Source organism: Streptomyces roseicoloratus (assembly GCF_004117935.1).
In the GTDB taxonomy this organism is placed as follows: Bacteria; Actinomycetota; Actinomycetes; order Streptomycetales; family Streptomycetaceae; genus Streptomyces; species Streptomyces roseicoloratus.
Map to the genome: position 1 here is coordinate 1 of NZ_SDOY01000121.1, position 45,793 is coordinate 45,793.

Here is a 45,793-nt window from a genome sequence, read left to right on the forward strand (position 1 = left end):
TCGCCGCGCCCGCCGTCGCCGCCGGGCCGCCGGCCAGGCCGTCCCACGCCGCCACCCAGCAGGCACTGGACGCGGCCGTGGCCGCGGGCGTGCCCGGCGCCGTCGCCGGCGCCCGTGACGGCAAGGACCGCTGGACCGGCACCGCGGGCGAGCGCAGGGGCAACGACCGCTACCGGGTCGGCTCCATCACCAAGACCTTCGTCTCCACCGTGCTCCTCCAGCTCCAGGCCGAGGGCCGGATCGACCTCGACGACCGGGTCGAGAAGTGGCTGCCCGGCCTGGTCCGCGGCAACGGCCACGACGGCCGGAAGATCACCGTCCGCCAGCTCCTCAACCACACCAGCGGCGTCTACGACGTCACCTCCGACCCCGCCTTCCAGGAGAGGGTCTTCGGCCCGGACTTCCTGGAGCACCGCTACGACACCTGGACGCCGCGGCAGCTCGTCGCCGTCGCCATGAAGCACGAGCCGACCTTCGCGCCCGGCACCGACTGGAGCTACTCCAACACCAACTACGTCCTCGCCGGCCTGGTCGTCGAGAAGGTGACCGGCCGCCCCTACGGCAAGGCGGTCGAGAACCGGATCGTCAAGCCGCTGAAGCTGCGCGCCACCAGCGTTCCCGGCACCGACCCGCGGATGCCGAACCCGCACTCCGGCGCCTACTCCAGGCTGTCGGCCGACGGCCAGGGCCCCACGCACGACGTGACCCGGCTGAACCCGAGCATCGCCTACGCGGCGGGCGAGATGATCTCCGACTCGAACGACCTGCAGACCTTCTACCGCGCCCTGATCAAGGGCCGGCTCCTGCCGCGCGCCGAGATGAAGGAGCTGACCGACACGGTCGCGACCGGCCGCGACGGCGTCCGCTACGGACTCGGGCTGATGCGGGCGAGGCTGAGCTGCGGCAAGGAGGTCTGGGGCCACAGCGGCGGCATCCACGGCTCCAGCTCGCAGTCCGTGGTCAGCAGGGACGGCGAGCACTCCCTCGCCGCCAACTTCAACGCCGACTGGACGGGCGACTCCCAGTCCCTCCTGGAGGCGGAGTTCTGCGGCACGGCGCCGAAGAAGCCGTAGCGGCGCCGGAGGCCGTAGCGGCACCGAGGAAGCCGTGGCGGCACCGGAAGCCGTAGCGGAGCCGGAAGCCGTAGCGGAGCCGGAAGCCGTAGCGGAGTCGGCGGAACCCGGGGAAACCCGGCCGGACGCCGGGAAGACCCGCCCGGACACCCGGAAGGCACGCGCCGGCGCGCTCAGCGGGGCAGGACGACGACATAGGCGGGCGGCTGCCGGTCCGGCGCGGCCATCAGGGCCGTACGGACCACGGTCGCCTGCTGGTCCATCGCCTCGCGCAGCTTGCGCGGGGTGAGGTGGACGACGGTGATGCCGAGCCGCTCCAGGTGCTCGCGCTTGCGCGTGTACTCCGACCAGAGCGCGTCGTCCTCCTGCCGCGGCGCCCGGGTGTCCAGCTCCACGGCGACCGCCTGGTCCGGCCAGTAGGCGTCCACGCCGCCGAGGTGGGGGCCGCCGGGCAGCCGCAGGTCCACGTTCCACAGCGGGTCCGGCAGCGCGAACTCGCGCACCATCGTGTACAGCCGTTCCTCCGCGATCGACCGCCCCTCGGCGAGCAGCGAGTCCACCGCGTCCACCACGTGCGGCCGGGTCAGCAGCCGGGCCCGGTTCAACTCCCGTACCACCGCTCCCGGTTCGCAGTGGCCCGCGCTCACCGCCTCGGTGAGGAGCCGACGGACCACGCCCGGGTCGGACAGGGCCGCGACCGCGTCCGCGAGGGCCCGCGGCACCGGGGCCACCGGCAGCCCGTCGACCTCCAGCGGCTGCGGGGGTTCGGCGGCCCGCACGACCCGGACCCGGCCGGTCGAACGCGGCCGCCGGGTGCGCGCCGCCACGAGCACGTCGACCCGGTCGATCATGCCGGGCGGGGGAGCGGAGGCGAAGCGGTGCAGGGAGAGGGCGGCGAGCCCGGTGAGCATCGAGCCGGCGCCCGCGTGCCGCACGGCCTCGCGGAAGCGGTCGGCCCCGGCACGGGGGAGGGGGGAGAGGGGGGCCTCGGGGGTGGTGTCGTGGTTCATGTCGACGGTCTTCCGTCGTCCGGAGCCCGATTAACCGCTGTTACGAGCCCGTCGACATTCCGGGACAACCCCGCACTAAAGTACGCGCGTTCGAGTGCCGAGTAGGCGCGGGCCCCACCGGGCGCGGAGCGGGCGCCGCCGCCCGCCGGAACGCGGCGCCGCCGCCCGCCGGAACGCACCGCGGCCCCCGGCGGAGGATCCCCGCCGGGAGCCGCGGACGTCCTGCGAGAACCGGACGCGAGGCACCCTCGCGACCGGCCCGGCGCGGATCCGCCGTCAGACGGCGCGGCCGTCGCACTCCTGGGCCCGCAGGGCCCGCGCCAGGTCGTCGCGCGCCTCCAGGACGAGGCGGCGCAGCGCCGGGGCGGCGTCGGCGTGCCCGGCCAGCCAGGCGTCGGTCGCGGCCAGCGTCTCCGGCCGGTCCTGCAGGGCCGGGAACAGACCGCGCACCACGTCCATGCCGATCTGGATGGACCGCTCCGCCCAGATCCGCTCGATCACCGCGAAGTACTTCTCCGCGTACGGGGCGATCAGCTCGCGCTGCGAGGGCTGGGCGAAGCCCGCGATCGTCGCCTCCACCAGGGCGTTCGACAGCGCGTCCGACTCGACGACCTGCGCCCAGGCCTGCGCCTTGACGGCGGCCGACGGCCGGGCCGCCAGGCAGCGCACCTGGTGCCGCTTGCCGGTCGCGGTGTCGTCGCGGGACAGCTCCGCGCCGATCCGGGCCTCGTCGGCGCGGCCGTGCGCGGCCAGCGGCTCCAGGAACGCCCAGCGCAGCTCCTGGTCCACGTCGAGCCCGTCGACCGCGGCCGAGCCGTCGAGCAGGCCCTCCAGGAGCTGGAGGTCGGCGTCGGAGGACGCGACGGCGGCGACGAAACGCGCCCAGGTCAGCTGGTGTTCGCTGCCCGGCACGGCGAGCCGCAGCTCGCGCAGGCCGCCCTCGGCGAGCAGCCGCCCGCCCTCGGCCCGCCAGTCCGGCGCCGCGTAGTGGGTGACGGCGGCCTGCGCCCAGGCGTGCACCATCTGCAGGACGCCGATGTCGGTCTCGCGGCCCGCGAAGTCCAGCGCGATCCGCACGAAGTCGCGGGCCGGCATCAGCCCGTCGCGGGTCAGGTTCCACAGCGCCGACCAGCACAGGGCGCGGGCCAGCGGGTCGGTCATGTCGCCGAGGTGGGCGCGCAGGGTGGCGAGGGAGCCCTCGTCGAAGCGGATCTTGCAGTAGGTGAGGTCGTCGTCGTTGACCAGCACCAGGTCCGGCTTCTCGGCGCCCGCCAGCTCGGTCACCACGGTGCTCGTGCCGGTGATGTCCGCCTCCACGCGCGCGTAGCGCACGAGTTCGCCGCCCGAGACGCGGTAGAGGCCGACGGCGGCGCGGTGCGGGCGCAGCTCCTCGCCGTCCTGGAGGACGGCGAGCTCGGTGATCCGGCCCTCCGCGTCGGAGGTGACGACCGGGGTCAGGGTGTTGACGCCGGAGGTCTGCAGCCAGGACTTCGCCCAGGTCTTCATGTCCCGCCCGGAGGTCTCCTCCAGGACGGTGAGGAGGTCCGCGAGGCGCGTGTTGCCGTACGCGTGGCGCTTGAAGTAGCGGCGCGCGCCCTCCAGGAACGCGTCCCGGCCCGCGTACGCGACGAGCTGCTTCAGGACGGAGGCGCCCTTGGCGTAGGTGATGCCGTCGAAGTTGAGCTTGGCGTCCTCCAGGTCACGGATGTCGGCCGTGATCGGGTGGGTGGACGGCAGCTGGTCGGCGCGGTACGCCCAGGCCTTGCGGTTGTTGGCGAAGGTCACCCAGCTGTTGGTGAAACGGGTCGCCTCGGCGAGCGAGAAGGAGCCCATGAAGTCGGCGAAGGACTCCTTCAGCCACAGGTCGTCCCACCACACCATGGTGACCAGGTCGCCGAACCACATGTGGGCCATCTCGTGCAGGATCACGTTGGCCCGGCGCTCGTACGCCGCCTGCGTCACCTTGCCGCGGTAGATGTACTCCTCGCGGAAGGTGACCATGCCCGGGTTCTCCATGGCGCCGAGGTTGTACTCGGGCACGAAGGCCTGGTCGTACTTCCCGAAGGGGTACGGGTAGTCGAAGTTGTCGTGGAAGAAGTCGAAGCCCTGCTTCGTGATCAGGAAGACGTCGTCCGCGTCGAAGTGCTTCGCGAGGCTCTTGCGGCACATCGCGCCCAGCGGGATCTCGAGCTCGGTGCCGTCGGGAAGGACGCGCGTGTACGTGTCCGTCACGTGGTGGTACGGCCCGGCGACGACACAGGTGATGTACGTGGAGATCGGCGCCGTCCCGGCGAACCGCCAGCGGCCCTCGGCGTCCTGCTCGCCGGTGCCGTTCGACCAGACCGTCCAGCCCTCGGGGGCGTCCACCTCGAAGCGGTAGGGCGCCTTGAGGTCGGGCTGCTCGAAATTGGCGAAGACGCGGCGGGCGTCCGCGGGCTCGTACTGGGTGTAGAGGTAGACCTCGCCGTCCTCCGGGTCGACGAAGCGGTGCATGCCCTCGCCGGTGCGGCTGTAGGCGCACTGGGCGTCGACGACGAGCTCGTTCTCGTCGGCGAGGCCGTCGACCGTGACCCGCGAGCCGTCGAAGACGGCCTTCGGGTCGAGCGCGCGGCCGTTGAGCGTGACCGCGTTCACCGACGGGGCGATCAGGTCGAGGAAGGTGGCGTCGCCGGTGCCGGTACGGCGGAAGCGCAGCGTGGTCACCGAGCGGAAGGTGCGCACGTCCTCCCCGGACTCGCCGACCGCGGACCGCAGGTCGAGGTAGACGTCGTACCCGTCGACGGACAGCAGCTCGGCCCGCTCGCGGGCCTCGTCGCGGGACAGATTCTGACCGGGCACGGGGCACTCCTTCGTGACGCCATCGAAACAGCACCGATCCTCCCATGTGCCACTGTCGCGGGGTACACGGGAATGCCCCGGGGCCGTCCGTCGTTGCCGCTTTTCGGCGCAACGCTTGATCCGCCCGTTTCCGCGTCCGTACCGAGGCCCTTTCCGAGGAGTCACATGTCCGAGAGCAGGACCACCGCCGAGTTCTTCTTCGACCCCCTGTGCCCGTGGGCCTGGATGACCTCCCGCTGGATGCTGGAGGTCGAGAAGGTGCGCCCGGTGGACGTGCGCTGGAAGGTGATGAGCCTGGCGGTGCTGAACGAGAACCGCATCGACGAGCTCCCCGCGGAGTACCGGGAGATGCTCGAGACGAAGGCCTGGGGCCCGGTGCGCGTCGTCATAGCGGCCCAGCAGCTGCACGGCGACGAGGTCGTCGGCAAGCTCTACACCGCGCTCGGCACCCGTTTCCACAACAACGGCGAGGGCCCGACCCGCGAGGCGATCGCCGGCGCGCTCGCCGACGTCGGCCTGCCGGCCGAGCTCGTCGACTACGCGGACAAGGACACGTACGACGCCGAGCTGCGCGCTTCCCACAAGGAGGGCATCGACAAGGTCGGCCAGGACGTCGGCACCCCGGTGATCTCCGTCCCCGGTCCGGACGGCGAGGAGGTCGCCTTCTTCGGCCCGGTCGTCACCCCGGCCCCGCGAGGCGAGGCCGCCGCCCGGCTGTGGGACGGCACCCTGCTGGTCGCGTCGACGCCCGGCTTCTACGAGATCAAGCGCACGCGCACGGCGGAGCCGAGCTTCGAGTAGTCCCGCGTCCGCACCCGTGCGGAAGGCCCCCGCGGTTCACGTCACCGCGGGGGCCTTCCTCTTTTCCGCCTGCCCCGTGAAGGCTGAGAAGACGATCACGAGCAGGACGTTTCTTCGGATCTCCGGGGGTCTCCCCGGGCTCTCCGGTTCTCTTCAGGGTCTCTCCGGCCCTCTCCGGCTCTCTTCGGTCCCCCGGATCCCCGCGGATCTCTCCGGATCTCTCCGGATCTCTCCGGATCCGGAGGGTCCTCAGATGCCGATGAGCGGGGTGCGGCCCTTGGCGTCCGTGTAGCGCTTCTGCACGTCCTGCCAGTTGACGACCTGCCACATGGCCTCGATGAAGTCGACCTTCTGGTTCTTGTACTGCAGGTAGAAGGCGTGCTCCCAGGCGTCGAAGACGAGGATCGGCACCGAGCCCTGGCCCACGTTGCCCTGGTGGTCGTAGACCTGCTCGACGATCAGCCGGCCGCTGATCGGCTCGTACGCGAGGACGCCCCAGCCGGAGCCCTGGGTGGTCGCGGCGGCCTTGGTGAGCTGCGTCTTGAACGCGGCGAAGGAGCCGAAGGACTCGGTGAGCGCGTCGGCGAGCTCGCCGACCCCGTCGGCGGCCAGCGGCTCGCCACCGCCGCCGTCCTTCGGGCTGTTCATGTTGTTCCAGTAGATGCTGTGCAGGATGTGGCCGGAGAGGTGGAAGGCCAGGCTCTTCTCCAGCCCGTTGATGCTTCCCCACTGCTCCTTGTCGCGGGCCTCCGCCAGCTGCTCGAGGGTGTCGTTCGCCCCCTTCACGTACGCCGCGTGGTGCTTGTCGTGGTGCAGCTCGATGATCTGCGGATTGATCACCGGCTCCAGCGCCGCGTAGTCGTACGGAAGCTCCGGAAGTGTGTAGATCGCCATGTGCCGAGCCCTAGCCCTTCGACCGACTGCTTATTGCAACCTATATGCAAGTGCAGGCTAACAGTAGATGCGGGAGATGTTGATCAGTCGTTGGACCTAGTGATCAGTCGTAGGACCCAGGCGTCAGGCACCAGGCCCCCGGCCCCAGGCGTCAGGCCCCCGGCCCCAGGACGCCGGCCCGGACACGGAGAACGGCGAAGGCCCCGCCGAGCAGAACGCTCGGCGGGGCCTTCGCCGTCGGTGCGGGACCGGCTCCGGCCGGCTCCCGGTCAGGCCTCCTCGGCCGCCGCGGGCTCGCCCGCCTCGGCCGGAGCCTTCGCCCGGGCCTTCTGCAGGGCGAAGCCGACCGCCGCGAGCACCAGCGTCAGGGCGCCGGTCGCGTACAGCTGGTTCCGGGTGTCCGCCTCACGGGCCATCAGGAAGAAGATGGCGACCATGCCGGCCAGCGCCACCCAGGTCAGGCCCGGGAAGAGCCACATCTTCACGACCAGCTTCTCGGGCGCCTCGCGCTCGGTGCGCCGGCGCAGCACCAGCTGCGAGGCCGCGATGAAGAACCAGACGACCAGGATGATCGCGCCGATGGTGTTGAGCAGCCAGATGAAGGCCTTGTCCGGCGACCAGTAGCTCAGCAGCACGCAGCCGAAGCCGATGACGGAGGACACGAGGACCGCGGCACGCGGCACGCCGCCGAAGGTGCGTCCGAGCTCCTTCGGGCCCTGGCCGCGGGCGACCAGCGAGCCGGCCATGCGGGAGGCGCCGTAGATGTTGGCGTTCATCGCCGAGAGCAGGGCCACCAGGACGACCACGTTCATGATCTGGCCGGCGGCCGGGATGCCCAGGTGGTCGAGGGCGGCGACGTACGGGCCCTTCTCGACGACCGCCTTGTCGTCCCACGGCACCAGCGTGACGATGACCGCCATCGAGCCGATGTAGAAGAGCGCGATGCGCCACATCGCCGTGCGGACGGCCTTGGCGACGCCCTGTACCGGGTGCTCGGACTCGGCCGCGGCGATGGTGACGGTCTCCAGACCGCCGTACGCGAAGACGGAGGCCAGCAGGCCGACGATCAGGCCCTCGGAGCCGTGCGGGAAGAAGCCGCCGTCGCCGGTGAGGTTCGCGGTGCCGGGTGCGTCGGTGCCGGGCAGCACGCCGGCGATGGCGAGCACGCCGATGCCGAGGAAGAGCACGATCGCGCCGACCTTGAGCGCGGCGAACCAGAACTCGAACTCGCCGAAGTTCTTCACCGCCGCCAGGTTCGTGCCGCAGAACACCACCATGAACAGGGCGACCCAGACCCATTCCGCGGTGCCGGGGAACCAGCCGGTCATGATCTTGGCGGCGCCGATGCCCTCCAGGCCGACCGCCACGCAGAGCAGGAACCAGAAGGCCCAGCCGGCGGTGAAGCCGGCCCACGGGCCGAAGGCGCGCTCGGCGTGCACGGAGAAGGAGCCCGAGGCCGGGTTCGCCGCCGACATCTCGCCGAGCATCCGCATCACCAGCATGACGAGCACGCCGGAGATCGCGTAGGCGAGGACGATCGACGGGCCGGCCGCCGCGATGCCGGCGCCGGAGCCGACGAAGAGTCCGGCGCCGATGACGCCGCCGAGGGCGATCATCGAGAGATGGCGCTGCTTGAGGCCGTGGGACAGGCCCCCGGCGGGAGCGCTCGCGTCGTCCTTGCGGTCGGCCGGTGCGGGCGCGGTGGTCCGGGACATGGGCGAACCTGTTCATGAGGTGAGACGGGGAGGTGGGCCACAGTCTGTGGGCCCGCACCGCTCACAGGGAACGGGTGTCCGCTATACGGGCACGAGCTTCACGCAAGGTGAAGATCCGTCAGCGCGTTGTGGTGGAACGGTGAAGAGCGCTCCAGGCCGGAGCGTCGGCCGCCCGGCCCCGTCGGCCTCCCGTTCGTCGAGCCGCCCGCCCCCGTCGCCACCCGGTCGACCCGTCCGACCGGCCCCCGGTCGACCCGTTCGGACCGCCACCTGGTCGACCCGTTCGGACCGGCCTCGGACCGGGCCGGACCGGCCCGCTCCAGTGGAACGCGGGCCGCTCCGTCAGCGGGCGGCGGGGGTGCCGCGCCCGGCCGCGCCTCGCAGTTCGCGCACCCACGCCACCACCAGCACCGCCGCCGTCGCCCCGGCCGACCACAGCACCTGCGGCCGTGCGTCGTCGTCCGCCAGCATCAGCACGAGCACCGCCGCCATCGCCGCGAGCGCCACCCAGGTCAGCCACGGGAAGCCCCACATCCGCAGCGACAGCGTCTCCGGCGCCTCCCGCTCGATCCGGCGCCGCAGCCGCAGCTGGGACACCGCGATCAGCGCCCACACGAACAGCAGCACCGCGCCGACCGCGTTCAGCATGTAGAGGAAGACCGAATCCGGCCACTTCAGATTGAGCAGGACGGACACGAAGCCGAAGGCCACCGACGCCAGCACCGCCCGCCGCGGCACCCCGCCCGCCGAGACCTTCAGCAGCCCCCTCGGCGCCTCACCGCGCTCGGCCAGTGAGAACACCATCCGCGAGGAGCCGTAGAGGTTGGCGTTCAGCGCCGACAACAGCGCCACGAACACCACCACGTTCATGATCTGGCCGGCCCCCGGCACCCCGATCGCGTCCAGGACCGCCACGTACGGCGACTCGCCCGGCCGCATGACCGTCCACGGCAGCAGGGTCACGATCACCAGCATCGAACCCACGTAGAAGAAGAGGATGCGCCACACGGCGCTGCGCACCGCCCGAGCCACGTTGCGCGCCGGATCGTCCGACTCGGCCGCGGCGATCGTCACGACCTCGAGCCCGCCGAAGGCGAACACGACCGCCAGGACTCCGGACACCACGCCCGACCAGCCGTGCGGCAGGAAACCGCCCTGGCCGGTCAGGTTGACCAGGCCCACCGGATCCGTGTCGGGCAGCAGACCGGCGATCGCGAGCCCGCCGAGCACCAGGAACAGCACGATCGCGCCGACCTTCAGGGCGGCGAACCAGAACTCGAACTCGCCGAAGTTCTTCACCGCCGCCAGGTTGGCCGCCGTGAACACCAGCATGAAGACGAGCACCCAGCCCCACTGCGGAACGCCCGGCACCCAGCCGTGCGCGATCCGCGCCGCGCCCGTCGCCTCCACCGCCAGCACCACCACCAGCAGGAACCAGTACAGCCAGCCCACCGAGAAGCCCGCCCAGCGCCCCAGCGCCCGCTCGGCGTGCACCGAGAAGGCGCCGGAAGCGGGCATCGCCGCCGACATCTCGCCGAGCATCCGCATCACCAGCATCGCGAGCGCGCCGGCCAACAGGTACGAGACGACGATCCCGGGCCCCGCCACGGCGATGCCCGCGCCCGAGCCGACGAAGAGCCCCGCGCCGATCACACCGCCGAGCCCCAGCATCGTCAGGTGACGCTGCTTCAGCCCGTGGGAGAGCGGCTCGGGTCCGGCGGCCGACGCGGGCCGAGGAGGCTGAGGGGAGGGCGGTGCGTCGTGCATGGGGGAGGGGCTCGCACTCTCGGACGGTTTATGGGGACCCCACAGTCTCTCCACTGACGGTGTCCTGGCGCAAAAGGGACCACTGGGCAGGAGTGCCAAGTGACAAGCGTCACGTGGCGGTAGCCAGGACGGGCGCGCTTTGTTTGATCTCCACGAAGGGCTCAACCCCCGCTTTGTCGGCGGCTGATGGTGATCGGCCGCTCGCTCCTGGCATACGGTCGAGCCGTCCCCCTGTCCCCTCGTTCCGCGGAGTACCGATGAGCACCGCCACCGCACCCGTCCGTTCCCTCCGCTCCGGAACGGTCCTCGCCGACCTGATCCCGGCCGGCCGCGCCCGTGACCTCACGCTGGTCGTCGGCGGAGCCGCGCTCACCGGCCTCGCCGCCCAGCTGTCCGTGCCCGTCCCGGGCTCCCCGGTCCCGGTCTCCGGCCAGACCTTCGCCGCGCTGCTCGTCGGCACCGCGCTCGGCGCCCGCCGCGCCTTCCTCGCCCTCGCCCTGTACGCCGTCGCCGGCATGGCGGGCGTGCCGTGGTTCGCCCAGGCCACCTCCGGCTGGACCATGCCGTCCTTCGGCTACATCCTCGGCATGCTGCTCGCCGCGACCGTCGTCGGTGCGCTCGCCCGCCGCGGCGCCGACCGCTCGGTGCTCCGCACCGCCGGCACGATGGTGCTGGGCTCGGCGGTCATCTACGCGGTCGGCGTGCCGTACCTGGCCTTCGCCACCGGCATGTCCTTCGGCCAGGCCGTCGCCGCGGGCCTGACCCCGTTCCTCATCGGCGACGCCCTCAAGGCCGCGCTCGCGATGGGCGTCCTGCCGACCGCCTGGAAGCTGCTCGGCCGCAACGGCTGATCCCGGCGGAGGGCCGGTCCCGCCGCTTCCCGGCGGCAGGACCGGCCTCACCGCTTCCCGAAGGCCCCGAAGAGGCTCGCCGGGTCGAGTTCCGACTTGACCGCGGCGAGCCTCTTCGCCGTCGCGGGGTCGTACAGGCCGTCCGTCCGCTCCCGGTCGCCGAAGACGAAGCCGGCCGCGCGCCCCAGCGTGCGCGGGGCGAGCGCCCGCTCCACGCGCGCGTGCAGCTCCCGCACCGGCGCCGTACCGGACTCGTCGAGCGGGTACAGCGCCCGTACGAGCCAGCCCGCCTCGCGGTACGGCACGGAGTTCGGCACCGCCGGCTCCGCCGCGAGCGCCCCGCCCAGGTGGTTGAGCTGCACGACGGCCATCCGGTCGGCCCGGGGTCCGGTCAGGCGGAGGACCTCGGCCAGCGCCTCCTCGTCCATGGCGTCGAGCAGGATGCCGTCGCCCCAGTAGGCGTGCGGGAAGTCCGGGTCCGCGTGGATGGTGTGGCTCTCGGTGTACGGGAGTTCCCGCAGCGAGTCGGAGAGCGCGGGCCCGAGCGCGCGCAGCGGCGCCGCCAGGCGCTCGCCCTCCGCCGCGTCGCCGGTGAAGGCGACCCGCACCGACAGCACGTACCGGCCGCGCAGGTGCGGCGGCAGGGCCGGGACGTCCGGGTGGACCAGCGCGGCGAGCGAGGAGGTCAGCGTCCCGGGCAGGCCCGCGGCCCACTCCGTGTAGCCCCGCAGCACCCGGGCCGGATCGACCACGGCCCCGTCGAAGGCGAGCGAGCCGCCGTAGAGGCGGGCGACCGGCACCAGCGCGGTCTCGACGGCGGTCACCACGCCGAGCCCGTGTCCGCCGCCGAGGAGGGCCTCGAACGCCGCGTCGCCCGGCGTCAGGTGTCGCGGCTCGCCGTCCGCCGTCACCAGGTCGAGGGACCGGACGTGGTCGGCCGCCCAGCCGTACGTACGGCCGAGGATGCCCAGGCCGCCGCCGAGCAGATAGCCGACCACGCCGACACCCGGTGACGAGCCGTTCAGCGGCGCGAGCCCGTGCGGCGCGGCGGCCGCCACGACCTGGCCCCAGCGGGCCCCGGCGCCGATCCGCGCGGTGCGGGCCACCGGGTCGACGACGACCTCGTCCATCCGCCGGGTGTCGAGGAGCAGCCCGCCCTCGACGGGCCCGCCGCGTCCGTGGCCGGTGGACTGCACGGCGACGGTGAGGCCGTGCTCGGCCGCGTGGCGGACGGCGGCGCGGACGTCGTCGGGCCCGGTGGCCGCGACGACGCGGTCGGGGCGCACGGGGAAGGCCGTCTGGAAGCCGGTGACGTCGAAGGCGTCGGCGGACTGGCCGGGCATGGATCCGGACATGGAAGGGCTCTCCGTTCCCGAGGTGGTCGGTGTACGGAGAGCCTTTCGCGGATACCTGACAGTTCCCGTCAGGTATCGACTCGGATCGTGTCGGAGGGTTCCCCGGTCTCCGAGGGCTTGCGGAGCCTGTCCTTCACGATGCCGATGGCGAGCACCAGCGCCGCCACGAGCAGCGAGAGCACGACCTGCTCACGGTTGCTGCCGCCGTCGTAGACCATGTAGCCGAGCACGAAGGTGATCATGGCGGCGGTGGCCCAGGTCAGGTACGGGAAGAGCCACATCCTCACGACGAGCTTCTCCGGCGACTCGCGCAGGATGATCTTGCGCATCCGCAGCTGGGTCAGGCAGATGACCAGCCAGACGAAGAGCGCGACCGCACCCGAGGAGTTCAGCAGGAAGGCGAAGACGTCGTCCGGCCGCCAGTAGTTGAAGAAGACCGCCACGAAGCCGAAGACGACCGAGGAGAGGATCGCCGTCACCGGGACGCCCCGGCCGTTGGTGCGGGCGAAGGACGCGGGCGCGTCACCGCGCTGGCCGAGCGAGAAGGCCATCCGGGAGGCGGTGTAGAGGCCCGAGTTCAGGCAGGACAGGACGGCGGTCAGCACGATCACGTTCATGATCTGGCCGGCGGCCGGGATGCCGATGGAGTCGAGGGCCGCGACGTACGAACCCTTCTCGGTGATCGACTCGTCGTTCCACGGCAGCAGGGTGAGGACGACGAAGATCGAGCCCAGGTAGAAGACGCCGATCCGCCAGATCACGCTGTTGGTGGCCTTGGTGACGGCCCGCTGCGGGTCCTCGGACTCGCCGGCGGCCAGGGTGACGATCTCGCTGCCCATGAAGGAGAAGACGACCATCAGCACGCCGGTGAGGATCGCGCCCGCGCCCATCGGGAAGAACCCGCCCGCGTCGGTCAGGTGCGCGAAGCCCGCTCCCGGGTTGTCCGAGCCCGGCAGCACGCCGAAGACGGCGAGCAGGCCGATGACGACGAAGCCGGCGATCGCGACGACCTTGATGCCGGCGAACCAGAACTCGAACTCGCCGTACGAGGCGACGGAGCCGAGGTTGGTCGCGGTGAGCACCACCATCACGATGAGCGCCCACGCCCACTGCGGCACGGCCGGGATCCAGCTCTCCAGGATGACCGCGCCCGCGGTCGCCTCGACGGCCAGCACGACGACCCAGAAGAACCAGTACAGCCAGCCGATGGTGAAACCGGCCCAGCGGCCGAGCGCCTGGTCGGCGTAGGCGGAGAAGGAGCCGGAGGAGGGACGGGCGGCGGCCATCTCGCCGAGCATCCGCATCACGAAGACGACCATGGCGCCGACGAGCGCGTAGGACAGGAGGATGGCGGGACCGGCCGCGGCGATGCCGGAGCCGGAGCCGACGAAGAGGCCGGCACCGATGACACCGCCGATGGCGATCATCGAGAGGTGGCGGTTCTTCAGCCCGGCCTTCAGGCCGTTGGCGTCGTCGGGCTGGACTTCACCGGGGTTTCCGGTGGTGCCGCCTTCCTTTGCCAGGGTCGGCTGCGTGTTCATGAACGCTTCCTTCGGTGTGGGGGCATGCTCGGGTCGCGAGCTGGAGCAATGAAACCGGGTGACCCGGCAGTACGGAAGAGCTGATTCCGGAACGTGATTCAGGACATATGGGCCGGCCCTGGACCGACGGCCCGGGCCGGACCGGGCGGTGCTGCGCGCCGGGACCGACCGGTGGTGTGCCCCGGCTTGTCCGGTGGTCCGCGTCCGGGCTTGGCCAGTGGTCCGCGTCCGGGCCGGCCGGTGGTGCGCGATGGGGCCCTTGGGCGGTGTGCGGCGGGGCGGCCGGCGGTGCGCGTCGGCGTCCCGGCGACCCGGCCGCGGTCCCGACCCCGATGACCGCTGCCCGGCCCCGCCCGTGCCACACTCGGATCATGCGCGTCTACCTCGGTTCCGACCATGCCGGCTACGAACTCAAGAACCACCTCGTCGAGTGGCTGAAGGCCCACGGCCACGAGCCCGTCGACTGCGGTCCCCACATCTACGACGCCCTCGACGACTACCCGCCGTTCTGCCTGCGGGCCGCCGAGAGGACGGCCGCCGACGAGGGCAGCCTCGGCATCGTGATCGGCGGCTCCGGCAACGGCGAGCAGATCGCCGCCAACAAGGTCGAGGGCGTCCGTGCCGCCCTCGCCTGGAGCGAGCAGACCGCCGCCCTCGGCCGCGAGCACAACAACGCCAACGTGGTCGCCGTCGGCGCCCGCATGCACTCCGAGGAAGAGGCGACCAAGTTCGTCGAGATCTTCCTGAGCACCCCGTACTCCGGTGACGAGCGTCACACCCGCCGCATCGACATGCTCAGCGCGTACGAGACCACCCGCGAGCTCCCGCCGATCCCGGCCCACCACCCGCAGGAGCCCACCGCCTGATGCCCGAAGGGCACACCATCCACCGGCTGGCCGCCGACTACCGGGAACGGTTCGGCGGCCGGCCTGTGCGCGTCTCCAGCCCCCAGGGCAAGTTCGCCGACTCCGCCGCCCTCCTCGACGGCACGGTGCTCTCCCGCACCGACGCCCACGGCAAGCACCTCTTCCTGGGCTTCCCCGGCGAGGAATGGGTCCACATCCACCTCGGCCTCTTCGGCAAGGTCACCTTCGGCGACACCGCGGCCGCCCCCGCGCCGCCGCCCACGGACACCGTCCGGCTGCGCCTGGCCACCCCGGAGTCGTACGTCGACCTGCGCGGCCCGACGACCTGCGCGCTGATCACCGACGCCGAGAAGCACTCCATACACGACCGGCTCGGCCCCGACCCGCTCAGGGACGGCGACGACCCGGCACGCGCCTGGCGACGGATCGCGAAGTCCCGCACCACGATCGCCGTGCTCCTCATGGACCAGAAGATCGTCGCGGGCGTCGGCAACGTCTACCGCGCCGAGGTCCTCTTCCGCCACGGCATCGACCCGTACCGCGCGGGCAAGGACCTGACCGAGCGGGAGTGGCGGGCGATCTGGGACGACCTGGCCGCCCTGATGCGCGAAGGCGTCCGCCTGAACCGCATCGACACCGTCCGCCCCGAGCACACGCCCGAGGCGATGGGCCGCCCGCCGCGCGTCGACGACCACGGCGGCGAGGTCTACGTCTACCGCCGGGCCCGGCAGCCCTGCCACGTCTGCGGCACGGCGATCCGCACGGCGGACCTCGCCCACCGCAACCTCTTCTGGTGCCCGGGCTGCCAGCGGGCCTGAAGGAACCCGGCCGCACGGTCCTGCCGGCCCCGGGCGAAAGGTCCGGCCGGCCCCGGCCGCCCCCTGGCTAGAACCCGTGCGGCAGCCACGGTGCGACCGGGGAGCCGAACCCCACCGACGCCTCCGTCAGCGCCCCCTCCCGCAGCTCCCGCACCAGGCCCGCCGCCGCCAGCGACACCAGCGACACGCCGCCCAGGTACGCCGCGCCCAACTCCCGTACGGACAGGGCGAGGTCGGCGGCGTCCTCGGTGCGCACGCACTCGGCGCCCTTCGCGTCGCCGGTCAGCCGCCAACGCCCCTCGTTCCAGGGGCAGAACGCGTCCTCGACCTCGAACACCACGTCCACCGGCGCCTGGTAGGTCCGCGCCGCGAGGGCCGCGCCGACGTCCACCAGCCGCACGAACAGGACCGGACGCAGCGTCGGCTCGCACCGCCTCAGGTCCGTCACCAGGTGCTGCCAGCCGTCGTCCACCGGCCGGCTGTGGATCTCCACCCGCGCGGTCAGGTCCACCGAGCACAGGTACCGCCAGAGCGCCGCCTCCGCCAGCGGGTCGAGCCCGGCCAGCTGGTGCACGACGACGGCGCCGTCCGGGCCCGGCCAGGACCACTTCGGCCTGATCGCGTAGTGCGCGTAGCCGACCACCTCGCCGTCCCGCTCCGCGAGCACGCACTGCCGCGGCGAGGCGCCGTCCCGGTCGGCCGGCGGGTCGAGCAGCGCGACGCGCTCCCAGCCGGGCCGCCGCTCCACCATCCCGGGCCGGGCGGTGACCAGCCGCGCGTACACCGCCTCGGCGTCCGCCAGGGCCTCCGCCGGTGTCGTCACCCGCAGCGAGATCCCGTCCGTGCCCTCCGGCACCGTCAGCCGCACCCGGGTCGTGTCGATCACCGCCCGCACCGTGTGCGTCGCCACCCCGTAGCCGAACCGCCCGTAGATCTCCGGCTCCGAGGCCGTCAGGACCGCGAGCGGCTCGCCCAGGCTCCGCACGTCCTCCAGCTGGCGCCGCATCATCGACGTGAGGATCCCGCGCCGCCGGTGCGTCCCGGCCACGCTCACCATGGTCACGCCCGCCGCCGGCACCACGTTCCCGCCGGGGACCGAGAGGCGGAACGTGAACGCGCCCGCCGTGCCGACGCAGCGGTCACCGTCCCACGCGCCGAGGGAGCGCTCGGGCTCGGTCAGCTCCCGCCACAGGGCCCGCTCCTCGTCCGCCTCGGGGACACCGCCGAACGCCAGCTCGAGCACCGCGTACCAGTCGTCCCACTCGGCCGGGTCGAGCACCCGCAGTTCAGTCGTCATATGCCATCGATATCAGCGCCCCACCGCCCGGGGCGACCCGATTTCGCACACGTTGCCACCTGGGTCCCCCTGCGCGAGCTCCGGCGGGGTGGATAGGGTCCAGGCCAATGGGACGTCGCGGAGCACTCGACTCGTACGCGGCCCGGATGCGCAGGAGCGCCCGCCGGGCCCGCGTCGCGCTGCGCCGGAGCGGAGTCGACTACTTCCGCGGCGACGGCTCCGACTGGATCGCGATGGCCGGACTCCTCCTCATGGTCCCCGCCATCGCGGTCGGCACCGTCACCAACCCCGTGTGGTGCTCGCCGGTCGCCCTCGTCCTGCCGATCGTCGCCGGCGGGCTGCTGCTGCGCCCCGCCAGCCTCCTCGGCCTGTACGCGGCCTCCGCCGGCGCGCTCATCGTCGAGTCCCTCCTGCTCGGCCCGTACACCGAGGGCCCCGCCCGGGTCACCCCCGGCACGGTCCTGGTCGTCGCGGCCTGCGGGCTGTTCGGACTGCTCATCGCCCAGTTCCGGGCCCGGGTCGGCGTGCCCTGGCGGCGCGGCGGCACCATGCTCTTCGACCTGCGCGAACGCATCCGCGTCCAGAGCGCGCTGCCCCGCCTCCCGGCCGGCTGGCACCGGGAATGGGCGCTGCGCCCGGCCGGCGGCCAGTCCTTCTCCGGCGACTTCGTCGTCGCCGCCCGCACCCACGGCGGACGCACCCTCGAGGTCGTGCTCACCGACGTCTCCGGCAAGGGCATGGACGCGGGCTCCCGCGCGCTGCTCCTCTCCGGCGCCTTCGGCGGCCTGCTCGGCTCGCTGCCGCCGCACGGCTTCCTGCCCGCCGCCAACGGCTATCTGCTGCGCCAGGACTGGGACGAGGGCTTCGCCACCTCCGTCCACCTCGTCCTGGACCTGGAGTCCGGCGACTACGAGCTGCTCTCCGCCGGCCACCTGCCCGCGCTCCAGCTCCACGCGGGCACCGGCCGCTGGGAGGAGAAGGCCGCCGAAGGACCGCTCCTCGGCGTGTACGACGGTGCCGAGTTCCACCCGGTCAAGGGCGCCCTGCGTCCCGGCGACGTCCTGATGCTCTTCACCGACGGCCTCGTGGAGAGCGCGGACCGCGACATCGCCGAGGGCATCGACCGCCTCACCGGCGAGGCCGACCGCCACATCGCCGCCGGCTTCGAGGGCGCCGCCTGGCACCTCATCGAGGCCTGCGCCAAGGACGTCAACGACGACCGTGCCCTCCTCCTGATCAGCCGCAAGGGGTAGCCGCCGTGACCGAGACCCCGCACCCCGGCCCTCGCCCGGACACCGCCCCCGGCGCGCGCCCCGGCCGTCACCCCGGTTCTCCCTCCCACACGGGCTCGCGCCCGTACCTCACCCTGGCCGAGGTCGAGGCCGTCGCCGTCGCCGCCCACGCCGGGCAGACCGACAAGGCCGGCCGGCCCTACGCCGAGCACCTGCGGGCCGTCGCCGAGGGCGTACGGGCCCGGGGCGGCAGCGAGGCGCAGATCGCGGCCGGGTGGCTGCACGACGCCGTCGAGGACGACGCCCTGTCCGAGCGATGGCTGACGGACGCCGCGCTGCCGGACGAGACCAAGGAGATCGTCCGCGCGCTCACCAAGCGGGCGGGGGAGCCGCCCGAGGAGTACGCCCGTCGCGTTCTGGCCACCCCGGGCGCCCTGCTGGTCAAGGAGTCCGACCTGGCGCACAACGCCGACCCGGCCCGCCTCGCCGTGCTCGATCCGGCGACCGAGGAACGGCTGACGGCCAAATACGCCCGGATGCGGGCCCTGTTGGGACTCACCGCGACGCCGTGACCGATCGGGAACTCGTCACCTTGGCCTGATCCTTGCGTCCACGATTCGTCACCCGGCCGCGCTGGGCAGGAAGTTGGTGGCACGATAGATGCGGCGGGGGTGTTCTGTGACGTGCGCTCCCCGGCGGCAAGGGCGGGACCGACCGAGGGTGTGATCAGTTGTGGCCATTTCACTGTCCGTGGTGCTGCTGTTGGGGATCATCCTGGTGGTGCTGATCCGTGGCGGAAACCTGAAGGCCGGCCCGGCCGTCGTGGCGGTCCTCTTCGGCTTCTTCCTCGCCTCCACGGGCATGGCCGACGACATCCAGCGCTTCCTGGACTCGATAACGCAGACGATCGGCTCCATCAAGTTCTGAGCGCGGTCGCACCGGGCCGCTCGCACCGGCCGAACGCGGTCAGGCCGGCTTGGCGGCGGCGCGCCTCCGCCCCCGCGAGGCCTTCGCGGCCGTCTTTCCCGAGGCCCCGGCGTCCGGCTTCCCGGCGCCCTTCGCGTCCGTGTCCGCCCCGGCGGAGCCGTTCTCGCCCGTCGGCCACGTGAACTCGATCTCCAGCTCGAACTCCCCGTCGCCGACCTCGAATTCCAGCTCGGCGCGCAGCTCGTCCGGGATGCGCAGGCTCAGCGTCCCCGCGCCCAGCTCGAGCTCCGCCTCCCCGCCCTCCCGGAGCGCGTCGGCGAGCGCCACGAGCTGATCGGCCGCCTCGATACGGGACAGCGAGCGCTTCTGCTCGAACTTCAGATCCGTCATGACTGCCTCCGCTGCCATTCTCAGGCCGCCCGGAGACCACCGCAAAAGGGTCCCTGACCGGGGTCGGTGACCGGGCCCGGAAACGCCTCGGGGCCGGTGCGGAGAACATGTCTCCGGACCGGCCCCGGGCCGACAGAGCGGGCGACGGGAATCGAACCCGCGTAGCTAGTTTGGAAGACTAGGGCTCTACCATTGAGCTACGCCCGCACAGCAGTGCGCCGCAGGCCAGGGCCGCGGCACGGAGGCCATGGTAGCCGGTCCTGGCGGGTGCTCGCACGCCCCGCGAAAACAGGGGGCGTCGCACCGTCCCCGTCCATGTACCCTACGTGTCGCACCGACGGGGTGTGGCGCAGCTTGGTAGCGCGTCCGCTTTGGGAGCGGAAGGCCGTGGGTTCAAATCCCGCCACCCCGACCAGCCAAGATCACGTTGTGGGGCGCAAGCCGCTTGCGGTTACTATGCAAGCTGCGTGCCCGTGTGTCTCTCTGACCGGGCCGGTCGGCCGGAACCGCCACAGGCGGCGCCGCCGTAAACCAGGAATCAGCCACAAGGAGACCGAACCGTGAAGAGCGCCGTGGAGACCCTGAACCCGACCCGGGTTCGGCTCACTGTCGAGGTGCCCTTCGAGGAGCTCAAGGACAGCCTCGACGCGGCGTACAAGAAGATCAACCAGCAGGTCACGGTCAAGGGCTTCCGCAAGGGCAAGATCCCCGCGCGCGTCATCGACCAGCGCTTCGGCCGCGGTGCCGTCCTCGAGGAGGCCGTCAACGACGCGCTTCCCAAGCTGTACACCGAGGCGGTCAACGAGGCCGAGGTCAACCCGCTGGGTCAGCCCGAGGTCGACATCAAGGAGCTGAAGGACGGCGAGCTGCTGTCCTTCACCGCCGAGGTCGACATCCGCCCGGCCATCGAGATCCCGGACTACTCCGGCATCGAGGTCGAGGTCGACGCCGTCGAGGTCACCGACGAGGACGTCGAGAAGTCCGTGGAGCAGCTGCGCGAGCGCTTCGCCTCCACCAACCCGGTCGAGCGCGCCGCCGCCGAGGGTGACGTCGTCACCATCGACCTCGAGGCCAAGGTCGACGGCGAGGTCCTGCCCGACGGCATCGCCTCCGGCGTCTCGTACACCATCGGTTCCGGCGAGCTGCTCGACGGCATCGACGCCGCCGTCACCGGCCTGGAGGCCGGCGGCGAGGCCACCTTCACCTCCGAGCTGAAGGGCGGCTCGGCCGCGGGCAAGGAGGCCGAGGTCACCGTCAAGGTCACCGCCGTCGCCGCCCGCGAGCTCCCCGAGCTCGACGACGAGTTCGCGCAGCTGGCCTCCGAGTTCGACACCCTCGACGAGCTCAAGGCCGACAGCCGCAAGCGCCTCGAGAACATGAAGCAGTTCGACCAGGCCACCCAGGCCCAGGAGCGCGTCCTGGAGAAGTTCCTGGAGCTCGCGGAGATCCCCGTTCCCGAGAAGCTGCTCGAGGACGAGATCCAGACCCGCAAGCACAACCTGGAGCACCACCAGCTCGGTCAGATGGGCCTGACCCTCGAGAAGTACCTGGAGTTCCAGGGCAAGACGGTCGAGGAGTTCGACGCCGAGACCAAGGAGCAGGCGGTCAAGGGCATCAAGACCCAGTTCCTGCTCGACGAGCTGGTCTCCAAGGAGGAGCTGAACGTGGACCAGGAGGAGCTCACCGAGCACCTCATGCGCCGCGCCGCCTCCTCCGGCATGTCCCCCGACCAGTTCGCCCAGGCCGTCGTCCAGGGCGGCCAGGTGCCGATGCTCGTCGGCGAGGTCGCCCGCGGCAAGGCCCTCGCGGTCGTCGTCGAGGCCGCCAAGGTCGTCGACACCAACGGCAAGGCGGTCGACCTGTCCGACGAGGACGAGGAGCTGGCCACCGAGACGGTCGAGGCCGTCACCGGCGACGCCGAGGTCTCCGAGGACAAGTAAGTCCCACCAGGCTCACCGGGAGGCGCAGGCCTCCCGCTGAACCCCGCGCCACGGGCCCGGACGCACAGCGGTGCGCCGGGCCCGTGGACGTACCGGGATCCCCACCGGGACCCCTCCCCGATCCCCTCCGTGACCCGTTTATGCGCGCCCAACTACCTTGCGCTCCCAGCGAACAGTTCGGGAACCGGGATGGCGTTGTCCTACCTGCGCGTTAGGGTCCATGAATACGAGGGCACTGCCCTCAGAACGAGACGCGAGACGGCCCGGGGCCGTCGGAGACGAGCAGGTGGATACGTGACGAATCTGAAGCCTTACGCCGCGGGTGAGCCGTCCATCGGTGGCGGCCTCGGCGACCATGTCTACAACCGGCTGCTCGGCGAGCGGATCATCTTCCTCGGCCAGCAGGTCGACGACGAGATCGCCAACAAGATCACCGCGCAGATGCTCCTCCTGGCCGCCGAGCCGGACAAGGACATCTTCCTGTACATCAACAGCCCCGGTGGCTCCGTGACGGCCGGCATGGCCGTCTACGACACCATGCAGTACATCCCGAACGACGTCGTCACCATCGGTATGGGCATGGCGGCCTCGATGGGCCAGTTCCTGCTCACCGGCGGCACCCCCGGCAAGCGCTTCGCGCTGCCGAACACCGACATCCTGATGCACCAGGGCTCCGCCGGCATCGGCGGCACCGCCTCGGACATCAAGATCCAGGCCGAGTACCTTCTCCGCACGAAGAAGCGCATGGCCGAGATCACCGCGCACCACTCCGGCCAGACCGTCGAGGCGATCATCCGCGACGGCGACCGTGACCGCTGGTTCACCGCGGACGAGGCGAAGGAGTACGGCCTCATCGACGACATCATCACCCACGCCGCGGGTGTCCCGGGCGGCGGCGGCACGGGCGCCTGAGCCCCGGCAGCCCGCTCCAGAGCCCCAGCCCACGATCGCCCTCAGGATGGTGAACAGCCCCATGACCCCGAACTTCTCCGCGAGCGGCCTCTACACCGGCCCGCAGGTGGACAACCGCTACGTCGTGCCCCGCTTCGTCGAGCGCACCTCGCAGGGCGTCCGCGAGTACGACCCGTACGCGAAGCTCTTCGAGGAGCGCGTGATCTTCCTCGGCGTGCAGATCGACGACGCCTCGGCCAACGACGTCATGGCGCAGCTGCTGTGCCTGGAGTCGATGGACCCGGACCGCGACATCTCGATCTACATCAACAGCCCGGGCGGCTCCTTCACCGCCCTCACGGCCATCTACGACACGATGCAGTTCGTCAAGCCGGACATCCAGACGGTCTGCATGGGCCAGGCGGCGTCCGCGGCGGCCGTGCTGCTCGCCGCCGGCACCCCCGGCAAGCGGATGGCCCTGCCGAACGCCCGCGTGCTGATCCACCAGCCCTCCGGCGGCACCGGCCGTGAGCAGCTCTCCGACCTGGAGATCGCGGCCAACGAGATCCTGCGCATGCGCAGCCAGCTCGAGGAGATGCTGGCCAAGCACTCCTCGACCCCGATCGAGAAGATCCGCGACGACATCGAGCGCGACAAGATCCTGACCGCCGAGGACGCCCTCGCGTACGGCCTGATCGACCAGATCATCTCGACCCGCAAGAGCACGGCCGCCGCGGCAGCCTGACGCTCGACCTTCCCTCTCCCCGGTGGGCATGGCCGAATCCCGCCCATGCCAACCGGGGCAAGGGGGGCCCGAACGGGGGGCCCGGCAAGGTACCGTCGAATATGAGGCACCAGGAGTCGCTGAACCAAGCGCTCCCAGGCGAAGGGGAAGCACCTCGTGGCACGCATCGGTGATGGCGGCGATCTGCTCAAGTGCTCGTTCTGCGGAAAGAGCCAGAAGCAGGTGAAGAAGCTCATCGCAGGCCCCGGTGTGTACATCTGCGACGAGTGCATCGACCTCTGCAACGAGATCATCGAGGAGGAGCTCGCGGAGACGAGCGAGGTGCGCTGGGAAGAGCTTCCCAAGCCCCGCGAGATCTACGAGTTCCTCGAGGGCTACGTGGTCGGCCAGGAGCCGGCCAAGAAGGCCCTCTCGGTCGCGGTGTACAACCACTACAAGCGCGTCCAGGCCGGCGAGAACGGCGGCGCGCAGGGCCGGGACGACGCCATCGAACTGGCGAAGTCCAACATCCTGCTGCTCGGCCCCACGGGGTCCGGCAAGACCCTCCTGGCCCAGACGCTGGCCCGCATGCTGAACGTGCCGTTCGCCATCGCCGACGCGACGGCGCTCACGGAGGCGGGCTACGTCGGCGAGGACGTCGAGAACATCCTGCTCAAGCTGATCCAGGCCGCGGACTACGACGTCAAGAAGGCCGAGACCGGGATCATCTACATCGACGAGATCGACAAGGTCGCCCGTAAGAGCGAAAACCCGTCGATCACGCGTGACGTCTCCGGCGAGGGCGTGCAGCAGGCCCTCCTGAAGATCCTGGAGGGCACGACGGCCTCCGTCCCGCCGCAGGGCGGCCGGAAGCACCCGCACCAGGAGTTCATCCAGATCGACACGACGAACGTGCTGTTCATCGTGGGCGGCGCCTTCGCCGGCCTGGAGAAGATCATCGAGTCGCGGGCCGGCGCCAAGGGCATCGGCTTCGGCGCGACCATCCGCTCCAAGCGGGAGATCGAGGCCAGCGACCAGTTCCAGGAGGTCATGCCGGAGGACCTGGTGAAGTTCGGGATGATCCCCGAGTTCATCGGCCGTCTCCCCGTCATCACCTCGGTCCACAACCTGGACCGCGAGGCCCTCCTCAAGATCCTCGTCGAGCCGCGCAACGCGCTGGTGAAGCAGTACCAGCGCCTCTTCGAACTCGACGGCGTGGAGCTGGACTTCGACCGTCCGGCCCTGGAGGCCATCGCCGACCAGGCCATCCTCCGCGGCACCGGCGCGCGCGGCCTGCGCGCCATCATGGAGGAGGTCCTCCAGTCGGTGATGTACGAGGTCCCGTCCCGCAAGGACGTGGCCCGCGTCGTCATCACGGCGGACGTGGTCCGCGACAACGTGAACCCGACGCTGGTGCCCCGGATCGTGAAGAACGACGGCAGGCACGAGAAGAGCGCCTAGCCGCCGCACGCACCACGCGAAGGGGCGCACCGCCGGATTCCGGCGGTGCGCCCCTTCGTCGTGTCACTCACGCACCGTCGTGCGATCAGGCCTTGCTGCGCGAGGCCTTGTAGTGCTGCGCGGCCACCTCGGCGACCTGGTCGAGCGACGGCGACTGCCCGAGCATGGCACCGGCGGTGTCCATGAGGTTGACCACGCCGTACGTGCTGTAGTCGGCCCAGATGCAGGTGGGGATCTTGAACTCCTTCGGCCCCTTCTCGAGGGAGCCGTCACCGCTGGGGTTCGAGAACTTGATGTACTGGCACTTCATCAGCGCGCCCTCGAAGCCGGCGGGCGTCTTCTCCTCCGGGGTGCCGACGGCCTCGATCTTCAGCCCCTCGCCGAGGTCCGTGTTCTCCTTCTTCGTGAGGTTGCCGAAGCCGCCGTCGATGGCCTTCTCCGGGTCGGCGATCTCGCCCCACGTGCCGTTCAGGCTCATGCTCTTGGACTTCATCGGGTCGGAGGAGTCGCCGGCCCGGTAATCGGCCTTGACCATCTGCGGGTTGGTGACGCCGAGCGCGGCCGCGTTCTCCTTCTGCTTGGCGCTCATGGTGACCGGCTTGGCACTGCCCTTGATCTTGTACTCGCCGACCGTCTCGGCCGGGGTCACCTTGTAGCCCTTGGTGTCGTCCGCCACGGCACTGTTGCCGGCGCCGCCGCCGAACACGAAGTACGCGCCCACGCCGATCGCCGCCACCACCGCGATGCCGCCGATGACCCAGCCGGCCTTGCCCTTCTTCACGGGCGGCGGCGGGGGCATGTAGCCGCCGGGGCCCTGCGGGGCGCCGTACGGGGGCTGCTGGGGCGGCTGGCCGTACGGGCCGGGCTGCTGGGGCTGCTGCGGGTAGCCGTACGGCTGCTGCGGCGGGACGCCCTGCGGTGCCTGCTGCGGGTAGCCGTAGCCCGGCTGCGGCGCCTGCGGCTGGCCGTAGGGGCCCGGCTGGCCGCCGTAGGGGCCGGGCTGCTGGCCGTAAGGGTTCGGCTGGCCGCCGCCGTACGGGCCGGGCTGGTTGTAGCTCATGGACAGGTTCCCCTCACAGGATGTTTATGCGTAGCGAACATCCTGTCGGAAGGCGCGCCCCGCCGGGGCAGTGGGGGGCACACCGTTACCGAACAATCGAGTTTCAGGACAGGTCCGGGACACCTCTAAACTGGGCCCGTGACCGAGAACACTCAGCAGCAGACAGCAGCCACCACCGAACTGCCGACCCAGTACACGCCGGCCGAGGTAGAGGGGCCGCTGTACGAGCGCTGGGTAGAGCGCGGGTACTTCGAGGCGGACGCGAAGAGCGAGAAGCCGCCGTACACCATCGTCATTCCGCCGCCGAACGTCACCGGCTCGCTCCACCTGGGCCACGCCTTCCAGCACACGCTGATGGACGCCCTCGTCCGCCGCAAGCGCATGCAGGGCTTCGAAGCCCTGTGGCTGCCCGGCATGGACCACGCCGGCATCGCCACCCAGAACAAGGTCGAGCAGCAGCTCGCCGAGGAGGGCAAGTCCCGCCACGACCTGGGCCGCGAGGAGTTCGTCGAGCGCGTCTGGCAGTGGAAGGACGAGTACGGCGGCCGGATCCTCGGCCAGATGCGCCGCCTCGGCGACGGCGTCGACTGGTCCCGCGAGCGGTTCACCATGGACGAGGGCCTGTCCCGTGCCGTCCAGACCATCTTCAAGAAGCTCTACGACGACGAGCTGATCTACCGCGCCGAGCGCATCATCAACTGGTGTCCGCGCTGCCTCACTGCGATCTCCGACATCGAGGTCGAGTACCAGGAGGACGCGGGCGAGCTCGTCTCCATCCGCTACGGCGAGGGCGACGACAGCCTGGTCGTCGCCACCACCCGCGCCGAGACGATGCTCGGTGACACCGCCGTCGCCGTCCACCCGGACGACGAGCGCTACCGGCACCTGGTCGGCAAGCGGATCAAGCTGCCGCTGACCGACCGCACGATCCCCGTCGTCGCCGACACCCACGTCGACCCCGAGTTCGGCACCGGCGCCGTCAAGGTGACGCCGGCGCACGACCCGAACGACTTCGCGATCGGCCGGCGCCACGACCTGCCCTCGCTGTCCGTCATGGACGAGCACGGCGTCATCACCGTCCACGGCCCCTTCCTCGGCCTGGACCGCTTCGAGGCCCGCTCGGCGATCGTCGGCGCGCTGAAGGAGCAGGGCCGGATCGTCGCCGAGAAGCGCCCGTACATGCACTCCGTCGGTCACTGCTCGCGCTGCAAGACCACCGTCGAGCCGCGCCTGTCGATGCAGTGGTGGGTCAAGGTCGGCCCGCTGGCCCAGCAGGCCGGCGACGCCGTCCGTGACGGCCGCGTCAAGATCCACCCCGAGGAGATGTCGCGGCGCTACTTCGACTGGGTCGACAACATGCACGACTGGTGCATCTCGCGCCAGCTGTGGTGGGGCCACCGCATCCCGATCTGGTACGGCCCGAACGGCGAGGTCGTCTGCCTCGGCCCCGACGACGAGGCGCCCGCCGGCGAGGGTTGGACCCAGGACCCCGACGTCCTGGACACCTGGTTCTCCTCCGGCCTGTGGCCGTTCTCCACGCTCGGCTGGCCGGAGAAGACCCCGGACCTGGAGAAGTTCTACTCGACCGACGTCCTGCTCACCGGCCACGACATCATCTTCTTCTGGGTCGCCCGGATGATGATGTTCGGTCTGTACGCGATGGACGGCCAGGTCCCGTTCACGACGATCGCGCTCACCGGCCTCGTCCGCGACGAGTTCGGCAAGAAGATGTCGAAGTCGAACCCGAACGCGGTCGACCCCCTGGACTGGATGGACGCGTACGGCTCCGACGCCGTCCGCTTCACCCTCGCCAAGGGAGCCAACCCGGGTGCCGACGTCCCGATCGGCGAAGACTGGGTCCAGGCGTCCCGGAACTTCGCCAACAAGATCTGGAACGCCACCCGCTTCGCGATGATGAACGGCGCGACGGTCGAGGGTCCGCTGCCGGACGCCTCCGCGATGTCGGCGACCGACCGCTGGATCCTGTCCCGCCTCAACGAGACGGTCGCGCAGGTCGACGCGTACTACGAGGACTTCCAGTTCGCCAAGCTGAGCGAGTCGCTCTACCACTTCGCGTGGGACGAGGTCTTCGCCTGGTACGTCGAGCTCTCGAAGACCACGTTCTTCGCGGGCGGCGAGCAGGCCAAGGTCTCCGGCCGGGTCCTCGGCGAGGTCCTGGACGTCATGCTGCGGCTGCTGCACCCCATCGTCCCGTTCGTCACCGACACCCTGTGGACCACCCTCACGGGCGGCGAGTCCCTGGTGATCGCCGACTGGCCGAAGGCCGTGTTCGTTCCTGGGGCTGACGCCCCGGGGGGCTTCCGCGACAAGGCGGCCGAGGAGGAGATCGAGCTCGTCCAGCGGCTCGTCACCGAGGTCCGCCGGTTCCGCAAGGAGCAGGGCCTCCAGGACGCGCAGAAGGTCCCCGCCCGCCTCGAGCTCGACGGCACCGCGCTCGTCGCGCACGAGGCCGCCATCCGCCAGCTGCTGCGCCTCCAGCCGGAGGGCGAGGGCTTCTCCGCCACCGCCTCCCTGCCGGTCGCCGGCGCGACGGTCTCGCTCGACCTGTCGGGCACGATCGACGTCGCCGCCGAGCGCAAGCGGCTCGCGAAGGACCTGGCCGCCGCCGAGAAGGAGAAGGCGCAGGCCGAAGGCAAGCTCGGCAACGAGGCGTTCCTGGCGAAGGCCCCGGACAACGTGGTCGACAAGATCCGTGGCCGCCTCGCCAAGGCGGAGGAGGACATCGCCCGCATCCAGGCCCAGCTGGAGCGCCTGCCGCAGGCGTGACGTGCGAGGCATGACGCCCGAGGCGTGACGGAGGGACCCGGAACCATCGGTGGATCGATGGTTCCGGGCCCCTCCGCGTCGACCGGTCCTCAGGACCTCCTGCGCTCCGCCGCGACCGGCCCCGCGCTCGCCGTCGCCGCGTGTTCCGCCGGGTCTTCGTCCAGAATCCACACCATGAGCGAAGTGCCCGATGTCACGCAGGGCGGGACTTCGGGTCCTCGGCGCCGGGACGAAGGACCCGGGATGATGGAACGCATGCTTCCTCTTCCCGCCCACCGCTCCGCGCTGCGCCGCCGCGTGGACCGGTGGGCGGAGTCGCCCAGGGCGGCGGACGTCGTCGCCGCGCTCAGCGCCTTCGGCCTGATGCTCCTGGACGTGCCGGGGCTCGCCCGCGAGGACAACTCGCTCACCGGCGCCACCGCAGCCCTGGCCCTCGCGGCCGGCGCGGCCACCCTGGTGCTGCGGCGGAAGGCGCCCTGGGTGCCCTTCCTGGTGGCATTCGGCCTGCTGGGCTGGCTGCACGAGCTCACGATGATCCAGTTCGCGCTGTACTCGCTCGGCCGCTTCCGGGGCCGCCGCATCGCCGTCCTCGCCACCGCCCTGTACGTCGGCACGGCCTGCGCGTACTACGAGATGCCCGGCTGGCCAGGCCCGCACGGCGAGAACCTCAGCGACTTCCTCGGCCTCGTCGTCCCGATCGGCGTCCTCGCCGCGGGCGTCGGCATCGCCGCGCACCGCCACGACCTCGTGCGCGCCCTGGAGACCCAGCGGCGGGAGGCCGCCGCGCGGCAGGCCGTCCAGGAGGAACGGATCTCGGTCGGAAGGGACGTCCACGACCTGGTGGGCCGCGAGCTCACCGTGCTGGCGGTGCGGGCCGAGGTGCTGGCCGTACGGGCCAGGGGAGAGGCGCACCGGAAGGACTTCGAGGAGCTCGCCGACACCGCGCGGCGCGCCCACCACATGCTCAACGAGACGGTCGTGCGGCGGGGCGACGGGGCCGCCGCCACGCCCGGCCTCGAAGGGCTGACCGCGCTCGCCGAGGAGAGCGAGCGGATGGGCAGCCCGGTGCACCTGGTCGTCGCCGAGGAGGCGAAGGCGCTGTCGCCGCTGCGGCAGACGGCCGTCCACCGGGTGGTCCAGGAGTGCCTGACGAACGCCGCCAAGCACGCGCCGGGCCTCCCGGTCGGCGTCACCATCGAGCTCGACGGCCCGTCCCTGCGGGTCGAGGTCCGCAACCCGCTCGCCCCGGCCCCGCCGCACCGCGCCCCGGTCTCGACCGGAACCGGCCTCTTCTCCATGGACGAACGCGTCACCAGCATGGGCGGCACCCTGCACGCCCGCCCCGAGCACGGCGCCTACGTGGTCACGGCGACCCTCCCGTCGGGCCTGCCCCGCTGACGGCACGGCCCGACCGGTCCCGGGCGCCCCGCACCCGGCCGGCAGACCCGGAAGGGGTGCTCCGTGGCCGGGTCCGTGCCGCTCCGTAGACTGGTCGCGTGAGTGAGCCGAGCGACCAGAGCGACCGCGACCAGTTCGACGACGAACGGTTCGACGACGGCGACCAGGGCGACCTGTTCGACGACATCGTCGACACCGAGACGACACGCGACCCCGACCTGGCGGTGATCGAGGCCGGCAGCCGCACCCTGCGCGCCATGTCCGGCCCGCCGCAGGGCGACCCGGTGCCCTCCCGGCCCGCCGACCCCGAGGTCGACAAGGCGCTCCGCGAGGTCGAGACCGAGCTGTCCACCCGCTGGGGCGAGACCAAGCTGGAGCCCTCGGTCACCCGGATCGCCGCCCTGATGGACGTCCTCGGCGATCCGCAGCGCGCGTACCCGTCGATCCACGTGACCGGCACCAACGGCAAGACCTCCACCGCCCGCATGATCGAGGCGCTGCTCGGCGCCTTCGACCTGCGCACCGGCCGCTACACCTCGCCGCACGTGCAGACCATCACCGAGCGGATCAGCCTCGACGGCGCCCCGATCGACCCGGAGCGCTTCATCGAGACGTACCGGGACATCGCGCCGTACGTCGAGCTGGTCGACGCCCGCGAGGAGTACCGGCTGTCCTTCTTCGAGGTGCTGACCGGCATGGCGTACGCGGCCTTCGCCGACGCCCCGGTCGACGCGGCCGTCGTCGAGGTCGGCATGGGCGGCACGTGGGACGCCACCAACGTCATCGACGCCTCCGTCGCCGTGGTCACCCCGATCGACCTGGACCACACCGACCGGCTCGGCGGGACGACCGCCGAGATCGCCGGCGAGAAGTCCGGGATCATCAAGCAGGGCGCGACCGTGATCCTCGCCCAGCAGCCGGTCGACGCCGCCCAGGTGCTCCTGAAGAAGGCCGTCGACGTGGACGCGACCGTGGCCCGCGAGGGCATGGAGTTCGGCGTCGTCGCCCGCGAGGTGGCGGTCGGCGGCCAGCTCCTCACCCTGCGCGGCCTGGGCGGCGAGTACGAGGACGTGTTCCTGCCGCTGCACGGCGCCTACCAGGCGCACAACGCGGCCGTGGCGCTCGCCGCCGTCGAGGCCTTCTTCGGCATCGGCGCGCAGCACGCCCGCACCCTGGACATCGACACGGTCCGCCGGGCCTTCGCGCAGGTGGCCTCGCCCGGCCGCCTGGAGGTCGTGCGCAAGTCGCCGACGGTCATCCTGGACGCCGCGCACAACCCGCACGGAGCCCGCGCCACCGCCGAGGGCGTCAGCGAGGCCTTCGGCTTCTCGCGGCTCGTCGGCGTGGTGTCGACCAGCGGCGACAAGGACGCCAAGGGTCTCCTGGAGGCCTTCGAGCCGATCTTCGCGGAGGTCGTGATCACCGCGAACTCCAATCCGCGGGCCACCGACGTCGACGCGCTGGCCGCGCTCGCCGTCGAGGTCTTCGGCGAGGACCGGGTGGTCGTCGAACCGCGCCTGGACGACGCTCTGGAGACGGCGATCACCCTCGCCGAGGAGGAGGGCGAGTACGCGGGCGCGGGCGTCCTCGTGACGGGTTCCATCTTCACGGTCGGCGACGCCCGGCTGCTGCTCAAGAAGGGCTGACCCCATGCGGGTGCTGTGTTCCTCGACGCTGATCGGCGAGTTCTTCGTGATCGGGTTCGCCGGTCTGGTCGCCATGAAGGACGACTCGCTGGCGATGTCCACGGTGTGGTGGGTCTGCGGGATCGCCATGGTCCTGTCGGTGCTGCTGTGCGGGACGATCACCCGCCCGGGCGGCGTCCAGCTGGGCTGGGCCCTGCAGATCGCGCTGGTCGCGAGCGGCTTCGTGGTGCCGGTCATGTTCTTCCTCGGCGTGGTCTTCGCCGTCCTGTGGTGGGCCTCGGTGCACTACGGCCGGAAGATCGACGCCATCAAGGCCGACTGGGCGGCCCGCCAGGAGGCGGAGTCCGCCGCCACCTGACCGACGGCCGGGCCGGGGCCGCCAGGCCCGGGCGGCGTCCCCGCCCCACCCGACGGGCCCTGGCCCCGCCACCCGACCGACGGCCGGGCCGGGCCCCGCACGGCCTGACTCTGCGTGACGACCCCCGGTGCGGGCCCTGTAGATTCGGAGACCCGCACACCGTTGTTCCTAAGGAGTTCCCCCGTGAGCCAGCGATCGCTCGTCCTGCTCAAGCCCGACGCCGTCCGCCGCGGTCTGATCGGCGAGATCATCGGCCGCATCGAGCGCAAGGCGGGCTGGACCATCACGGCCCTGGAGATGCGCGAGCTGGACCAGGAGACGCTGGAGCAGCACTACGGCGAGCACAAGGGCAAGCCCTTCTACGAGCCGCTGATGGGCTTCATGCAGTCCGGCCCGGTCGTCGCGCTCGTCGTCGAGGGCGAGCGGGTCATCGAGGGCCTGCGCACCCTGGCCGGCCCGACCGACCCGATCGCCGCCGCCCCGGGCTCCATCCGCGGCGACTTCGGCACCATCGTCCGCGAGAACCTCATCCACGCCTCGGACTCCGAGGAGTCCGCCGTCCGCGAGCTGAAGATCTTCTTCCCGGGCCTCTCCTGACGACACCGCCCGACGGCCGTGACCTGCGGCGGCCCCGCCCGAGGGACCGGCCCGGCGGCCGCGCCCGACGGCCTGCGCTGACCCGGTGTCAGCCGATCAGCCCATGCCCGGGGGCGACCGAAGGAATTCGGTCGCCCCCAGGCATATGAACGCCGAACCCGGGAACGGATCGCCGCGTCATTCCGTCACCTATACAGAGGTGGACTGGGGTACTCCGCCGCGCGGTATCCGGGCGGGCGGCACTACGATTGGGAAAACTCCACGCCGCACCACCCTTCAGTCACCATCTCGCCGACCTGAGAAGCCGTCAACGCTCCGCTAGGGAAGGCCCGACGCATCCTCATGGGAAACAAGGGGAACTCAATGTCGTTCATCGGCCGTGACATGGCTGTCGACCTCGGGACCGCCAACACGCTGGTGTACGTCAGGGGTCGAGGCATCGTTCTGAACGAGCCGTCCGTCGTCGCGATCAACACCAACACCGGCGGGATCCTCGCGGTCGGCGCCGAGGCGAAGAAGATGATCGGCCGCACGCCGGGCAACATCGTCGCCGTCCGTCCGCTCAAGGACGGGGTGATCGCCGACTTCGAGATCACCGAGCGCATGCTGCGCTACTTCATCCTGAAGATCCACAAGCGTCGCTACCTGGCCCGCCCCCGGGTCGTCGTCTGCGTGCCCTCCGGCATCACCGGAGTCGAGCGCCGCGCCGTCATCGAGGCCTCCACCCAGGCCGGCGCCCGCCAGGTGCACATCATCGAGGAGCCCATGGCCGCCGCCATCGGCTCGGGCCTCCCGGTCCACGAGGCCACCGGCAACATGGTCGTCGACATCGGCGGCGGCACCACCGAGGTGGCCGTCATCTCCCTCGGCGGAATCGTCACGGCACAGTCCATCCGGGTGGCCGGCGACGAGCTCGACAACGCGATCATCCAGCACATCAAGAAGGAGTACTCGCTCCTCCTCGGTGAGCGGACCGCCGAGCAGATCAAGATCACCATCGGTTCCGCCTACGACCTCGACCAGGACGAGCACACCGAGATCCGCGGCCGCGACCTCGTCTCCGGCCTGCCGAAGACCGTCGTCATCTCGGCGGCCGAGGTCCGCAAGGCCATCGAGGAACCGGTCAACGCCATCGTCGACGCGGTGAAGACCACCCTCGACAAGTGCCCGCCGGAACTGTCCGGTGACGTCATGGACCGCGGCATCGTTCTCACGGGTGGCGGCGCCCTGCTCCGCGGCCTCGACGAACGCCTGCGCCGCGAGACCGGCATGCCGATCCACATCGCCGAGGACCCGCTGGACTCGGTGGCCCTGGGATCCGGCAAGTGCGTCGAGGAGTTCGAGGCGCTCCAGCAGGTCCTGGACGCCCAGCCGCGCCGCTGACCGGCCGGGCCCCGGGCCCGTACGGTACGCACATCTGCACAATGAACCACGAGGGAAGGGCACGGCCGCCGCACGTGAGGGACACACGAGAGAGCCGGCTGCTCCTGGTACTGCTGATCGCCATCGCGTTCGCACTGATCACGGTGGACATCCGGGGAGGCCAGGAGTCGCCGGTCGACGGTGCCCGACAGGCCGCGGCCGCGGTCTTCGGCCCCGTCGAGAACGGCGTCGCCTCGGCGGTCGACCCCATCGGCAACGCGATAGGAGCCGTCCGCGACTCCGGCGAGCGGCACAACCGGATCGCCGCCCTGGAGCAGGAGAACGCCGCCCTCAAGGCGAAGCTCGGCAGCGACGACCGCAACCGCAACCGGCTGCGCGAACTCGACGCCATGCTGAAGACCGCCGGCGCCGGCCAGTACGGCATCAAGGGCGCCCAGGTCATCGCCATAGGAGCCGCCCAGGGCTTCTCCTGGACCGTCACCATCGACATCGGCGCCCGCGACGGCGTCCGGCGCGATATGACGGTGCTCAACGGCTCCGGACTCGTCGGCCGCGTCACCACCGTCGGCCCCACCACGTCCACCGTGCTGCTCGCCAACGACCCCGACTTCACCGTCGGCACCCGCATGGAGAAGAGCGACGAGCTCGGCTTCGCCACCGGACAGGGCGACCGTCCGCTGCTCGTCCAGCTCCTCAACGGCAAGGCCGGCGTCAAGCCGGGCGACCGCCTCGTCACCTTCGGCTCCGCCGGCAACAAGCCCTTCGTGCCCGGAGTGCCCGTCGGCGAGGTCGTCCGCGTCGACCCGCTCGGCGGCAGCCTCACCCGCAACGTCCACGTCCGCCCGTACGTCGGATTCACCAAGCTCGACATCGTCGGCGTCGTGGTCCAGGCCCCGCGCACCGACCCGCGCGACATGGTCCTGCCGCCCAAGCCCAAGCCGGCCCCGACCGTCACCGTCACGGTCACCCCGCCGCCCCCGGACGGACAGAACCAAACCCAGGACCAGAACCGGCAGCAGGGCGTGAAGCCGGAGGACCAGGCCCGGCAGCCCGACGCCGACAACCCGCCGCAGGACCAGGGGGAGACACCGTGAAGCTCAACCGCATCCTCCTCTCCGCCGCCCTGATCGTCGTCGCGCTCGTCGTCCAGGTCTCCGTCCTCGCCCGCCTCCAGCTCCCCGGCGCCGTCCCCGACCTCGTCCTGCTCACCGTCGTGGCCCTCGCCCTGGTGCACGGACACGTCACCGGCGCCCTCGTCGGCTTCACCGCCGGCCTGCTCGCCGACCTCGCCCCGCCCGCCGACCACGCCGCCGGACGCTACGCGCTCGTCCTGTGCGTCGTCGGCTACCTCTGCGGCCTCGCCCGCCCCGAGAACGGCCGGCTCAAGTCCGCCACCGGACCCATGGCCGTGGTCGTCGCCGCCGCCGTCGGCTCCACCCTCCTCTACGCGGGCGTCGGCGCCCTCGTCGGCGACACCGCCGCCCGCCATGTCGGCCTCGGCTCCCTGCTGTTCACCGCGGCCCTCTACGACCTGCTCCTCGCGCCCTTCACCGTGCCGCTCATCATGGCCGTCGCCCGGCGCGCGGAGAACGACCCGCTGGCCGAGGCCAACGGAGCGGGCGGAGCCGACGTCGCCTCCGGCTGGCTCTCCTCCGGCACCGGCCTGAGGATCGGCACCCAGCGCAGCGGCCTGCTCGTCAAGGCCGCCCGCACGCGCGCCGGACGCGCCGGACGCATCAAGGGAGTCAAGCGACTGTGACCCAGGGGGCAGCGGCAGCATGAGCAACATCCCCGAGACCGGGCGGACACCCCGCGTCCAGATCCGGCTCGTCGTCATCCAGGTACTCGTCTTCTCCCTGCTCTTCACCCTCGGCGGACGCCTCTGGTACCTCCAGATCCGCAACGGCAAGGAGTACGCCGACGAGGCCAAGAGCAACAACATCCAGCAGGTCGTCCAGCCCGCCGTGCGCGGCTCCATCCTCGACGCCCGCGGCGTTCCGCTCGCCGACAACGAGACCCGGCTCGTGGTCTCCGCCTCGCGCACCGAGCTGATGAAGATGAAGGACGACGGCAAGGCCGTCCTCACCCGGCTCGCCGGCGTCCTGGGCATGAAGCCCCAGGACGTCATGAACAAGATCCGGCTCTGCGACTCCCGGACGCCCAAGCCCTGCTGGAACGGCTCCCCCTACCAGCCCATCCCGGTGACCGACAAGGCCACCACCCAGCAGGCCCTGACCATCCGCGAGGCCTCCGAGGACTTCCCCGGCATCACCGCCGAACTCGCCGCCGTCCGCCGCTACCCGGCCCCCGGCAAGGCCCGCACCTCCCAGGTCCTCGGCTACCTCTCGCCCGTCACCGACGACGAGATCGAGAAGGCCAAGGACAGCGAATCGCCGTTCCTCCGCTCCGACCAGGTGGGCCGCTCCGGCATCGAGCGCACCTACGACAAGGAACTGCGCGGCCAGGCCGGCGTCACCCGCTACGAGGTGGACAACCTCGGCCGCGTCATGGGCCAGACGAAGTCCGACCCCGGCGTGGCCGGCTCCACCCTCGTCACCAGCATCGACGCCCGCGTGCAGGCCGTCGCCGAGTACGAGCTCGCCCAGGCCATGAAGACGGTGCGCGGCGAGACCGACAAGATCACCGGCCGCCCGTACGAGGCGGACTCGGGCGCCGTCGTCGTCATGGAGTCGAAGACCGGCCGCGTCATCGCCATGGCCTCCCAGCCCGACTACGACCCCAACGTCTGGGTCGGCGGCATCTCCGCCAAGGACTACGCCGCCCTCACCAGCAAGGACTCCAACTACCCGCTGCTCAACCGGGCCATCCAGGGCCAGGCCCCGGCCGGCTCCGTCTTCAAGGTCGTGTCGGCGAGCGCCGCCGTGCGCGCCGGCCACGACTTCAACGACAAGTACCTCTGCAGCAGCTCGTACAGCATGGGCAACCGCAGCTTCGCGAACTTCGAGTCCCAGGGCCACGGCCCCATCACCCTCGGCGACGCCCTCAAGTACTCCTGCAACACCGTCTTCTACCGCCTCGGCCACCAGGAGTGGATCCGCGACGGCGGCCTCAAGCCCAAGAAGGACGCCAAGGACTGGTTCTACCGGACCGCCCGCGACTTCGGCTTCGGCGGCGAGACCGGCATCGACCTCCCCAACGAGGTCAAGGGCCGCATCCCGGACCGCCAGTGGAAGCAGAGCTTCTGGGAGGCCAACAAGGACGCCTGGTGCAAGCAGGGCAGGAAGGGCGGCACGTACGTCGAGCAGATCGCGTACGAGAGCTGCCTCGAAGGCAACCAGCTGAAGGCCTACGACAGCATCAACTTCGCCATCGGCCAGGGCGACGTCCTCATCACCCCCATCCAGCTCGCCACCGTCTACGCGGCCATCAGCAACGGCGGCACCCTCTACGACCCCACCGTCGGCAAGGCCGTGATCAGCCCCGACGGCAAGAAGGTCCGGGAGATCAAGCCCCAGGCCCACGGCCGGCTGCCCGTCGACGCCAAGACCATCAAGGACCTCGACAAGGGCCTGCGCTCCGTCGTCGAACCCGGCGGCACCGCCGCCTGGCGCTTCGGCGGCTGGCCCCAGGACAAGATCCCCATGCACGCCAAGACCGGCACCGCCCAGGTCTACGGCAAGCAGACCACCTCCTGGTTCGCGACCTACACCCGCGACTACACCATCGTCATGACGATCTCCCAGGGCGGCACCGGCTCCGGCGCCTCCGGCCCCGCCGTGCGCAACATCTACGACGCCCTCTACGGCCTCGACGACGCCGGCAACCAGGACCTCAAGCGGGCCCTCCTGCCCCAGCCGCAGAAGACCCTGCCGAAGATCAACCCCGACGGCACCATCGAGGCACCCGCCGTCAAGCCGTACGACCCCAAGTCGCAGCTGGTCGACCCGAACGCCGAGGAGGACCGCGGCGGACAGGAACCGCTCCACGGCCCGCCCCCCTTCCTGAGGGACTGACCGATGACGACACGCACGAGTTTCTCCGTCTCCCGCTACGCACCCGAACGCGGCGCCCTCGCCCGGATCACCGCCCGCGACTCGGTGCTGCGCCGGCTCGACTGGCCGATCCTGCTGTCCTCGCTGGCGCTCTCGCTCATCGGCGCCCTGCTCGTCTGGTCCGCCACCCGCGGCCGCACCGAACTGAACCAGGGCGACCCGTACTACTTCCTGTTCCGCCACGTCCTGAACACCGGCATCGGGCTCGCCCTGATGATCGGCACCGTCTGGCTCGGCCACCGCACCCTGCGCGGCGCCGTACCGATCCTCTACGGCATCTCGATCCTGCTGATCCTCGCCGTCCTCACCCCGCTCGGCGCCACCATCAACGGCGCCCACGCGTGGATCGTCATCGGCGGTGGCTTCTCGCTCCAGCCCAGCGAGTTCGTGAAGATCACCATCATCCTGGTGATGGCCATGCTGCTCGCCGCCAAGGTCGACGCCGGCGACCAGCTCCACCCCGACCACGGCACCGTCGCCAAGGCCCTCGCCCTGGCCGCCCTGCCCATGGGCATCGTCATGCTGATGCCCGACCTCGGCTCCGTCATGGTCATGGCCGTCATCGTGCTCGGCGTCCTGCTCGCCTCCGGCGCCTCCAACCGCTGGGTCCTCGGCCTCATCGGCGCGGGCGTCCTCGGCGCGGTCCTGGTCACCACGCTCGGCATGCTCGACGAGTACCAGATCAACCGCTTCGCCGCCTTCGCCAACCCCGAACTCGACCCGGCCGGCGTCGGCTACAACACCAACCAGGCCCGCATCGCGATCGGCTCCGGCGGCCTGTACGGCGCGGGCCTCTTCAAGGGCCACCAGACCACCGGCCAGTTCGTGCCCGAGCAGCAGACCGACTTCATCTTCACCGTCGCCGGCGAGGAACTCGGCTTCATCGGCGCCGGTCTCATCCTCGCGCTGCTCGGCGTGATCCTGTGGCGCGCCTGCCGCATCGCCCGCGAGACGACCGAGCTGTACGGCACGGTCGTGGCCGCCGGCATCATCGCCTGGTTCGCCTTCCAGTCCTTCGAGAACATCGGCATGACCCTCGGCATCATGCCGGTCGCGGGCCTGCCCCTGCCGTTCGTGTCGTACGGCGGCTCGTCGATGTTCGCGGTGTGGGTGGCGATCGGACTGCTCCAGTCGATCAGGGTGCAGCGGCCGATGAGCGCGTGACCCGGGGCGCGGACGCGCGACGGCCCGCGCACCCTGCCCCCGGCCCGCGGACCGCACCCCTTTCCCGCGCACCCCGCACCCTGCCCGCGGCACCCGCCCTCGGCCCGCGGCCCCTGCCCCCGGCCCGCGCACCCCAACACCACCGGCACACCCCGCCCTTTTCCCCGCACCCCGCCCTTTTCCCCCGCACCCTGCCCTTTCCCCGTCGGCCGTCTAGATTCGATGCATGACGGACGGCGCGGAGACCAAGCGCGAGACCGAGCGGAAGTACGAGGCCCCCGAGGGAACGGCGGTCCCTGACCTCACCACGGTCCGGGGCGTGGCGGCCGTCCGCGACGAGGGCGTCACCGAACTCGACGCGGTCTACCACGACACGCCCGACCTGCGCCTCGCCGCCGACTCCCTCACCCTGCGCCGCCGCACCGGCGGCGAGGACGCCGGCTGGCACCTGAAGTTCCCCGTCGCCTCCGGCATCCGCGACGAGATCAGGGCCCCGCTCTCGGACAGCCTCCCCGGCGCCCTGGCGGGGCTCCTGCGTTCCCGCGTCCGCGACCGCACGGTCGTCCCCGTCGTCCGCCTCCGCACCTCCCGCCACGTCCGCCGGCTCACCGCCGAGGACGGCACCCCCCTCGCCGAACTCTCCGTCGACACCGTCCACGCCGAACACCTGCCGACCGGCGCCCGGACCTCCTGGACCGAGATCGAGGTCGAACTCGCCGACGACGCCGACGAAACCGTCCTCGACGCGGTCGGGAGACACCTGAAGAAGGCGGGCATCCACCCGTCGAAAGCCCCCTCCAAACTGGCCAGAGCCCTCGAGGACACGGGCGCCCGTCCGGCCGGAGGCCAGGCCGCCGCCCCGGCCCCGTGCCCCGCCGGCACCGCCGGACACGCCGTCCTCGCGTACGTGCGCGAACAGGCCGACGCGCTCGTCGCCCTCGATCCCGCCGTGCGACGGGACCTGCCCGACGCCGTGCACCGGATGCGCGTCGCCTCCCGCCGCCTGCGCAGCGCCCTCAAGACGTACCGGAAAGTGCTCGACCGGACCGTCACCGACCCGCTCGGCGACGAGCTGAAATGGCTCGCCGGGGAACTCGGCCGGGCACGTGACCTGGAGGTCCTGGAAGCCCGCCTGCACGCCGCGCTCGACGCGCTGCCGCCCGAGCAGACCATCGGACCCGTCCGCGCCCGGCTGCGCACCTGGCGCGCGGCCAGGGACAGGGAAGCCCGCCGCCACGTCCTCGACGCCCTCGACTCCGACCGCCACCTGGCCCTCCTCGGCCGCCTCGACGCCCTCCTCGCCGACCCGCCCCTGCTCCCCGGCGCGAAGAAGAAGGCGGCCGAGGTCCTGCCCAAGGCGATCCGCCGCGACCACCGCCGCCTCTCCCACCGCATCGACCGCGCCCTCGCCCTCGACCCCGGCCACGAACGCGACCTCGCCCTCCACGAGGCCCGCAAGGCCGCCAAACGCGCCCGCTACGCCGGCGACGCCGCCGTACCGACCCTCGGCAAGCCGGCCAGGCGTTACGCGAAACGCGTCAAGGCCGTGCAGACCTGCCTCGGCGAACACCAGGACGCCGTCGTCGCCCGCGGCGCCCTGCTCGACCTCGCCGACGAGGCCCACGCGGCCGGCGAGACCGCGTTCACCTGGGGCGTCCTGCACGCGCGGGAGGGCGCCGCGGCCCAGGCCAGGCAGCAGGAGCTCCCGGCGCTCTGGCGGCGGGCCTCGGCCCGGCGAATCCGGGCGGCGCTGGGCCGCTGAGCACCGGGGTACGCTTGAGAGTCGCCCCCCTGCCAGCTCACGAAGGTTCGAGATGTCTGCTGCCGAGTCTGTCTTCCCGCAGCTCGAAGCCCTGCTCCCGCACGTGCAGAAGCCGATTCAGTACGTCGGTGGAGAGCTGAACTCCACGGTCAAGCCGTGGGAGTCCGCCGACGTCCGCTGGGCGCTGATGTACCCGGACGCGTACGAGGTCGGCCTGCCCAACCAGGGCGTCATGATCCTCTACGAGGTACTCAACGAGCGCGAGGGCGTCCTCGCCGAGCGCACCTACAGCGTCTGGCCGGACCTCGAAGAACTGATGCGCGAGCACAAGGTGCCGCAGTTCACCGTCGACAGCCACCGCCCCGTCGGGGCCTTCGACGTCTTCGGCCTCAGCTTCTCCACCGAGCTGGGCTACACCAACATGCTCACCGCCCTCGACCTGGCGGGCATCCCGCTGGAGTCGAAGGACCGCACCGTCGACCACCCGATCGTGCTCGCCGGCGGCCACGCCGCCTTCAACCCCGAGCCGATCGCCGACTTCATCGACGCGGCGATCATCGGCGACGGCGAGCAGGCCGTGCTCGACATGACCGAGATCATCCGGCAGTGGAAGGCGGAGGGCAGGCCGGGTGGCCGCGAGGAGGTCCTCTTCCGGCTCGCCAAGACCGGCGGCGTGTACATCCCGCGCTTCTACGACGTCGAGTACCTGCCGGACGGCCGCATCGGCCGCGTCGTCCCGAACAAGTCCGGTGTGCCGTGGCGCGTCTCCAAGCACACCGTCATGGACCTCGACGAGTGGCCGTACCCGAAGCAGCCGCTCGTCCCGCTCGCCGAGACCGTCCACGAGCGGATGTCCGTCGAGATCTTCCGCGGCTGCACCCGCGGCTGCCGCTTCTGCCAGGCCGGCATGATCACGCGCCCCGTGCGGGAGCGAAGCATCACCGGCATCGGCGAGATGGTGGACCGCGGCCTGAAGGCCACGGGCTTCGAGGAGGTCGGCCTCCTCTCCCTGTCCTCCGCGGACCACTCCGAGATCGGCGACATCGCCAAGGGCCTCGCGGACCGCTACGAGGACGACAAGATCGGCCTCTCGCTGCCGTCCACCCGCGTCGACGCCTTCAACGTCGACCTGGCCAACGAGCTGACCCGCAACGGCCGCCGCTCCGGCCTCACCTTCGCCCCCGAGGGCGGCTCCGAGCGCATGCGCAAGGTCATCAACAAGATGGTCTCGGAGGAGGACCTCATCCGGACGGTCTCCACGGCGTACGGCAACGGCTGGCGCCAGGTGAAGCTGTACTTCATGTGCGGCCTGCCGACGGAGACCGACGAGGACGTCCTGCAGATCGCCGACATGGCGATGAACGTGATCGCCGAGGGCCGCAAGGTCTCCGGCCAGAACGACATCCGCTGCACCGTCTCCATCGGCGGCTTCGTCCCGAAGCCCCACACCCCGTTCCAGTGGGCGCCGCAGCTCTCCGCCGAGGAGACCGACGAGCGCCTGGCGAAGCTCCGGGACAAGATCCGCGGCGACAAGAAGTACGGCCGCTCGATCGGCTTCCGCTACCACGACGGCAAGCCCGGCATCGTCGAGGGCCTGCTCTCCCGCGGCGACCGCCGCATCGGCGCCGTCATCCGCGCGGTCTACGAGGACGGCGGCCGCTTCGACGGCTGGCGCGAGCACTTCTCGTACGACCGCTGGATGGCCTGCGCCGAGAAGACGCTCCCGGAGTACGGCGTGGACGTCGCCTGGTACACCACCCGCGAGCGCACCTACGAGGAGGTCCTGCCCTGGGACCACCTGGACTCGGGCCTCGACAAGGACTGGCTCTGGGAGGACTGGCAGGACGCTCTCGACGAGACCGAGGTCGAGGACTGCCGCTGGACGCCGTGCTTCGACTGCGGCGTGTGCCCTCAGATGGACACGGCCATTCAAATCGGCCCCACCGGCAAGAAGCTGCTCCCGCTCACGGTCAAGAAGTAGCCGTGACCAGCGGCGATGCCATCCAACGGATGGCTGAGCCGCTTGCCGGCATCTCCGAGGCGGACCGCGCCGGAGCCCTTCGAGGGCTCGGCGCGAAGGAGCGCGAGCAGACTCCCCGCCGTGAGCGGCGCGCGCCGCTTCCCGCCCCTCGGCGAGGCTCGGGGATCGTCTCGGCGGTCGAGTGGGTGTAAGGCGTGGAGAGGCGTTCGGACGATCCTGTCCGGGCGCCTCTCGCCGTTTCCGCGGGCCGGGCGACCACCTGAAGCACGAGACGGCCGTGCGCCGTACCGGGGTCGATGTGGGCCGGTGCCCCCGTGACTGCCTCGAACCCGATGCCTCGCTCTCGGAGGGTCTCGCCAACACGTAGTCCGAGCAGCCCGCGTATCAGTCGGGTGACGGCCCGGCGGAAGGTGAACCTTCCGCCGGGCCGTCGGCGTCCTGGTGGTCATGAGCACGGAAAACCCGGAGCCCGTCCCGCCCGCCCCGCACGCGCTGATCCGCATCCCGGTGCGGATCGTCGTGCTGCTCCTCGTCCTGCCGGTCCGCATGGCCTGGGACGCCCTCAAGGCCACCGGCCGCTTCGTCGACCGCACCCTGCTCCGCCCGGCGGGCCGCGGCCTGGCCTGGCTCTACGACCACACGGTCCGCCGCCCGGCCCGATGGCTGTGGCACGAGGTCCTCGTCCCGGCGGGCCGCGGCGTGGCCTGGGCGGTGACGGGCGTCGGGCGCGGGATCGGGTGGGTCTTCGGCGGGCTGTGGCGGGGTGTCGCGTGGGCCGGTACGGGTGCCGGGCGCGGGCTGGCCTGGGGGCTCGCCCGGCTCTGGCGGGGGCTCGTGGTCGTGGGCACGGTGCTCGGGAAGGGGATCGCCTGGCCGTTGGCCGGTCTCTGGCGGTATGTGGTCGTGCCCGTCGTCCGGTACGGGGTGGTCGTGCCCCTCGGGTGGGTGTACCGCTCGGTGCTCGTTCCGGTGGGGCGCGCGGTCGGGTGGCTGCTCACCCGTTCGGGGCGCGGGCTGGCGTGGCTGTTCACCGGGCTCGGCCGCGGGCTGGCGTGGGTGTTCGGCGGGCTCTGGCGGGGGCTGGCGTGGGTGTTCGGCGGGCTCTGGCGGGGGCTGGCGTGGGTGTTCGGCGGGCTCTGGCGGGGGCTGGCGTGGGTGTTCGGCGGGCTCTGGCGGGGGCTGGCGTGGGTGTTCGGCGGGCTCTGGCGGGGGCTGGCGTGGGTGTTCGGCGGGCTCTGGCGAGGGCTGGCGTGGGTGCTCTCCGCTGTCGGGCGGGGGCTCGTGTGGCTCGGGCGGGGGATCGGCTGGGCGGTCTCCGGGCTCTGGCGGGGGCTGGTGGCCGGGGTCGTCCTGCTGGGGAAGGCGGTGGCGTGGCCGTTCGCCGCGGTGTGGCGGTACCTGGTCGTGCCCGTCGTCACGTACGGCATCGTCCGGCCGGCGGTCTGGCTGTGGCGGCGGGTCCTCGTGCCCGTCGGGCGTGAGGTGCGCGACGCGCTCGCCATCTGCTGGCGGGCCGCCGGCTTCGTGTCCCGCGCCGTGGGGCGCGGCATCGCCTGGGTGGCCCGCAATCTGGTGGCGCGGCCACTGGTCTGGGCGGCGCGTCACCTGGTCGCGCGGCCGGTCTCGTGGGTCGCGCGGAACCTGGTGCGGCGGCCCGCCGTCTGGGTGTACCGGGAGGTCTGCACGCCCGCCGGGCACTGGGTGCGGGACTCCGTGTGGAACCCGGCCCGCAGGGCCGCCGCCGAGGCGCGGCAGGCGGCGCGCGCGGCGCTCGCCTCCGCCCGCGACACCGTCCGGCAGGCCCGTCAGGACGCCTGGCGGGCACTGATCGGCGGGAGCGGGTCGGACCGGGCCGGGGAACCGCAGGTGGCGGGTGCGCGTACTCTGGGTAGTACAACGAACGTCCCCGGCGCGGCGCCCGCACCCGAGATCTCCCCGCAGAAGCGGGGGTGAGCCGGGCGGGACCCCCAGGGCACACCCGCATTTCGAGGGCGGCGCGGCCGGCCGTGCCGCCCCGCATCGAGGAGAAGAACCACTGGGCAAGCGACAGCCCGAAGGCCCGCCGCCCGCACCGGCGGTGCAGCGCATCCGACTGCGCTACACCAAGCGCGGCCGCCTCCGGTTCACCAGCCACCGTGACTTCCAGCGCGCTTTCGAGCGTGCGCTGCGCCGTGCCGAGGTGCCCATGGCGTACTCGGCCGGATTCACCCCGCACCCGAAGGTCTCGTACGCCAACGCCGCCCCGACGGGTACGGGCTCCGAGGCCGAGTACCTCGAGATCGCGCTCACCGAGTCCCGAGACCCGGAGACGCTGCGCGCCATGCTCGACGAGTCCATGCCGACGGGCCTCGACATCGTCGACGCCGTGGAGGCCCGGACCTCCGGCCTCGCCGACCGGCTCACCGCCTCCGTGTGGGAGCTGCGGCTCGACGGCGTCGACGTGGACGCGGCCCGCAAGGCCGTCGACGCGTTTCTCGCGGCCGAGACCGTGGAAGTACAGCGCAAGACCAAGAACGGTCTGCGCACCTTCGACACCCGCGGTGCCGTCGTGGAGCTGACCGCGGTCCCCGCCCCGGGCGATCCCCAGGGTGATGGGCCGCTGGACAGCGCCTGTGCGATACTGCGGCTGGTTGTTCGGCACGTGACACCTGCCGTACGACCCGACGACGTCCTGTCCGGTCTCCGAGCTGTGGCCGACCTGGCGCCGCCGGTCCCCGCTGCGGTGACCAGGCTGGCGCAGGGGCTCTTCGACGAGGAGTCCGGCACGGTGACCGACCCGCTCGCGCCCGACCGCGAGGCTGTCACGGCCGCTCCACCCACGGCCGCCGCGACCACCTCTGCGACGGCGCCGGGTGCGGGCACCGCGTAAGGACCGGTCGTCGCAGCGCCGCCCTGGACTCGGGAGCCATCTGGGTCGGGCAGCGCACTGACCAGGAGACTTTCGCCAGGCCGTCCGCACAGGGCGTACGGAACCGGCGAGCCAGACACTGAAGCTCCCGTGCGGCGCCCGCGCCCCGGGCGGCGGTACCGCGCTTCCCGCGCGTCCGTGCCGCCGGACCGGAACCAGGCGCGGCGCCCGGGAGCGTGACGGGAGAACCGCCCGCATGCTCGAACAGCCCGAAGAGAACGAGAACACCGCACCCGGTGACAAGCTGCCGCCGCGCCGTCGGCGGCGCGCCGCTTCCCGGCCGGCCGGCCCGCCGGTGACGGCCGGAGGTACCGACGCCGCCGAGACCGCCGCCCCGGCCGCCGA

The 45,793-nt window shown here is 71.7% G+C and carries 37 protein-coding genes and 2 tRNA genes; 28 read left to right on the forward strand and 11 right to left on the reverse strand.

All coding sequences use genetic code 11. The features are described 5' to 3' along the window. On the forward strand, positions 1 to 1,073 hold a 1,073-nt coding region (locus ESG85_RS17845), incomplete at its 5' end, for a serine hydrolase domain-containing protein (protein WP_164986262.1). Positions 1,074 to 1,246: 173 nt separating this feature from the next. Here ESG85_RS17845 and ESG85_RS17855 read toward each other — a convergent pair. Both ESG85_RS17855 and pepN read right to left on the reverse strand, forming a co-directional pair. Next, a complete protein-coding gene (locus tag ESG85_RS17855; RefSeq protein ID WP_246095114.1) occupies positions 1,247 to 2,083 on the reverse strand; it encodes a hypothetical protein in 837 nt (278 codons plus the stop codon). Positions 2,084 to 2,359: 276 nt separating this feature from the next. Then, the gene (gene pepN, locus ESG85_RS17860) at positions 2,360 to 4,921 is read right to left on the reverse strand and encodes an aminopeptidase N (RefSeq protein WP_128980399.1); all 2,562 of its coding nucleotides are present in this window, start codon (positions 4,919 to 4,921) and stop codon (positions 2,360 to 2,362) included. A gap of 165 nt (positions 4,922 to 5,086) precedes the next feature. Between pepN and ESG85_RS17865 the strand changes: the two genes are divergently transcribed. After that, positions 5,087 to 5,722: a mycothiol-dependent nitroreductase Rv2466c family protein gene (locus ESG85_RS17865; protein WP_128980401.1), complete on the forward strand. Its 636-nt coding sequence runs from the start codon at positions 5,087 to 5,089 to the stop codon at positions 5,720 to 5,722. A gap of 249 nt (positions 5,723 to 5,971) precedes the next feature. Here ESG85_RS17865 and ESG85_RS17870 read toward each other — a convergent pair whose 3' ends face one another. The 3 genes from ESG85_RS17870 to ESG85_RS17880 all read right to left on the reverse strand — a co-directional run bounded on the left by ESG85_RS17870 (position 5,972) and on the right by ESG85_RS17880 (position 10,098). Beyond that, complete coding sequence (locus tag ESG85_RS17870; RefSeq protein WP_128980403.1) at positions 5,972 to 6,616, reverse strand: superoxide dismutase; 645 nt, start codon at positions 6,614 to 6,616, stop codon at positions 5,972 to 5,974. A 269-nt stretch (positions 6,617 to 6,885) separates the two neighbouring features. Beyond that, positions 6,886 to 8,331, reverse strand: a complete 1,446-nt coding sequence (locus ESG85_RS17875) for an amino acid permease (RefSeq protein WP_128980405.1) — start codon at positions 8,329 to 8,331, stop codon at positions 6,886 to 6,888. Positions 8,332 to 8,673: 342 nt separating this feature from the next. Next, positions 8,674 to 10,098 (reverse strand): amino acid permease, encoded by a 1,425-nt coding sequence (locus tag ESG85_RS17880; RefSeq protein WP_128980407.1) that lies wholly within the window; start codon positions 10,096 to 10,098, stop codon positions 8,674 to 8,676. Positions 10,099 to 10,355: 257 nt separating this feature from the next. Here ESG85_RS17880 and ESG85_RS17885 point away from each other — a divergent pair, with 257 nt between their 5' ends. After that, the gene (locus ESG85_RS17885; RefSeq protein ID WP_128980409.1) at positions 10,356 to 10,949 is read left to right on the forward strand and encodes a biotin transporter BioY; all 594 of its coding nucleotides are present in this window, start codon (positions 10,356 to 10,358) and stop codon (positions 10,947 to 10,949) included. A 47-nt stretch (positions 10,950 to 10,996) separates the two neighbouring features. On the opposite strand, the gene ESG85_RS17890 is transcribed toward ESG85_RS17885, so the two are convergent. Together ESG85_RS17890 and ESG85_RS17895 are read right to left on the reverse strand one after the other, a co-directional pair. Then, positions 10,997 to 12,304: an FAD-binding oxidoreductase gene (locus ESG85_RS17890; RefSeq protein ID WP_181019058.1), complete on the reverse strand. Its 1,308-nt coding sequence runs from the start codon at positions 12,302 to 12,304 to the stop codon at positions 10,997 to 10,999. A gap of 68 nt (positions 12,305 to 12,372) precedes the next feature. Next, positions 12,373 to 13,845, reverse strand: a complete 1,473-nt coding sequence (locus ESG85_RS17895; protein WP_128980411.1) for an amino acid permease — start codon at positions 13,843 to 13,845, stop codon at positions 12,373 to 12,375. A gap of 371 nt (positions 13,846 to 14,216) precedes the next feature. Here ESG85_RS17895 and ESG85_RS17900 point away from each other — a divergent pair, with 371 nt between their 5' ends. Beyond that, positions 14,217 to 14,711, forward strand: coding sequence for a ribose-5-phosphate isomerase (locus tag ESG85_RS17900; RefSeq protein ID WP_128980413.1), 495 nt, complete (start codon positions 14,217 to 14,219; stop codon positions 14,709 to 14,711). Beyond that, on the forward strand, positions 14,711 to 15,529 hold the full coding sequence (locus ESG85_RS17905) for an Fpg/Nei family DNA glycosylase (protein WP_128980415.1): 819 nt from the start codon (positions 14,711 to 14,713) through the stop codon (positions 15,527 to 15,529). Before ESG85_RS17900 ends, ESG85_RS17905 begins: the two co-directional genes overlap by 1 nt. A 67-nt stretch (positions 15,530 to 15,596) precedes the next feature. On the opposite strand, the gene ESG85_RS17910 is transcribed toward ESG85_RS17905, so the two are convergent. Further along, the gene (locus ESG85_RS17910) at positions 15,597 to 16,826 is read right to left on the reverse strand and encodes a GNAT family N-acetyltransferase (RefSeq protein ID WP_128980417.1); all 1,230 of its coding nucleotides are present in this window, start codon (positions 16,824 to 16,826) and stop codon (positions 15,597 to 15,599) included. Between the two features lie 107 nt (positions 16,827 to 16,933). Between ESG85_RS17910 and ESG85_RS17915 the strand changes: the two genes are divergently transcribed. From ESG85_RS17915 to ESG85_RS17925, 3 genes are all read left to right on the forward strand, one after another. Continuing rightward, positions 16,934 to 18,079, forward strand: coding sequence for a PP2C family protein-serine/threonine phosphatase (locus ESG85_RS17915; protein WP_128980419.1), 1,146 nt, complete (start codon positions 16,934 to 16,936; stop codon positions 18,077 to 18,079). Between the two features lie 113 nt (positions 18,080 to 18,192). Continuing rightward, positions 18,193 to 18,630 carry an HD domain-containing protein gene (locus ESG85_RS17920; protein WP_128980462.1) on the forward strand — a complete coding sequence of 146 codons (438 nt, stop codon included), beginning with the start codon at positions 18,193 to 18,195 and terminating at the stop codon, positions 18,628 to 18,630. A 160-nt stretch (positions 18,631 to 18,790) separates the two neighbouring features. Continuing rightward, the gene (locus ESG85_RS17925) at positions 18,791 to 18,985 is read left to right on the forward strand and encodes a hypothetical protein (RefSeq protein ID WP_128980420.1); all 195 of its coding nucleotides are present in this window, start codon (positions 18,791 to 18,793) and stop codon (positions 18,983 to 18,985) included. Between the two features lie 39 nt (positions 18,986 to 19,024). Here ESG85_RS17925 and ESG85_RS17930 read toward each other — a convergent pair whose 3' ends face one another. Together ESG85_RS17930 and ESG85_RS17935 are read right to left on the reverse strand one after the other, a co-directional pair. After that, complete coding sequence (locus ESG85_RS17930; protein WP_128980422.1) at positions 19,025 to 19,375, reverse strand: amphi-Trp domain-containing protein; 351 nt, start codon at positions 19,373 to 19,375, stop codon at positions 19,025 to 19,027. Between the two features lie 136 nt (positions 19,376 to 19,511). Then, positions 19,512 to 19,582, reverse strand: a tRNA-Gly gene (locus ESG85_RS17935). 131 nt (positions 19,583 to 19,713) lie between these two features. Here ESG85_RS17935 and ESG85_RS17940 point away from each other — a divergent pair. From ESG85_RS17940 to clpX, 5 genes are all read left to right on the forward strand, one after another. Then, positions 19,714 to 19,790 (forward strand) — tRNA-Pro (locus tag ESG85_RS17940). Between the two features lie 145 nt (positions 19,791 to 19,935). Next, positions 19,936 to 21,315 (forward strand): trigger factor, encoded by a 1,380-nt coding sequence (gene tig / locus ESG85_RS17945; protein ID WP_128980424.1) that lies wholly within the window; start codon positions 19,936 to 19,938, stop codon positions 21,313 to 21,315. 294 nt (positions 21,316 to 21,609) lie between these two features. Beyond that, a complete protein-coding gene (locus ESG85_RS17950) occupies positions 21,610 to 22,227 on the forward strand; it encodes an ATP-dependent Clp protease proteolytic subunit (protein WP_128980426.1) in 618 nt (205 codons plus the stop codon). Between the two features lie 61 nt (positions 22,228 to 22,288). Next, on the forward strand, positions 22,289 to 22,951 hold the full coding sequence (locus ESG85_RS17955; protein ID WP_181019059.1) for an ATP-dependent Clp protease proteolytic subunit: 663 nt from the start codon (positions 22,289 to 22,291) through the stop codon (positions 22,949 to 22,951). A gap of 156 nt (positions 22,952 to 23,107) precedes the next feature. Further along, positions 23,108 to 24,391: an ATP-dependent Clp protease ATP-binding subunit ClpX gene (clpX, locus tag ESG85_RS17960; RefSeq protein ID WP_128980430.1), complete on the forward strand. Its 1,284-nt coding sequence runs from the start codon at positions 23,108 to 23,110 to the stop codon at positions 24,389 to 24,391. 85 nt (positions 24,392 to 24,476) lie between these two features. Here the strand turns inward: clpX and ESG85_RS17965 are convergent, their stop codons facing one another. Then, complete coding sequence (locus ESG85_RS17965) at positions 24,477 to 25,451, reverse strand: hypothetical protein (protein WP_128980432.1); 975 nt, start codon at positions 25,449 to 25,451, stop codon at positions 24,477 to 24,479. A 138-nt stretch (positions 25,452 to 25,589) separates the two neighbouring features. Between ESG85_RS17965 and ESG85_RS17970 the strand changes: the two genes are divergently transcribed. The 15 genes from ESG85_RS17970 (at position 25,590) to ESG85_RS18035 (ending at position 45,409) form a co-directional block, all read left to right on the forward strand. Then, positions 25,590 to 28,238, forward strand: a complete 2,649-nt coding sequence (locus tag ESG85_RS17970; RefSeq protein ID WP_128980434.1) for a valine--tRNA ligase — start codon at positions 25,590 to 25,592, stop codon at positions 28,236 to 28,238. A gap of 255 nt (positions 28,239 to 28,493) precedes the next feature. Beyond that, positions 28,494 to 29,636: a sensor histidine kinase gene (locus ESG85_RS17975; RefSeq protein WP_246095116.1), complete on the forward strand. Its 1,143-nt coding sequence runs from the start codon at positions 28,494 to 28,496 to the stop codon at positions 29,634 to 29,636. 173 nt (positions 29,637 to 29,809) lie between these two features. Further along, a complete protein-coding gene (folC, locus tag ESG85_RS17980) occupies positions 29,810 to 31,282 on the forward strand; it encodes a bifunctional tetrahydrofolate synthase/dihydrofolate synthase (protein WP_128980464.1) in 1,473 nt (490 codons plus the stop codon). 4 nt (positions 31,283 to 31,286) lie between these two features. After that, positions 31,287 to 31,640: a DUF4233 domain-containing protein gene (locus ESG85_RS17985; protein ID WP_128980438.1), complete on the forward strand. Its 354-nt coding sequence runs from the start codon at positions 31,287 to 31,289 to the stop codon at positions 31,638 to 31,640. 183 nt (positions 31,641 to 31,823) lie between these two features. Continuing rightward, positions 31,824 to 32,237 carry a nucleoside-diphosphate kinase gene (gene ndk / locus ESG85_RS17990; protein ID WP_128980440.1) on the forward strand — a complete coding sequence of 138 codons (414 nt, stop codon included), beginning with the start codon at positions 31,824 to 31,826 and terminating at the stop codon, positions 32,235 to 32,237. 363 nt (positions 32,238 to 32,600) lie between these two features. Next, the gene (locus ESG85_RS17995; protein ID WP_046905593.1) at positions 32,601 to 33,620 is read left to right on the forward strand and encodes a rod shape-determining protein; all 1,020 of its coding nucleotides are present in this window, start codon (positions 32,601 to 32,603) and stop codon (positions 33,618 to 33,620) included. A gap of 74 nt (positions 33,621 to 33,694) precedes the next feature. Next, positions 33,695 to 34,714 carry a rod shape-determining protein MreC gene (gene mreC / locus ESG85_RS18000; protein WP_128980442.1) on the forward strand — a complete coding sequence of 340 codons (1,020 nt, stop codon included), beginning with the start codon at positions 33,695 to 33,697 and terminating at the stop codon, positions 34,712 to 34,714. After that, positions 34,711 to 35,379, forward strand: coding sequence for a rod shape-determining protein MreD (gene mreD, locus ESG85_RS18005; RefSeq protein WP_128980444.1), 669 nt, complete (start codon positions 34,711 to 34,713; stop codon positions 35,377 to 35,379). Before mreC ends, mreD begins: the two co-directional genes overlap by 4 nt. Before the next feature lie 19 nt (positions 35,380 to 35,398). Continuing rightward, the gene (gene mrdA / locus ESG85_RS18010) at positions 35,399 to 37,594 is read left to right on the forward strand and encodes a penicillin-binding protein 2 (protein ID WP_128980446.1); all 2,196 of its coding nucleotides are present in this window, start codon (positions 35,399 to 35,401) and stop codon (positions 37,592 to 37,594) included. A gap of 3 nt (positions 37,595 to 37,597) precedes the next feature. Next, positions 37,598 to 38,797 (forward strand): rod shape-determining protein RodA, encoded by a 1,200-nt coding sequence (gene rodA, locus ESG85_RS18015; protein ID WP_128980448.1) that lies wholly within the window; start codon positions 37,598 to 37,600, stop codon positions 38,795 to 38,797. A gap of 226 nt (positions 38,798 to 39,023) precedes the next feature. Next, complete coding sequence (locus ESG85_RS18020; RefSeq protein ID WP_128980450.1) at positions 39,024 to 40,559, forward strand: CYTH and CHAD domain-containing protein; 1,536 nt, start codon at positions 39,024 to 39,026, stop codon at positions 40,557 to 40,559. Between the two features lie 52 nt (positions 40,560 to 40,611). After that, complete coding sequence (locus ESG85_RS18025) at positions 40,612 to 42,540, forward strand: TIGR03960 family B12-binding radical SAM protein (RefSeq protein ID WP_128980452.1); 1,929 nt, start codon at positions 40,612 to 40,614, stop codon at positions 42,538 to 42,540. A gap of 29 nt (positions 42,541 to 42,569) precedes the next feature. Continuing rightward, positions 42,570 to 42,731: a hypothetical protein gene (locus ESG85_RS35025; RefSeq protein ID WP_164986263.1), complete on the forward strand. Its 162-nt coding sequence runs from the start codon at positions 42,570 to 42,572 to the stop codon at positions 42,729 to 42,731. A 256-nt stretch (positions 42,732 to 42,987) separates the two neighbouring features. Next, on the forward strand, positions 42,988 to 44,493 hold the full coding sequence (locus tag ESG85_RS18030; protein ID WP_128980454.1) for a hypothetical protein: 1,506 nt from the start codon (positions 42,988 to 42,990) through the stop codon (positions 44,491 to 44,493). Positions 44,494 to 44,617: 124 nt separating this feature from the next. Next, positions 44,618 to 45,409, forward strand: a complete 792-nt coding sequence (locus tag ESG85_RS18035; protein WP_128980456.1) for a TIGR03936 family radical SAM-associated protein — start codon at positions 44,618 to 44,620, stop codon at positions 45,407 to 45,409. Positions 45,410 to 45,793: the final 384 nt, after the last annotated feature.

What these genes read in the sequence shown, in the direction of transcription:
- ESG85_RS17895 (WP_128980411.1), bottom strand. Translation starts at nt 13,845, where the DNA reads ATGAACACGCAGCCGACCCTGGCAAAGGAAGGCGGCACCACCGGAAAC.
- ESG85_RS17975 (WP_246095116.1), top strand. Translation starts at nt 28,494, where the DNA reads ATGCTTCCTCTTCCCGCCCACCGCTCCGCGCTGCGCCGCCGCGTGGAC.
- ESG85_RS17905 (WP_128980415.1), top strand. Translation starts at nt 14,711, where the DNA reads ATGCCCGAAGGGCACACCATCCACCGGCTGGCCGCCGACTACCGGGAA.
- ESG85_RS17995 (WP_046905593.1), top strand. Translation starts at nt 32,601, where the DNA reads ATGTCGTTCATCGGCCGTGACATGGCTGTCGACCTCGGGACCGCCAAC.
- ESG85_RS17930 (WP_128980422.1), bottom strand. Translation starts at nt 19,375, where the DNA reads ATGACGGATCTGAAGTTCGAGCAGAAGCGCTCGCTGTCCCGTATCGAG.
- ESG85_RS17890 (WP_181019058.1), bottom strand. Translation starts at nt 12,304, where the DNA reads ATGTCCGGATCCATGCCCGGCCAGTCCGCCGACGCCTTCGACGTCACC.
- ESG85_RS17880 (WP_128980407.1), bottom strand. Translation starts at nt 10,098, where the DNA reads ATGCACGACGCACCGCCCTCCCCTCAGCCTCCTCGGCCCGCGTCGGCC.
- ESG85_RS17870 (WP_128980403.1), bottom strand. Translation starts at nt 6,616, where the DNA reads ATGGCGATCTACACACTTCCGGAGCTTCCGTACGACTACGCGGCGCTG.
- ESG85_RS17910 (WP_128980417.1), bottom strand. Translation starts at nt 16,826, where the DNA reads ATGACGACTGAACTGCGGGTGCTCGACCCGGCCGAGTGGGACGACTGG.
- ESG85_RS17885 (WP_128980409.1), top strand. Translation starts at nt 10,356, where the DNA reads ATGAGCACCGCCACCGCACCCGTCCGTTCCCTCCGCTCCGGAACGGTC.
- ESG85_RS18025 (WP_128980452.1), top strand. Translation starts at nt 40,612, where the DNA reads ATGTCTGCTGCCGAGTCTGTCTTCCCGCAGCTCGAAGCCCTGCTCCCG.
- ESG85_RS35025 (WP_164986263.1), top strand. Translation starts at nt 42,570, where the DNA reads ATGGCTGAGCCGCTTGCCGGCATCTCCGAGGCGGACCGCGCCGGAGCC.
- ESG85_RS18020 (WP_128980450.1), top strand. Translation starts at nt 39,024, where the DNA reads ATGACGGACGGCGCGGAGACCAAGCGCGAGACCGAGCGGAAGTACGAG.
- ESG85_RS17875 (WP_128980405.1), bottom strand. Translation starts at nt 8,331, where the DNA reads ATGTCCCGGACCACCGCGCCCGCACCGGCCGACCGCAAGGACGACGCG.
- ESG85_RS18030 (WP_128980454.1), top strand. Translation starts at nt 42,988, where the DNA reads ATGAGCACGGAAAACCCGGAGCCCGTCCCGCCCGCCCCGCACGCGCTG.
- ESG85_RS17855 (WP_246095114.1), bottom strand. Translation starts at nt 2,083, where the DNA reads ATGAACCACGACACCACCCCCGAGGCCCCCCTCTCCCCCCTCCCCCGT.
- ESG85_RS17965 (WP_128980432.1), bottom strand. Translation starts at nt 25,451, where the DNA reads ATGAGCTACAACCAGCCCGGCCCGTACGGCGGCGGCCAGCCGAACCCT.
- ESG85_RS17865 (WP_128980401.1), top strand. Translation starts at nt 5,087, where the DNA reads ATGTCCGAGAGCAGGACCACCGCCGAGTTCTTCTTCGACCCCCTGTGC.
- rodA (WP_128980448.1), top strand. Translation starts at nt 37,598, where the DNA reads ATGACGACACGCACGAGTTTCTCCGTCTCCCGCTACGCACCCGAACGC.
- mrdA (WP_128980446.1), top strand. Translation starts at nt 35,399, where the DNA reads ATGAGCAACATCCCCGAGACCGGGCGGACACCCCGCGTCCAGATCCGG.
- ESG85_RS17900 (WP_128980413.1), top strand. Translation starts at nt 14,217, where the DNA reads ATGCGCGTCTACCTCGGTTCCGACCATGCCGGCTACGAACTCAAGAAC.
- ESG85_RS17955 (WP_181019059.1), top strand. Translation starts at nt 22,289, where the DNA reads ATGACCCCGAACTTCTCCGCGAGCGGCCTCTACACCGGCCCGCAGGTG.
- ESG85_RS17985 (WP_128980438.1), top strand. Translation starts at nt 31,287, where the DNA reads ATGCGGGTGCTGTGTTCCTCGACGCTGATCGGCGAGTTCTTCGTGATC.
- ESG85_RS17915 (WP_128980419.1), top strand. Translation starts at nt 16,934, where the DNA reads ATGGGACGTCGCGGAGCACTCGACTCGTACGCGGCCCGGATGCGCAGG.